Source organism: Kribbella sp. NPDC023855, assembly GCF_040639475.1.
Classification (GTDB): Bacteria; Actinomycetota; Actinomycetes; order Propionibacteriales; family Kribbellaceae; genus Kribbella.
The window spans coordinates 111,976-168,779 of record NZ_JBFAAA010000006.1 but is presented as its reverse complement, the minus strand read 5'-3'; the positions used below and the strand labels follow the sequence as shown (position 1 = coordinate 168,779).

Annotated in this window: 53 protein-coding genes and 1 pseudogene (2 of these 54 only partly in view); 20 read left to right on the top strand and 34 right to left on the bottom strand. The window is 68.6% G+C overall.

Features of this window, described 5'->3' with window-relative positions:
- Positions 1 to 340, bottom strand: partial view of a hypothetical protein gene (locus AB0F51_RS22470; protein ID WP_360282880.1) — the 5' portion only. It extends 86 nt beyond the left edge of the window; the window shows 340 of its 426 coding nt (coding positions 1-340); the start codon lies at positions 338 to 340; the stop codon falls past the left edge of the window.
- 140 nt (positions 341 to 480) lie between these two features.
- Positions 481 to 1,917, bottom strand: coding sequence for an adenosylhomocysteinase (ahcY, locus tag AB0F51_RS22465; protein ID WP_360282878.1), 1,437 nt, complete (start codon positions 1,915 to 1,917; stop codon positions 481 to 483).
- Positions 1,918 to 2,034: 117 nt separating this feature from the next.
- Here ahcY and AB0F51_RS22460 point away from each other — a divergent pair, with 117 nt between their 5' ends.
- Positions 2,035 to 2,403 carry a MerR family transcriptional regulator gene (locus tag AB0F51_RS22460; RefSeq protein WP_360282876.1) on the top strand — a complete coding sequence of 123 codons (369 nt, stop codon included), beginning with the start codon at positions 2,035 to 2,037 and terminating at the stop codon, positions 2,401 to 2,403.
- A gap of 67 nt (positions 2,404 to 2,470) precedes the next feature.
- Here the strand turns inward: AB0F51_RS22460 and AB0F51_RS22455 are convergent, their stop codons facing one another.
- The 9 genes from AB0F51_RS22455 to AB0F51_RS22415 form a co-directional block, all read right to left on the bottom strand.
- Positions 2,471 to 3,430 carry a cation diffusion facilitator family transporter gene (locus AB0F51_RS22455; protein WP_360282874.1) on the bottom strand — a complete coding sequence of 320 codons (960 nt, stop codon included), beginning with the start codon at positions 3,428 to 3,430 and terminating at the stop codon, positions 2,471 to 2,473.
- 65 nt (positions 3,431 to 3,495) lie between these two features.
- Entirely contained in the window at positions 3,496 to 4,662 is a 1,167-nt protein-coding gene (manA, locus tag AB0F51_RS22450; RefSeq protein WP_360282872.1) for a mannose-6-phosphate isomerase, class I, read from the bottom strand.
- Positions 4,656 to 5,735, bottom strand: a complete 1,080-nt coding sequence (locus AB0F51_RS22445) for an SIS domain-containing protein (protein WP_360282870.1) — start codon at positions 5,733 to 5,735, stop codon at positions 4,656 to 4,658. Before AB0F51_RS22445 ends, manA begins: the two co-directional genes overlap by 7 nt.
- A complete protein-coding gene (locus AB0F51_RS22440; RefSeq protein ID WP_360283458.1) occupies positions 5,735 to 5,932 on the bottom strand; it encodes a Trm112 family protein in 198 nt (65 codons plus the stop codon). Before AB0F51_RS22440 ends, AB0F51_RS22445 begins: the two co-directional genes overlap by 1 nt.
- A gap of 5 nt (positions 5,933 to 5,937) precedes the next feature.
- Entirely contained in the window at positions 5,938 to 7,326 is a 1,389-nt protein-coding gene (locus tag AB0F51_RS22435) for a phosphomannomutase/phosphoglucomutase (RefSeq protein ID WP_360282868.1), read from the bottom strand.
- A gap of 37 nt (positions 7,327 to 7,363) precedes the next feature.
- Entirely contained in the window at positions 7,364 to 8,104 is a 741-nt protein-coding gene (locus AB0F51_RS22430) for a ThuA domain-containing protein (RefSeq protein ID WP_360282866.1), read from the bottom strand.
- A complete protein-coding gene (locus AB0F51_RS22425; RefSeq protein WP_360282864.1) occupies positions 8,097 to 9,185 on the bottom strand; it encodes a Gfo/Idh/MocA family oxidoreductase in 1,089 nt (362 codons plus the stop codon). The genes AB0F51_RS22430 and AB0F51_RS22425 overlap by 8 nt, the downstream gene beginning before the upstream one ends.
- Positions 9,186 to 9,268: 83 nt before the next feature.
- The gene (locus AB0F51_RS22420; RefSeq protein ID WP_360282862.1) at positions 9,269 to 9,943 is read right to left on the bottom strand and encodes a hypothetical protein; all 675 of its coding nucleotides are present in this window, start codon (positions 9,941 to 9,943) and stop codon (positions 9,269 to 9,271) included.
- Between the two features lie 91 nt (positions 9,944 to 10,034).
- A complete protein-coding gene (locus AB0F51_RS22415) occupies positions 10,035 to 10,430 on the bottom strand; it encodes a DUF3499 domain-containing protein (RefSeq protein ID WP_360282860.1) in 396 nt (131 codons plus the stop codon).
- Between the two features lie 31 nt (positions 10,431 to 10,461).
- Here AB0F51_RS22415 and AB0F51_RS22410 point away from each other — a divergent pair, with 31 nt between their 5' ends.
- Positions 10,462 to 10,908 carry a metallopeptidase family protein gene (locus AB0F51_RS22410; protein ID WP_360282858.1) on the top strand — a complete coding sequence of 149 codons (447 nt, stop codon included), beginning with the start codon at positions 10,462 to 10,464 and terminating at the stop codon, positions 10,906 to 10,908.
- Positions 10,909 to 10,915: 7 nt separating this feature from the next.
- Here AB0F51_RS22410 and AB0F51_RS22405 read toward each other — a convergent pair whose 3' ends face one another.
- From AB0F51_RS22405 to AB0F51_RS22390, 4 genes are all read right to left on the bottom strand, one after another.
- Entirely contained in the window at positions 10,916 to 12,394 is a 1,479-nt protein-coding gene (locus AB0F51_RS22405; protein ID WP_360282856.1) for a DUF5719 family protein, read from the bottom strand.
- Positions 12,391 to 15,303, bottom strand: a complete 2,913-nt coding sequence (locus tag AB0F51_RS22400) for a glycosyltransferase family 2 protein (protein WP_360282854.1) — start codon at positions 15,301 to 15,303, stop codon at positions 12,391 to 12,393. The genes AB0F51_RS22405 and AB0F51_RS22400 overlap by 4 nt, the downstream gene beginning before the upstream one ends.
- A 289-nt stretch (positions 15,304 to 15,592) precedes the next feature.
- Positions 15,593 to 15,859 carry a WhiB family transcriptional regulator gene (locus AB0F51_RS22395; protein ID WP_026163214.1) on the bottom strand — a complete coding sequence of 89 codons (267 nt, stop codon included), beginning with the start codon at positions 15,857 to 15,859 and terminating at the stop codon, positions 15,593 to 15,595.
- Positions 15,860 to 16,162: 303 nt separating this feature from the next.
- On the bottom strand, positions 16,163 to 17,443 hold the full coding sequence (locus AB0F51_RS22390) for a hypothetical protein (protein WP_360282851.1): 1,281 nt from the start codon (positions 17,441 to 17,443) through the stop codon (positions 16,163 to 16,165).
- 113 nt (positions 17,444 to 17,556) lie between these two features.
- Between AB0F51_RS22390 and cofD the strand changes: the two genes are divergently transcribed.
- From cofD to AB0F51_RS22375, 3 genes are all read left to right on the top strand, one after another.
- Complete coding sequence (cofD, locus tag AB0F51_RS22385; protein WP_360282849.1) at positions 17,557 to 18,534, top strand: 2-phospho-L-lactate transferase; 978 nt, start codon at positions 17,557 to 17,559, stop codon at positions 18,532 to 18,534.
- Complete coding sequence (locus AB0F51_RS22380) at positions 18,531 to 19,499, top strand: coenzyme F420-0:L-glutamate ligase (protein ID WP_360282847.1); 969 nt, start codon at positions 18,531 to 18,533, stop codon at positions 19,497 to 19,499. The genes cofD and AB0F51_RS22380 overlap by 4 nt, the downstream gene beginning before the upstream one ends.
- An 87-nt stretch (positions 19,500 to 19,586) precedes the next feature.
- A complete protein-coding gene (locus tag AB0F51_RS22375; protein ID WP_360282845.1) occupies positions 19,587 to 20,303 on the top strand; it encodes a DUF3105 domain-containing protein in 717 nt (238 codons plus the stop codon).
- A gap of 65 nt (positions 20,304 to 20,368) precedes the next feature.
- On the opposite strand, the gene AB0F51_RS22370 is transcribed toward AB0F51_RS22375, so the two are convergent.
- From AB0F51_RS22370 to AB0F51_RS22350, 5 genes are all read right to left on the bottom strand, one after another.
- Positions 20,369 to 21,466 (bottom strand): mannose-1-phosphate guanylyltransferase, encoded by a 1,098-nt coding sequence (locus tag AB0F51_RS22370; RefSeq protein ID WP_360282843.1) that lies wholly within the window; start codon positions 21,464 to 21,466, stop codon positions 20,369 to 20,371.
- A gap of 25 nt (positions 21,467 to 21,491) precedes the next feature.
- Complete coding sequence (locus tag AB0F51_RS22365; RefSeq protein ID WP_360282841.1) at positions 21,492 to 22,607, bottom strand: NAD(+)/NADH kinase; 1,116 nt, start codon at positions 22,605 to 22,607, stop codon at positions 21,492 to 21,494.
- Between the two features lie 62 nt (positions 22,608 to 22,669).
- Positions 22,670 to 23,755 carry a hemolysin family protein gene (locus AB0F51_RS22360; RefSeq protein ID WP_360282839.1) on the bottom strand — a complete coding sequence of 362 codons (1,086 nt, stop codon included), beginning with the start codon at positions 23,753 to 23,755 and terminating at the stop codon, positions 22,670 to 22,672.
- On the bottom strand, positions 23,752 to 25,089 hold the full coding sequence (locus AB0F51_RS22355; RefSeq protein ID WP_360282837.1) for a hemolysin family protein: 1,338 nt from the start codon (positions 25,087 to 25,089) through the stop codon (positions 23,752 to 23,754). The genes AB0F51_RS22360 and AB0F51_RS22355 overlap by 4 nt, the downstream gene beginning before the upstream one ends.
- A gap of 16 nt (positions 25,090 to 25,105) precedes the next feature.
- Positions 25,106 to 25,957 (bottom strand): SDR family NAD(P)-dependent oxidoreductase, encoded by an 852-nt coding sequence (locus tag AB0F51_RS22350; RefSeq protein ID WP_360282835.1) that lies wholly within the window; start codon positions 25,955 to 25,957, stop codon positions 25,106 to 25,108.
- A gap of 70 nt (positions 25,958 to 26,027) precedes the next feature.
- Here AB0F51_RS22350 and AB0F51_RS22345 point away from each other — a divergent pair, with 70 nt between their 5' ends.
- From AB0F51_RS22345 to AB0F51_RS22335, 3 genes are read left to right on the top strand one after another with little or no spacing between them, the layout of a single operon-like run.
- Positions 26,028 to 26,939: a LysR family transcriptional regulator gene (locus tag AB0F51_RS22345; protein ID WP_360282833.1), complete on the top strand. Its 912-nt coding sequence runs from the start codon at positions 26,028 to 26,030 to the stop codon at positions 26,937 to 26,939.
- 9 nt (positions 26,940 to 26,948) lie between these two features.
- Complete coding sequence (locus AB0F51_RS22340; protein WP_360282831.1) at positions 26,949 to 27,626, top strand: TIGR03089 family protein; 678 nt, start codon at positions 26,949 to 26,951, stop codon at positions 27,624 to 27,626.
- Positions 27,627 to 27,648: 22 nt separating this feature from the next.
- Positions 27,649 to 28,434: an SDR family NAD(P)-dependent oxidoreductase gene (locus AB0F51_RS22335; protein ID WP_360282829.1), complete on the top strand. Its 786-nt coding sequence runs from the start codon at positions 27,649 to 27,651 to the stop codon at positions 28,432 to 28,434.
- 220 nt (positions 28,435 to 28,654) lie between these two features.
- On the opposite strand, the gene AB0F51_RS22330 is transcribed toward AB0F51_RS22335, so the two are convergent.
- Both AB0F51_RS22330 and AB0F51_RS22325 read right to left on the bottom strand, forming a co-directional pair.
- Positions 28,655 to 31,807, bottom strand: a complete 3,153-nt coding sequence (locus tag AB0F51_RS22330) for an AAA family ATPase (RefSeq protein ID WP_360282827.1) — start codon at positions 31,805 to 31,807, stop codon at positions 28,655 to 28,657.
- Between the two features lie 17 nt (positions 31,808 to 31,824).
- Entirely contained in the window at positions 31,825 to 32,244 is a 420-nt protein-coding gene (locus AB0F51_RS22325) for a cyclic nucleotide-binding domain-containing protein (RefSeq protein WP_360282825.1), read from the bottom strand.
- Between the two features lie 135 nt (positions 32,245 to 32,379).
- Here AB0F51_RS22325 and AB0F51_RS22320 point away from each other — a divergent pair, with 135 nt between their 5' ends.
- A complete protein-coding gene (locus AB0F51_RS22320; protein ID WP_360282823.1) occupies positions 32,380 to 33,132 on the top strand; it encodes a class I SAM-dependent methyltransferase in 753 nt (250 codons plus the stop codon).
- Positions 33,133 to 33,153: 21 nt separating this feature from the next.
- Here AB0F51_RS22320 and galE read toward each other — a convergent pair whose 3' ends face one another.
- Complete coding sequence (gene galE / locus AB0F51_RS22315; RefSeq protein ID WP_360282821.1) at positions 33,154 to 34,107, bottom strand: UDP-glucose 4-epimerase GalE; 954 nt, start codon at positions 34,105 to 34,107, stop codon at positions 33,154 to 33,156.
- 122 nt (positions 34,108 to 34,229) lie between these two features.
- Between galE and AB0F51_RS22310 the strand changes: the two genes are divergently transcribed.
- The 3 genes from AB0F51_RS22310 to AB0F51_RS22300 all read left to right on the top strand — a co-directional run bounded on the left by AB0F51_RS22310 (position 34,230) and on the right by AB0F51_RS22300 (position 36,880).
- Complete coding sequence (locus AB0F51_RS22310) at positions 34,230 to 34,970, top strand: phosphocholine cytidylyltransferase family protein (protein ID WP_360282819.1); 741 nt, start codon at positions 34,230 to 34,232, stop codon at positions 34,968 to 34,970.
- A gap of 61 nt (positions 34,971 to 35,031) precedes the next feature.
- Entirely contained in the window at positions 35,032 to 36,144 is a 1,113-nt protein-coding gene (locus tag AB0F51_RS22305) for an iron-containing alcohol dehydrogenase family protein (RefSeq protein ID WP_360282817.1), read from the top strand.
- Positions 36,145 to 36,166: 22 nt separating this feature from the next.
- Complete coding sequence (locus tag AB0F51_RS22300; RefSeq protein ID WP_360282815.1) at positions 36,167 to 36,880, top strand: tyrosine-protein phosphatase; 714 nt, start codon at positions 36,167 to 36,169, stop codon at positions 36,878 to 36,880.
- Between the two features lie 43 nt (positions 36,881 to 36,923).
- On the opposite strand, the gene AB0F51_RS22295 is transcribed toward AB0F51_RS22300, so the two are convergent.
- The 4 genes and pseudogenes from AB0F51_RS22295 to AB0F51_RS22280 form a co-directional block, all read right to left on the bottom strand.
- Positions 36,924 to 37,220, bottom strand: coding sequence for an NAD-dependent epimerase/dehydratase family protein (locus tag AB0F51_RS22295; protein ID WP_360282813.1), 297 nt, complete (start codon positions 37,218 to 37,220; stop codon positions 36,924 to 36,926).
- Positions 37,217 to 37,780, bottom strand: a pseudogene (locus tag AB0F51_RS22290) (dihydrofolate reductase family protein); the annotation flags it as partial. The gene AB0F51_RS22295 and the pseudogene AB0F51_RS22290, both read right to left, overlap by 4 nt.
- 62 nt (positions 37,781 to 37,842) lie before the next feature.
- Positions 37,843 to 39,165, bottom strand: coding sequence for an FAD-binding oxidoreductase (locus AB0F51_RS22285; protein WP_360282811.1), 1,323 nt, complete (start codon positions 39,163 to 39,165; stop codon positions 37,843 to 37,845).
- Positions 39,166 to 39,219: 54 nt separating this feature from the next.
- Positions 39,220 to 40,071, bottom strand: coding sequence for a helix-turn-helix domain-containing protein (locus AB0F51_RS22280; RefSeq protein ID WP_360282809.1), 852 nt, complete (start codon positions 40,069 to 40,071; stop codon positions 39,220 to 39,222).
- A 410-nt stretch (positions 40,072 to 40,481) separates the two neighbouring features.
- Here AB0F51_RS22280 and AB0F51_RS22275 point away from each other — a divergent pair, with 410 nt between their 5' ends.
- From AB0F51_RS22275 to AB0F51_RS22265, 3 genes are all read left to right on the top strand, one after another.
- Positions 40,482 to 42,428 carry a glycosyl hydrolase family 8 gene (locus AB0F51_RS22275; RefSeq protein ID WP_360282807.1) on the top strand — a complete coding sequence of 649 codons (1,947 nt, stop codon included), beginning with the start codon at positions 40,482 to 40,484 and terminating at the stop codon, positions 42,426 to 42,428.
- Between the two features lie 319 nt (positions 42,429 to 42,747).
- Complete coding sequence (locus AB0F51_RS22270; protein WP_360282805.1) at positions 42,748 to 43,035, top strand: YiaA/YiaB family inner membrane protein; 288 nt, start codon at positions 42,748 to 42,750, stop codon at positions 43,033 to 43,035.
- 56 nt (positions 43,036 to 43,091) lie between these two features.
- A complete protein-coding gene (locus tag AB0F51_RS22265) occupies positions 43,092 to 43,763 on the top strand; it encodes a DUF402 domain-containing protein (protein ID WP_360282803.1) in 672 nt (223 codons plus the stop codon).
- Between the two features lie 141 nt (positions 43,764 to 43,904).
- Here the strand turns inward: AB0F51_RS22265 and AB0F51_RS22260 are convergent, their stop codons facing one another.
- A complete protein-coding gene (locus tag AB0F51_RS22260; protein ID WP_360282801.1) occupies positions 43,905 to 45,614 on the bottom strand; it encodes a metallophosphoesterase in 1,710 nt (569 codons plus the stop codon).
- A gap of 91 nt (positions 45,615 to 45,705) precedes the next feature.
- On the opposite strand from AB0F51_RS22260, the gene AB0F51_RS22255 reads away from it, so the two are divergent.
- Positions 45,706 to 46,596, top strand: coding sequence for an ABC transporter permease (locus AB0F51_RS22255; RefSeq protein WP_360282799.1), 891 nt, complete (start codon positions 45,706 to 45,708; stop codon positions 46,594 to 46,596).
- Complete coding sequence (locus AB0F51_RS22250; RefSeq protein ID WP_360282797.1) at positions 46,568 to 47,350, top strand: ABC transporter ATP-binding protein; 783 nt, start codon at positions 46,568 to 46,570, stop codon at positions 47,348 to 47,350. Before AB0F51_RS22255 ends, AB0F51_RS22250 begins: the two co-directional genes overlap by 29 nt.
- 11 nt (positions 47,351 to 47,361) lie before the next feature.
- Here the strand turns inward: AB0F51_RS22250 and AB0F51_RS22245 are convergent, their stop codons facing one another.
- Both AB0F51_RS22245 and AB0F51_RS22240 read right to left on the bottom strand, forming a co-directional pair.
- Positions 47,362 to 48,393 carry a glycosyltransferase gene (locus AB0F51_RS22245; RefSeq protein WP_360283456.1) on the bottom strand — a complete coding sequence of 344 codons (1,032 nt, stop codon included), beginning with the start codon at positions 48,391 to 48,393 and terminating at the stop codon, positions 47,362 to 47,364.
- A 13-nt stretch (positions 48,394 to 48,406) separates the two neighbouring features.
- Positions 48,407 to 49,891 carry an LCP family protein gene (locus AB0F51_RS22240; RefSeq protein WP_360282795.1) on the bottom strand — a complete coding sequence of 495 codons (1,485 nt, stop codon included), beginning with the start codon at positions 49,889 to 49,891 and terminating at the stop codon, positions 48,407 to 48,409.
- A 363-nt stretch (positions 49,892 to 50,254) separates the two neighbouring features.
- On the opposite strand from AB0F51_RS22240, the gene AB0F51_RS22235 reads away from it, so the two are divergent.
- On the top strand, positions 50,255 to 51,130 hold the full coding sequence (locus AB0F51_RS22235; protein ID WP_360282793.1) for a serine protease: 876 nt from the start codon (positions 50,255 to 50,257) through the stop codon (positions 51,128 to 51,130).
- Between the two features lie 83 nt (positions 51,131 to 51,213).
- Here AB0F51_RS22235 and AB0F51_RS22230 read toward each other — a convergent pair whose 3' ends face one another.
- A complete protein-coding gene (locus tag AB0F51_RS22230; RefSeq protein WP_360282791.1) occupies positions 51,214 to 51,858 on the bottom strand; it encodes a class I SAM-dependent methyltransferase in 645 nt (214 codons plus the stop codon).
- A gap of 636 nt (positions 51,859 to 52,494) precedes the next feature.
- On the opposite strand from AB0F51_RS22230, the gene AB0F51_RS22225 reads away from it, so the two are divergent.
- Positions 52,495 to 54,507: a spermidine synthase gene (locus AB0F51_RS22225; RefSeq protein ID WP_360282789.1), complete on the top strand. Its 2,013-nt coding sequence runs from the start codon at positions 52,495 to 52,497 to the stop codon at positions 54,505 to 54,507.
- 57 nt (positions 54,508 to 54,564) lie between these two features.
- Here the strand turns inward: AB0F51_RS22225 and AB0F51_RS22220 are convergent, their stop codons facing one another.
- The 3 genes from AB0F51_RS22220 to AB0F51_RS22210 all read right to left on the bottom strand — a co-directional run bounded on the left by AB0F51_RS22220 (position 54,565) and on the right by AB0F51_RS22210 (position 56,276).
- Entirely contained in the window at positions 54,565 to 55,191 is a 627-nt protein-coding gene (locus AB0F51_RS22220; RefSeq protein ID WP_360282787.1) for a hypothetical protein, read from the bottom strand.
- A gap of 81 nt (positions 55,192 to 55,272) precedes the next feature.
- Positions 55,273 to 55,593, bottom strand: a complete 321-nt coding sequence (locus tag AB0F51_RS22215; RefSeq protein ID WP_360282785.1) for an AzlD domain-containing protein — start codon at positions 55,591 to 55,593, stop codon at positions 55,273 to 55,275.
- On the bottom strand, positions 55,590 to 56,276 hold the full coding sequence (locus AB0F51_RS22210; RefSeq protein ID WP_360282783.1) for an AzlC family ABC transporter permease: 687 nt from the start codon (positions 56,274 to 56,276) through the stop codon (positions 55,590 to 55,592). Before AB0F51_RS22210 ends, AB0F51_RS22215 begins: the two co-directional genes overlap by 4 nt.
- Before the next feature lie 53 nt (positions 56,277 to 56,329).
- On the opposite strand from AB0F51_RS22210, the gene AB0F51_RS22205 reads away from it, so the two are divergent.
- On the top strand, positions 56,330 to 56,804 hold the 5' portion of the coding sequence (locus AB0F51_RS22205) for a helix-turn-helix domain-containing protein (RefSeq protein ID WP_360282781.1). Its footprint extends 95 nt past the window's final position; 475 of the gene's 570 nt are visible here — the first part of the coding sequence; it begins with the start codon at positions 56,330 to 56,332; the stop codon falls past the right edge of the window.

Genomic DNA, 56,804 nt, shown 5'->3' with positions numbered 1-56,804 from the left:
TAGCGGTCGCCACCATCTCCCAGCTGAACTTCACGACGTCCTTCAGCCGTACGGCGTTGTCCCGCGGCCGGAACTCGTACTCGCCACCAGCTACGAACTCCTCGTAGCTGCGCGCGACCCGAGCCTCCAACTCGTCGTACCCGGTCGCCTCCAGCGTGCTCGCCGCGAACCCGAAACCGAGCCCACTGGCCACCTCCCGGAACTCCGCCGGCGGGTCCAGGAAGTGCTTGCCGTCCTCGGCCCAAAGCTCCTCGATCGTCTTCCGCCGCTGCTCGGCATCGGCCTCGCCCCACACCCCGACGTACCGCGCAACCAGCTCACGAGTCCTACTGTCCGACATGGTTTTCTCCTTGTTTCACAGGCTTTTTCGGCACTACCGAGATCCTGCAACAAGGCCACCGCGGTCTCAATTCCCGGCGGGGAATGGCGAAGGGCGCCGTACCGGAGATCCGGCACGACGCCCTTGCTGAAGGCAAACGATCAGTAGCGGTAAGCGTCCGACTTGTACGGACCCTCGACCGGTACGCCGAGGTACTCGGCCTGCTCCTTCGACAGCTCGGTCAGCTTGACGCCGAGCGAGTCGAGGTGCAGCCGGGCGACCATCTCGTCGAGGTGCTTGGGCAGCACGTAGACGTCGGTCGGGTACTCCGCGGTCTTCGCGAACAACTCGATCTGCGCCAGCACCTGGTTGGTGAACGAGTTCGACATCACGAAAGAGGGGTGCCCGGTCGCGTTGCCGAGGTTCAGCAGCCGGCCCTCGGACAGCACGATGATGGTGTGACCGTCAGGGAAGCGGAACTCGTCGACCTGCGGCTTGATGTTGATCCGCTCGATGCCCGGCGTCTTGTACAGGCCGGCCATGTCGATCTCGTTGTCGAAGTGGCCGATGTTGCCGACGATCGCCTGGTGCTTCATCTGCGCCATGTGGTCGGCGGTGATGACGTCCTTGTTGCCGGTGGTGGTGACGAAGATGTCGGCGATCCCGACGACGTCCTCGATCGTGGTGACCTGGTAGCCGTCCATCGCTGCCTGCAGCGCGCAGATCGGGTCGATCTCGGTGACGATCACCCGGGCGCCCTGGCCGCGCAGCGACTCCGCACAGCCCTTGCCGACGTCGCCGTAGCCGCAGACGACCGCGACCTTGCCGCCGATCAGCACGTCGGTGGCGCGGTTGATGCCGTCGATCAGCGAGTGCCGGCAGCCGTACTTGTTGTCGAACTTCGACTTGGTGACCGAGTCGTTCACGTTGATCGCCGGGAACAGCAGCGTGCCGGCCTTGTGCATCTCGTACAGCCGGTGCACGCCGGTGGTGGTCTCCTCGGTGACACCGAGGATGTTCTGGCCGATGGTGGTCCAGCGCTGCGGGTCCTCCTGCAGCGACCGGGTCAGCACGGACAGCACGACGCCGTACTCCTCGGACTCCGCGGTGGACGGGTCCGGGACCTTGCCGGCCTTCTCGAACTCGGTGCCCTTGTGGACGAGCATGGTGGCGTCGCCGCCGTCGTCCAGGATCATGTTCGGACCCTCACCACCCGGCCAGCGCAGCGCCTGCTCGGTGCACCACCAGTACTCCTCCAGCGTCTCGCCCTTCCAGGCGAACACCGGCACGCCGGCGGGAGCGTCCGCGGTACCGTCCGGGCCGACCACGACCGCGGCGGCCGCGTGGTCCTGGGTGGAGAAGATGTTGCAGGACACCCAGCGCACCTCGGCCCCGAGCGCCGTCAGCGTCTCGATCAGCACGGCGGTCTGGATGGTCATGTGCAGCGAGCCCATGATCTTCGCGCCGGCCAGCGGCTTGCTGTCGCCGTACTGCGCGCGCATCGCCATCAGACCGGGCATCTCGTGCTCGGCGAGCCGGATCTCCTTGCGCCCGAACTCGGCGAGTCCGAGGTCTGCCACCTTGTAGTCGAACGTCATACCGTTGCCGCTCCCCTGGGGATATGGATGCTTCCTACCGAGCACACTAGAGGTCCCGCCGCGGGTCGCGAACCGCCGGGTCGGCATTTCTGACACTGAAATGTCAGGATAAATCCCATGCGCATCACGGAGGCGGCGAAGAACCTCGGCACCACTCCCCGAATGCTCCGCTACCGGGAGGCCCTCGGGCTGCTGCCCAGCTCCCGGGCCGCCCGCAACAGCCAGCGCCAGTACGACGACCGCGACCTCGCCGCGGTCCGGCTCGCGCTGGAACTCGAACGCCGGTACGACGTGACGCCGGCCGCGCTCGCCTTCGCGCTCCGGGCCCTCGCCGAGCCGTCGGTCGCGGCCGACCTCCGCAACCTCGGCTACCGCACCGGCCGGCTGACCACACCACCGACCACAGCCGAGATCGACCGCGAGCGCGCTCTGCGCTGGCTGGGCCGCAGCGGCACCCTGCCGCCCCCACACAACCGGCCGCGCTGAACGAGGCCGCGCTGAACAAGAAGGCCCCAGCCACCCGACGAGGTGGCTGGGGCTTCGTTCGCAGGTCTTAGTGGGACGGGGCCTCGGGGACCGGTGGGCGCTCGGCGGGGACGTAGCCCTCGACATAGATGTCGGGCTCGATGTAGACGTGGACCGACATCGGCTCGGCCTCGCGGACCGCCTGCTCGGCGGCGTTGATGGTCTCGGCGATGGAGGCCGCGTCGGCGTCCTCCGCGACGGCGACCTTGGCGGCGACCAGGACCTCTTCCGGGCCGAGGTGCAGGGTCTTGATGTGGATCAGGCGCTGGACGCCGGGGACCGACTCGATCGCGGCGACGATCTTGCGCTGCGCCTCGGTGGTCGCGGACTCGCCGAGCAGCAGCGACTTCATCTCGATCGCCAGGAAGATCGCGACACAGACCAGCAGCGCGCCGATCGCCATCGAGCCGAGGCCGTCGTAGATTCCGTTGCCGGTGGCAAGGGTCAGCACGACACCGACCAGCGCCAGGACCAGACCGGTGAGCGCGGCGAAGTCCTCGAGCAGGATCACCGGCAGCTCCGGCGAGCGGGCGTTGCGGATGAACCGGGCCCAGCCCACCTGGCCGCGGACCTTGTTCGCCTCGACGATCGCGGTCCGGAAGGAGAGCGTCTCCATGACGATCGCGGCCACCAGCACCGCGACCGGGACCCACTTCCAGTTGTCGATCCCGTGCGGGTCGTGCACCTTGTGGTAGCCCTCGTACAGCGCGAACAGACCACCGACGCTGAACAGCACGATCGCCACGATGAACGAGTAGACGTAGCGTTCCCGGCCGAAGCCGAACTGGTGCAGCTCGTCGGCCTGCCGCTTCGCCCGCTTCGCCCCGACCAGCAACAGCACCTGGTTCCCGGCGTCGGCCAGGGAGTGGATCGACTCGGCCAGCATCGACGCCGACTGGGTCAGCAACCAGGCGCCGAACTTCGTGATCGCGATACCGGTGTTCGCCAGCAGTGCCGCGACGACGGCTTTGTTACCGCCACCAGCCATTTCCGTTGTCCTCCGGGCCATTCAGGGGATTCAAGGGGATGCAGTACAAGAGTGGATCGTGGGGCTCAGCGAGCAGACACGACGAACGCCGTGCCGGAACCACGCAGAGTACAGGGTCCTTCGGGTCCGCGGAGAAACGCCGACTGACCAGCGGACAACTCGACGGTGTCTTCGGTGCCTGTGGCACCTACCGTCGCCGTTCCGTCCACACAGGCGACGATCCGCGGTCCCTCGCCGGCGACTTCGACCGCCGCTCCGGCCAGGTCGACCCGCCGTACGGCGAAGTACTCGCAACCCGTCTCGTAGGCCGTCACACCCGGTGCCACCGTGACTCCTTCGAGTACCGGCGACGCCAGTGGCTCGAAGTCGACGACCGACACCAGCTCCGGTACGTCGACATGCTTGCGGGTCAGCCCACCGCGCAACACGTTGTCCGAGTTCGCCATCACCTCGAACCCGGTGCCGTGCAGATACGCGTGCACGTTGCCGGCCGGGAGGTAGACCGCTTGGAACCTCTCCAGCCGCACGCGGTTCAGCAACAGCGCGGCCAGCACGCCAGGGTCGTCGGGGAACTCTTCGCACAGCCGGGCCAGCGTCTCGGCCTCCACCGCGAACTCGTCGCCCGTGTACTGCCGGCAGGCCTCGCCGAGAGCGGCGACCAGCGGACGAATCGCATCCCGGTCGGTGCTCATGAAGGACGTGAAGGCGTCTTGCAGCTTCCCGTCGCGCAGCAGGTCGCGCAGTTCGTCCAGCACGCCCAGCGCCTCGAGAAAGGCGATCGAGGCGGCCAGCGGCCGGAAGCCGACCAACGCGTCGAACGGGCCGAGCGCGATCAGGATCTCCGGCTTCGGCCAGGCGTCCTTGTAGTTCCGGTCGGCGGCGTCCCGCGGAATCCCGGCCGCCTCGTCGCGGGCAAAACCGTCCACTGCCTGTGGGCGGGACGGGTGCGCCTGGATCGACAACGGCTGCTCGGCCGCCAGGATCTTGGCCAGGAACGGGAACCGCCCCTCGAAGCGCGCCGCCGTCTCCTCCCCCAGTACGCCGGCCGCGTCGGCGGACACCAGGTCGAACAACGACTCACCTGACGGCAGCACCGAGGGCGCCGACTCGTGCGCGCCCATCCACACCTCGGCCTGCGGATTGCCGTCCGGTTCCACCCCGGTCAGCTCGGGGATCGCGGTCCGCGACCCCCAGGCGTAGTCCCGGATGATGTTCTGAAGCGGAGCTACCACGCCGGGTCCTCCGCAGGGTTGCCCGGTGGCCCCGGCGGTTCCTCGGTGGGAGTCCCGTAGCGGCCGAGGCCGATTCCCAGGTACGCCGCGGCGTACCGGCCGTGCTGCGTCAGTGCGGCGTACCGGGCCACGTCGGTCCCGTTGGCCTGGGTCACCACGTGCACCCGTACGTCGTGGCGTTCCGCGGTCTGCTCCAACTGGCGGCGGTGCTCGGCGACGCCGCCGTCCTCCACCCCGTCGTCCAGGATGACCAGGCCGGGCCGAAGTTCCTCCGGCTGGTCGAAGGGGTCCGCGAAGACGTCACGCGGCGGCTGGTTCGCCAGCACTGGCAGCAGGTGACCACAGTCGGCTGCAAGAGCGGGGCGACCGCTGGCGAGCCGCACGGCCTCCACTACCCGACGTGCAGCACGAGCAGCCAGCACGGAACCGCCCCAGACCAGCGGAAGCGCGTCCGCGAGCATCAGGGCCAGGTCCTTGGCAGGGTTCGACGCTACGTCGTTGTTGGGCGAGCAGGCGATGGCAACCTCGTCGAGCATCTCCGCAACGGCCTTGGCGTCCACAGCGGGCCCGAGCTCCAACTGGTGAAGCCCCTGCAGCACTGCGACCGCTGCCGCCAACTGGTCGTCCGACTGCGACGGGAGCCGGATGGCGTGCCGCGAGCCGGCCGAAGCCTGCGCGACCGGCGAGTCGGCCGGAGAGGCGACCATCAGGCCACAGCCCCGGCGTACCGCCTCGGAAGCGGCCGAGACCGCAGCCGTGTCGGCGTCGTCGCCGCTGAGCACGATGACGAGGTCGAGCGGGCCGGTCCAGCCGGGCAACCCCGGACCGGGCCAGGCCACGAACGGGACCGGGCAGACCGGCTCCAGCACCGCGCGGACCAGCCGGGCATCCCGGCCGGCGGCGACGATCGCACGCGGCCGGAAGCCGTCCGTGGCGAGCTGGGACAGTGCCTCTTCGGAGGCGTCGAGCTCGGCCCGGACCCGGGCACCAGCCCCGGCCAGCCGGCGCAGCAGGTGGTCGGATGCCTCGAGGGCGGCCGGGTCGTCCAGCCGCGAATCGTCGAAGACGCTCATCAGTTGTCGGATGCCTCTGCGTTCCTGGTCTCGCGCGCCTCGTCGATCAGCAGCACCGGGATGTCGTCGCGCACCGGGTAGGCCAGCGCGCAGGTGGCGTTGGTACAGACCAGCTCATCGGCCTCGTCGTCCACGCGGAACTCCGACCGGCACTTCGGGCAGACCAGGATGCTCAGCAGGTCCGGGTCCAGGTTCACAGCCATCAGTTCTTCTCCTCCACCGGCGCACCGGTGATCAGGGCCAGTACTTCGTCGCGGACCCGCTCCATGGTGGCGACGTCCGCGGCCTCGACGTTCAGCCGCAGCAGCGGCTCGGTGTTCGACGCGCGCACGTTGAACCACCACTGTCCTGCGTCGACGGTCAGACCGTCCAGGTGGTCAACGGTAATGCCCTCGCGGTCGCCGTAGGTGTCTTCGATCGCGGCGACCGTGGCGGCGGCGTCCTCGACCCGGCTGTTGAGCTCGCCGGACGCGACGTACCGCTCGTAGATCGAGAACAGCTCGGAGGCCGGCTTGTCCTGCTCGCCGAGCGCCGCGAGCACGTGCAGGGCCGCGAGCATGCCGGTGTCGGCCCGCCAGAAGTCCCGGAAGTAGTAGTGCGCGGAGTGCTCGCCGCCGAAGACCGCATCGGTCTCGGCCATCTTCTGCTTGATGTTGGAGTGCCCGACCCGGGTCCGCACCGGCACGCCGCCGTGCTCGCTGATCAGTTCCGGCACCGCCTTGGAGGTGATCAGGTTGTACAGGATGGTCGCGCCGGGGTGCTTGGCCAGCTCCCGGACCGCGACCGCGCCGGTGATCGCGCTCGGCGAGATCGGGTCGCCCTTCTCGTCCACCACGAAACAGCGGTCCGCGTCGCCGTCGAAGGCCAGCCCGAGGTCGGCGCCGGTCTCCCGCACCTTGGCCTGCAGGTCGACCAGGTTCTTCGGGTCGAGCGGGTTCGCCTCGTGGTTCGGGAAGTTGCCGTCCAGCTCGAAGTACAGCGGGAGGATCTCGACCGGGCCGGTGGCGAAGACGGCCGGCACGGTGTGCCCGCCCATCCCGTTGCCGGCGTCGACGACGACCTTGAGCGGCCGGATGCCGGACAGGTCGACCAGGCCGTTCAGGTGGTCGGCGTACGCCGTCAGCAGGTCCTTCTTGCGGACGTGACCCGGCACGGGGACCGGCGACAGGCCGTCGATCAGCGACTTGGCGACCAGGTCGGCGATGTCCCGCAGACCGGACTCCGAGCCGACCGGCGAGGCGCCCGCGCGGCACATCTTGATCCCGTTGTACTGCGCCGGGTTGTGGCTCGCGGTGAACATCGCACCGGGCAGCTGCAGCCGCCCGGAGGCGAAGTACAGCTGGTCGGTGGAGGCCAGGCCGATGTCGATCACGTCGGCCCCGGTGCTGGTCACCCCCTCGGCGAAGGCGGCGGCCAGCCCCGGGCTCGACGGACGCATGTCGTAGCCGATCACCACAGCTCCGGGGCCGGCGAGAACGTCCAGAACCTCGACGAACGCGGCACCGGTCGCCCGGGCCACCGCCTCGTCCAGCTCGTCCGGGACGACCCCGCGGACGTCGTACGCCTTGAAGATCGCAGCTACGTCAACCATGCGTGGACCTTATCTGGCCCCGGCGCCACGCTGTGTTTCAGGCTGTTTCGAACCAGCCGGGTGTCGCCCGGTGGTGGACGTCCGGGAGCTTGCGCTCGACCACCGGAGCCGCCCAGCGGACGGCGTTGGCGAGGATCTGCTGCACCTCGGGCTGGTGGTAGGTCGGGTACTCCTGGTCGCCCGGCCGGAAGTAGAAGACCCGGCCCTGGCCGCGGCGGTAGCAGCAGCCGGACCGGAACACCTCACCACCGGAGAACGAGCTGACGAACACCAGCTCGTCCGGCTGCGGTACGTCGAACAGCTCGCCGTACATCTCCTCCTGCTCGATCACCAGCGGATGCGGTACGCCGGCCGCGATCGGGTGCCCGGCCGCGACGGTCCAGAGCAGCTCCCGGTCGTTGTCCGACCGCCAGTCGAGCGAACAGGTGGTACCCATCAGCCGCTTGAAGATCTTCGCGAAGTGCGCCGAGTGGAGTGCGATCAGGCCCATCCCGGACAGCACGGCCTGCTGCACCCGGTCGACCACGGCGTCGTCCACGTCCTCGTGCGCCGCGTGTCCCCACCAGGTGAGCACGTCGGTGTCGGCCAGCACCTCGTCGGTCAGGCCGTTCTCGGGCTGCTGCAGCCACGCAGTACGGACCTTCACCTGCTCGCCGAGCTTGGCGCGCAGGCCGGCCGCGATCGTCTCGTGCATCGTGTCGGGGTAGATCTTCTGCACCGACGCGTCGCGCTGGTCGTGGACGTTCTCGCCCCAGACGGTCACTCGGATCTCAGTCATTCAGCACTACCTCTCGTCCGGCCTTCGCCGAGGCGTAGGCGGCGTCGATGACCTGGGTGCGCGTGAGCGCCTCCGAGCCGTTGTGGGCGGACCAGTCGCCGCTGAGCACGATCGCGACGAACTCGCTGACCACCGCGCGGTGGCCGAGTCCGGCACCGGTGGCCGGACGGACCTCGGCCGGGATGCCGCCGACGTCGGTGAAGATCTTCAGCGTGTCGGTGTTGGTGTAGTTCTGGACGTCGATCTTGGCACCGCCCTCGGTGCCGAACAGCTCGATCCCGAAGTTGTCCCCCGGCGCCCGGTACGTCGCCCAGCTGGTCTCCAGCTGCAGCGCCCCGCCGCCCTCCAGCCGCAGGTACGCCGTGGCCAGGTCCTCCACCTCGAACTTCGCGCCGAGCGTGTCGACCGTCGGCCGGACCACGCTGCTCACACTGCCCCGGCCGCGCGGACCGAGCTCGGCGAAGGTGTTCGCGCTGACCGTGGTCACCTTCGGCTCGTTCAGCAGGTGCAGGGCGAGATCGAGGATGTGCACGCCGAGGTCGATCAGTGGCCCGCCACCGGACAGCTCCCGGTTGGTGAACCAGCCGCCCATCCCCGGGATGCCGTTGCGGCGCATCCAGTGCGCCTTGGCGTAGTAGATCCGGCCGAGCAGGCCCTCGTCGATCTGGTGCTTGAGGGTGGCGACGTCACCGCGCTCCCGGTGGTTGAACACCACCTTGAGCACCCGCCCGGCCTTCTTCGAGGCCTCGACCATCGCGGTGCCCTCGGCCACCGTCCTGGCCAGCGGCTTCTCGCAGAGCACGTGCAGCCCGCGCTCCAGGGCCGCCAGCGCGATCGGCGCGTGCAGCTGCGTCGGCGTACCGATGCTGACGGCGTCCAGGCCGTCGACGGCGAGCAGGTCCTCCCACTTCTCGAAGAGGTTCGGCACCTGGTGCTTGGCGCCGAGACTCTTCAGGATGTCCGTCTCGAGCCCCGCGAGCGCCACCACTTCGACGTCGGGCAACTCCGAGAACGCTTCCAGCGCGGTCCGCCCGGCAAAGCCGAGACCGACCACTCCGACCCGTAGTTTTTGATCGTTCACAGGTCAGGAGTCTTGTCAGCCGATGACAACGTGGTCAACCTCATCCCACGCTGTGAAACGGACCGCGCCCCCGGTCAGCCCCGTCAGCCCGGCAGCTTGGCCGCGGCCGCGACGGCCATCTTCTGGAAGTTGGCCGGCTTCACCCCGTAGCCGTAGCCCCAGAACGCGAGGACCGAGACCGTCGTGCCCTTGAGAGTTACGGCGTACGGGAAGGTGCCCGCCTCGCTGCCCGGGTCGTTCGGCAGCGGGTAGTCGTACCAGCGCAGGATCGTGGTGGCGTCACCGACCTTGACCTTGGACACGGTGAGCTTGCGGCCGTGGGTCGGGCTCTTCGGCTTGGCCGCCTTGCAGGTCCGGACGACCGCGACGATCGAGGCGTAGGCCCTCCGAGCGTCCGCCTTGGTGTTGTACCGGGTCAGGTACTGCGCGCCGTGCTTGGACAGGTCGTCCGTGTACCCCCGGGCCAGTCGCTGCGCGACCCGCTTGCCTTCCTGCGAGGCCGGCCCGCACCAGGTGCGCGGGAGAATGCCCCGGTCCCGCTGGACCGACCAGCCCTGCCGCGGATCGGCCTTGGCCACCTGGCCGACCGTCAGCATCATCGATCGGCTCATATACGCCCCACGGGTCGCCGACGTGTCGGCGGTCTGGGTGCTTCCTGCCGTCGCGCCGATCGCGGTCGACGCTCCCGCCACCAGGCCGACAACCGACAGTCCCGCGGCCACCGCCCAGCGCCTGCCGACAGTGTGTAGTGCTCTCATTTCCTGTCTCCCCTCCAGTGGATGTCTACTGGTGAGACAGCGCCCGCCCGGAACTTGTTCGGCCGTCCGTGGCGGAGAGATCACTCCGTGATCAGGCCTGGTCGGTGGTGCCGTCCGACGCGGTCGAGCCCGGGTCCTGCAGCATCCGCAGATGGCCGCGGCGGATCACCTCGACCGGCGCGCCCGGCGCGGGCTGACGACTGGCCGGCGGCAACGGCCGGGCAGCCTCCCGTACTGCGTTCGCCAGCGCCTCGAGGTCGTCGTTCGACGGGCCGGCGGCGGCCGGATCCGGGGCCAGCCGGATCACTTCCCAGCCGTTCGGCGCGGTCAACCGGTCGGCGTGGTCGGCGCAGAGGTCGTAACAGTGCGGCTCGGCGTACGTCGCGAGCGGACCCAGCACGCAGGTCGAGTCGGCATAGACGTAGGTGAGCGTCGACACGGCCGGCCGATGGCAGGCGGCGCGCGAACAGATCCTGGCGATGCTCACGACCAGACGCTACCCCCACTAGGCTGATCGCGTGACCGAGGCTCGCCGTCATCGACGGCACATCGACCGCCACGGGCGCGGCATGCTCGGACCGATCAGCCGTCCGAGCAGCTTCGCACCGCGCGGACTGCCCCTGCAGCGGTCCGCCGCCGCCCAGTTCGACGAGGTGGTCGCGATCGAGGTGACCAGGCTGGAGAAGCGGTTGCCGCAAGTCGTCGCCCGGGTCGAGTTCGCGATCGAGGACGTGCCGAACCTCGATCTGCACGCGGGCGAGATCCCGCTGACCCACTCCACCGGCGGCACCTCGCACGAGCCCTACCGGATCGTCGTGTTCCGCCGCCCGATCGAGCTGCGCGCCGAGCGGTCCGGCACCAGCCTGGCCTGGCTGGTCCGGTCGGCGCTCGTCCTCGAGCTGGCCGAGGTGCTGGCGCTGTCACCGGAGCAGATCGACCCCGACTTCGACACCGACGACGACTGACCTGCTGCTACTTGAGCGCTGCCCGGACGTCGGGCAGCGCGCCCAGCTGAGCGCGGAAGACCAGTGAAGTGGTCAGCGGCCAAGCGGCCACCAACGGCACGTCGTCCTCGCCGAGCTTGGCCGGCGGCATCAGCGTCACGGCCGCCACCACCGAACCCTTGACCTGCTCGACCATCAGGTACGTCGGCTTGGTCTGCGCCTTGAAGCTGATCGCGGTGGTCGCGCCGTTGACCACGTCGAGGGCCCGGGCCTGGATCTGCTTGCCGCTCAGGTCACGCAGCTCGAACCGCATGCTCGCCGTCTTGCTCGGCGCAGTGATCTGCAGCTGGACGGGCTGCGCGTGAGCAGGCAGCACCAGGTACGCCGGTCCGGACAGCGCCTCGGCCGATCCGATCACGGCGAACTCGTCACCGGTCCCGGCAACGTTGCGCGCCGACGCGGTCAGCGGCTGGTCCGCACTGATGGTGATCGAGGCCGGGTCGCCGCGCAGTACCTGGTCGAGCCGGATCGACTTCACCGAGCCGGCCGGGATCTGGACGGTCGACAGGTCGGCCGGCTTGAAGGGGCCGTTGGGCCCGTTGATCGTCAGCGTCGCGGTGGCCTGCAGGTCGCTCGGGTTGGCCAGGGTGAGGATCCGGAAGCCCGCACCCGGCGCGATCCCGGGCACCACCAGCGAGGTGGTCGGCGGGGCCGACGGGTTGATCCAGTCCACGCCACCGGGCTTCTTGCCGTTGACCGCGTTGTCCCGCAGCGCCGGCGCCACCCGGCCGCCGGTCGACTCGACCCGCAACGCCAGGTCCCGTGCCTTCGGCGCCAGCAGACTCATGTACAGCTCGACGGACCCCCGCGCCGGTACGACGACACCGCGCGCGTTGGGCAGGTCGAGCGCGCCCTTGGACGAGTAGACGGTGACGTTGACCTCGGCGTTGATGCTGTCCAGGTTGGTCAGCACCAGGACATCACGCCGGCCGGGCGCGCCGCTGGCGCCGACGAACCAGAAGTCCGATCCGGGCAGCGTGCAGGGCACACTCGCCATCCCCCGGTTCACGCCGGCGGTCGAGGTCGACGTACCGGTCCCGACAGTGCCTGCGGCGAGTGGGCCGGTGCCCTGGATCGACAGCGGTACGGGCTTGGCGGACGGCGGCGTCGAGGCGATCTTGCCGCGAACCAGCACTGACCCGACCGGGTCGGACGTGTTCGGCAGCGGGGCGATCGACAGCGGGTTCGCCGGGCCTTCGGCCGTCGGGGTGTCCTTCGGCAGCACTGGTGAGACCGCGTCGACCGAGCTCAGGATCTTGTCGCTGGGGCCGGGGACGGGACAACTCAGCGCAGTACGGTTCACGATCGTGCGGCTCGGTCCACCGGCGCCTTCGGGTCGCGTGACCGCTTCCTTGGCGTGCGTCACGACACCCAGACCGGCCGCGGCGGCCATCGCCAGGACGCAGGCTCCGACCCTGATCCGCAGATCCGACAACAGACGGCTCACGACACCCTCCTCGCGTGGGTCCCGCGCGGCACCGCGACCGTACGGCGCGCAGTCGGCAGGCAGGAGATCAGCGCGATGATCCAGGCGATGATGCCGAGCACCCGCCAGATGTCGCGGACATCGTCCTGCAGAGGCGTCTTGCCCTCGATCTTCGACCGGTCCACCAGCCACGAGGCGTCCGCGTCCGCGGCGCTCGCCCTGGTCAGGCCGGGCAACGAGTCGAGCGTGGCCATCAGCGTCGGATCGACCGGTGCCGGCAGGTAGACGTAGTCGATCGCCAGCGACGCCAGTTGACGACCCTCCTCACCGGTTCCACCACCGCCGAGAGCGGACAGGACATCGGTGATCGGCTTGCTCTGCTCCGGCTTCGGCGCAGCCTCCAGCGCGCCCATCCGGGGCCCGCCGTTGCGCACCAGCGCGAACCGCATCGCCGTCGTCGCGTCCTTGCGCACCACCAGGATCGACGCGTTCTGCGGCGGCGCCTGGGAGGACATCAGGTACTCCGGCAGGTCTTGCTCAGGTCCGCGCCGCAGCGGGCCGTCGTCACCGCGCACGAGCCAGAACCCGGCCGTGATCAGGGTGGCGACCAGGACGAGGCCCAGGACTGCCTGCACGATGATTTCGCGCGACTTGCCGACCGAGTCCCACGCGACGGTGATCGCGATGATCCATCCCGCCGTCATCAGGAACATCAGCGGGCCACTGCCACCACCGAGGCGGCTGGCGATCAACGTTCCGGCCAGCCCGGCCAGTGCGGCGAACCAGCCGATCAACTCGTACCGCTGCCGACTCTCCCGCATCAGGCTGAACAATGCGACCAGGATCAGGGGTACTGCGAACCACCAGGGCACCGGCGCACCGAGCGGCGTACCGGTTAGCAGATGGGGAAGGCTGTCGCCTGGGCCCACTGCTGCAGTCGGTGGCCCGCCCGCTTCCTGCCCGAACCGGGACGGATGCAGGACGAGCTCGATCGTCCACGGCAGTACGAGCACGAGACCAAGGACGACCGAGAAGACGAGTTGCCTGCCCTGGCGACGCCAGCCGAGGCCGAGCGGAGCGGCTACTGCCAGCGTGAGGCCGACCAGGAGACCAACGGCCGGGGTGAAGGCGAACAGCACGGCCAAGCAGATCCCGGCGAACCAGGCTGCTCGCCAGCTGCCCTGGATGACGACCCGTCGACGCCGGGCGACCGTGTGCACGGCAGCACCGAGCAGCGGCAACGCGATGGCTGCTACACACGTCCCAAGCCGGCCCTGCGTGACAGCACCGTTGGTGAAAACCGCCAGCCCGTACGCCGCTGCGCCCCACGCCCGGGCGACCCGGTCGACCACGAAGGCCCGCAACAGAGCCCAAGCGGCCAACGCCGCAAGAGGCACCGCGCCGAGCAGCACCACGTTCGTCGCGCCCGAGGGGCCGAAGGTGACTGTCGACAGCGCCCAGAACTGAGCCAGCCAAGCCGGTGGAGTCACACCGGCTGGTGCAGCAGCAGCGGCATGCCACAGCGCACCGAGGCTCTCGTGCGGAGGCAGCAGCAGAGCAGAGCGCAGTACGCCGCCACCGATCAGGCTGCGGGCGGCCACGAACGCACCGATAGCAAGGAAAACCCAGGTGACCAGGAACGGGCGGCGAATCAGTTGCCGGCGCCAGCGGGGCTGGTCCTGCGCGACGCGAGCGGTGCTCTTGGCCCGGCGCGCGGTCGTGACGACCTGCTCCTCGGGCTCGTCGGCCCAGGCCTCGCGCAGCCGCTCGGTGATCGTGCTGCCGGTCTCCTCGAGGTTGTGCCGCAGCGCGTTCACCGAGCGCGAGAAGAGCGGTTTGATCGCGTCGTACGGGACCTGGTCGAGGCGGCGGCGATCCTTGCGGGCCTGGGTCCAGCCACCGGCCAGCAGGGTGCCAAGCAGTGCGGTCCACTCGTCGACCGCGCCGGAGGGCGTCTTGCCGATCAGGAACCAGGTGGACCGGATGAGGGTGCCGACCAGGAACCTGAGGACCAGCAGCGGAAGCAGCTTGGCGGGCGCGTTCGCCAGCACGGTGTAGTAGGCATGTGCGCGGTCGAGTTGGTAGGCGTGCCGACGGGTGCCTGCCAGTGCGCGTTCGCCGGTCGCGGCGGCCTGGGCGTGGTACACGACAGCGTCCGGTGCGACGCCGACCTTGAAACCGGCCCGGCTGGCCCGCCAGCCGAAGTCGATGTCGTCGCGGAACATCGGCAGCCGCGGATCGAACCCGCGCAGCGACTCCCAGACGTCGCGACGGACCAGCATGCCGGCCGAGCTGACCGCGAGCACGTTCCGCGGCTGGTCGTGCTGGCCCTGGTCGAGCTCGCCGTTCTCGATGCCGGTGTCGCGACGGCCGCCCAGCGACGTGGTGACGCCGACCTCGAGCAGCTCGCGATCCCGCGGCCACATCCGGAGCTTGGGACCCCAGACAGCGGTGTCCGGCGCCATCGTCGCCTGGTGCAGGAGGTGCTCCAGCGCCTTCGGAGCGGGTGCACAGTCGTCGTGCAGCAGCCAGAGCCACTCGACCACCGGCATGTGCCCGTCGTCGCCGTACGGGCCGACAGCGGACGGGACAGGCGCGAAGCCGACCGTCTCGATGCCGCGCGCGACCGCAGTACCGAAGCCGGTGCGGGCGGAGAGGCTGACCACGGGCTCGACCGAGGGCATCTCGGCCAGCAGTTCGGCGGTCTCGTCGGTGGAACCGGTGTCGACGGCGATCAGCCGCTCGGGCCGGCGGCCGAGCGCCCACAGCGCCTCGGTCAGCCGGGGCAGCCAGGCGGCTCCTTCGTGCCCGACCACGACCGCGGTGACGACGTGCCGGATCGGCGCGCGACCCATCGGATCGTTGGTGAGGTCGGTGGGAAAGTCGACTGAGTCGAAGAACTCCCAGCCGGCCGGAGCTTCTGGTTCCATGCGGAGCAGTGACACCTCAGGGGAAAGTGACGGCCTGGCCACGCGACCATCCGGACGCGCGACGAGGACTCACCTTACGCGACCCGGCCAGGGTGCTGTGCCGATACCTTCCCCGCCCCACCGCCCCGGTCCGGACACAGCAGCGGGCCCCGGTGGACGAAGTCCGGCCGGGGCCTCACGCGGAAGTTTGTATGAACTTTTCCGTGCTGCTGATTCACAACGTGAATCAAGGGCTGTCACGCCGACGGCGGGGGTGGCAGGGCACCACCACCTGTCGATCAATCGGGCGTCAGACGGCCTTCTTCTTCAGCTTGCGGCGTTCCCGCTCCGACAACCCGCCCCAGATTCCGAAGCGTTCGTCGTTCTGCAGCGCGTACTCGAGGCATTCGCCCCGCACGTCGCACCCGAGGCAGACCTTCTTCGCCTCCCGGGTGGAACCACCCTTCTCCGGGAAGAAAGCCTCTGGATCGGTCTGGGCGCACAGCGCCCTTTCCTGCCAGTTCGGCTCCTCCTCGATCGCCTCACCGTCGACAATCGCCATCAGCGTTTCTGTCACGGTACGACCTCCTCGACCCTGTTCGTTCCCCTGTACATGTGGGTTTGCGGACCACATGCCTGACCTCGACCGTTCTGTGTGCTGAAAACGGTCCCCGATACCGAGTGTCCAACGAACGACACGGTTGAAATTACATTCCTGCAATCCACGAAAGTCAAGCCGTGGTCTGCTATTGGCATCATCCGCAACACGGCTGCAAAAGAACGAGAGGCCTGTCTGCACAGGCCTCTCGGCGTACTACGGCCCCCGGTCAGGCCAATCTGCTTTGACTGACCGAGGGGTTTTTGCATAGTTGCTTCCTGGTCAGGAAGGCTGCGACCACCAGCCCTGCTGGTTGCCCTGGCCCTGCTGGGGCTGACCCTCGTCGTCCTTCGGGGCCTCGGAAACCCGCGGCTCCACCCGGGTTTCGTCGGTTCCCTCCGGCGCCGCCTCGACCGGCTGCTCGGCCGCGGGAGTCTCCTCCGCGGGCCAGGTCTGGCCTTCCTGCTGCCAGCCCTGCTGCGACCAGCCTTCGGCCTGCTGCGCTGCCGGCTGACCCTGCTCGGGCTGCCCGGCTTCCTGCGCAGGCCATTCCTGCTGAGCAGGCTGGTACTGCTCCTGGCCGGCCCACTGCTGACCGGAGTCGGCGCCACCCCACTGCTGCTGGCCCTCTTGCGGCCACTGCTGGGACTGCTCCTGGCCGGCCCACTGCTGCTGGCCTTCCGGGCTCCACTGCTGCGTCGGCTCGGCTGCGTGGCCCTCAGCGGACCAGGCCTGCTCGGCCGGCTGGGCGCCTGCCTGGGCTACCGGCGACTCGGCCTGCGGCTGGGCGTCCGCCTCAGTCACGGGCCAGGTCTGCTGCTCGCCCTGGTTCCAGCTCTGCTCCTGCGGCCACTGCTGCTCGCCACCCTGTGCTGCGGCGTAGCCACCAGCTGCACCGGCAGCGGCACCGGCCGCACCTGCCGCACCAGCGCTGTACGCGCCGTACTGGCTCTGCTCGGTCTGACCGTACTGACCCTGCTGGGCACCGTACTGACCGTACTGGCCCTGAGCGCCCTGCTGGCCGTACTGGCCGCCCTGCTGCGGGAACTGGCCACCCTGCGGGCCGTACTGACCCTGCTGGCCGGCGAACTGGCCTTGCGGCCCGGCCTTCGGTGCGCGGACCGGCGCCGGCAGCGCCTGGAACGTCTTGAGGATGTACAGACCGGCAGCGGCGTAGATCGCGAGACCGGCGAGCGCGAACAGGAAGCTGGTGAACTTCAGACCGGCCGTGCTGGTCTCGTTGAAGCCCGCGAAGGCGCCGATCAGCACGATCAGCGCGAGGACGCCGGTGATCGACAGCGCGGCCAAGGTCACGATCCGGGCGTTGGGGGTACGCTCACCCGCTTCGTTCACCAGCCACACCGAGGCGACCAGCGAGAAAAGCACCACCAGCGCGTCCAGCGCGGGTGGGGTGAGGCTACCTTGCACGAGAGCGGCGGCGTTGGTGAATCCTGCGCTGCCGACGAACAGCCGGATCAGCGAAGCCAGCGCCACAAGGCCGGCAAAGGCGAGCAAGATGTACGCGACCGGCTCTCTGAGCTTCTTGGTTGCGTCGGTGACCACGAGGGCTCCTCGGGATGTTGGGGGCCGTTCAACTGACGTTGACACATGTCGGACCCTCGGCAGCATAGTCGTGCGGTGGGCCGCTGCTTTGACGACTCGTGGAAACTGTTCCCATGCGATTGACAGTGCTAGCCGGTGGCATCGGCGGATCCACCTTCCTGCGCGGCCTGCTGAAGGCGCGGCCGGACGCCGAGATCACCGTGGTGGGGAACACCGCGGACGACATCACGCTGTTCGGGCTGCGGGTCTGCCCCGACCTCGACACGGTGATGTACACGCTCGGCGGCGGTATCTCGAAGGAGCGCGGCTGGGGGCGTGAGGACGAGACCTGGGTGATCAAGGAGGAGCTCGCGGCGTACGGCGTGGAGCCGACCTGGTTCGGTCTGGGCGACCGCGACGTGGCCACCCACCTGGTCCGCACCCAGATGCTCGACGCCGGCTACGGGCTGGCCGCGGTGACCGAGGCGCTCTGCAGCCGGTGGAACCTGCCGGTCCGGTTGCTGCCGATGAGCGACGACCGGGTCGAGACACATGTGGTGGTAGACGACCCGGACCATCCGGGCACCAAGAAGGCGATCCACTTCCAGGAGTACTGGGTCCGGCTGCACGCCGAGGTGACCGCGCACCAGATCGTTGCCGTCGGCTCCGAGAAGGCGAAGCCGGCGCCGGGTGTGCTGGACGCGATCGCGGAGTGCGACGCGCTGCTGCTGCCGCCGTCGAACCCGGTGGTCTCGATCGGCACGATCCTCGGCGTACCGGGGATCCGCGACGCCGTCCGGGAGACGTCCGCGCCGGTGATCGGGGTCTCCCCCATCATCGGCACCGGCCCGGTCCGCGGGATGGCCGACAAGGTGCTGGCCGCGATCGGGGTGGAGTCGACGGCGAGCGCGGTGGCCAGGCACTACGGGTCGCGCGCGGCGGACGGCGTACTGGACGGCTGGCTCATCGACACGTCGGACGCGGCTCAGCTGGAGTCGATCGCGACGGCCGGTATCCACGCCCAGGCCGTACCACTGTGGATGACCGACGAGGACACGACGGCCGCGCTGGCCTCCGCGGCGCTCACGCTGGCCGAGGCGGTTCGCCGGTGAGGAAGCACCTCGAGGTCTTCCCGGTCGTCGGACTGCCCGAGGTCGCCGCCGGCGACGACCTGGCCGCGCTGATCGGCGAGGCGGCCGACCTGCGCGACGGTGACGTGCTTTCGGTCACCTCGAAGATCGTCAGCAAGGCCGAGGGCCGGTTGACCACGGGCACCCGCGACGAGGCGATCGACGCCGAGCTGGTCCGGGTGGTGGCCTCGCGCGGCGACACCAGGATCGTGCAGACGCGGCACGGCCTGGTCATGGCCGCTGCTGGGACCGACACCTCCAACACCCCGCCCGGCACCGTCCTGCTGCTCCCCGTCGACCCAGACCTCTCCGCCCGTGCGTTGCGTGAGGCCTTGCAGGCCCGGTACGACGTCAATGTGGGCGTCGTCGTTACGGACACGCTGGGCCGGCCATGGCGTAACGGTCAGGTCGACCTGGCGATCGGCGCCGCCGGAGTACAGGTGATCGAGGACCTGCGCGGGACGACGGACAGCCATGGCAACGTCCTGGCCGTCACGGAGCCTGCGCTGGCCGACGAGATCGCCGCTGCCAGCGAACTGGTGAAGGGCAAGGCCGACGGAGTACCGGTCGCAGTACTGCGTGGGCTGGCTGACCTGGTGTTGCCGGCCGGTAACCATGGGGCTGGGGCTCGCGCGTTGGTGCGGGATGCCGAAATGGACCTGTTCAGCCTGGGGACGCGGGAGGCGGCGCGGGCCGCAGTACTGGACCGGAAGGCTCCTGCTGGGCCTCGTGAGGTCGATCCGGCGCTCTGGGCCGGTCTGGTGTCCGATGACCTTCGAGTCGAGCTGGTCGATGGTGCCATCGGCGTCTTCGGCGACGACCCGCTGCGGGTCGGGATGCTCACCGAACGGCTGGCCGTCCTGCTGCATGCGGAGGGCTACGGGGTGAGCGTCCGGACGGGGCCAGGGAGTGAGGCCACGATCACGGTCGGCTCACGGTCTGCCTAGATTTCTAGGCAACCTCTCAGACAGCTTGCGTACACTGCATCCGCACGGCGGCTCCGAGACCGCCCCTGATCCGGGAAGACCATCACTGTGGGTAAGTCTCAGAAGCAGTCCCGCCGCGAGCTCGTCGAGAAGATGCAGCGCGATCAGGCCCGGTCCGACAAGATGCGGACCCGGCTGATCGTGGCCGGCTGCATGGTCGTCGGCCTGGCCATCATCGCCTACCCGGCGATCAAGCTGATCCAGGACTCGCGGACCAGGAACCAGGACATCAGCGAGATCGGCGTCGCCGCCTCGGCTGCCTCCTGTGACGCACCGACGAACGACGCGGCCTCCGGCACCCAGGACCACAAGCCCGACGGCACCGTGATCCCGTACGCCGTGTCGCCGCCCTCGTCCGGCCCGCACTACCAGGACTGGGCCCCGCTGTCGAAGAAGTTCTACGGCGACGACCGCCCGCCGGTGCCGAACCTGGTGCACAACCTGGAGCACGGCTACACGATCCTCTGGTACAACGAGGCGACCGCCAAGAACAAGGACCAGGTCGCCCTGATCGAGAAGATCTCGAAGGCCAAGCTGCCCGACAGCTCGTTCGGCAAGTTCATCGCCGCCCCCTTCAGGTCCGGCGACGGCGCCGCCTGGCCGGCCGGCAAGAACATCGCCTTCTCCCACTGGAGCGGCAACACCCAGGGCCAAACCACCGCCTTCGGCCACCGCCAGTTCTGCGGCTCGGTCTCCGGCGAAGCCCTCAAGCAATTCATCGAAAAATACCCCGCCACCGACGCCCAAGAACCCAACGGCGGCTGACCCACTCCTGGCAAAACAAAGCCCCGGACCTGACTTCCAGGTCCGGGGCTTTTGCGTGCCAGGGATCAGACGTAGCGCTCGGCGTGGTCGGACTGGACGATCGCGACCAGGTCCTTGACCCGCTCGCCGTCGGCCAGCGGGCAGACCATGGTGACGTCCTGGGTGTGCACGATGATGTGCCCGCGCAGCCCGACGGCCGCGATCAGGTGGTCCGGGTCGTCGGTGACGATCACGTTGTCGTGCGAGTCGAGCAGGCAGCTGAGCGCCGAACCGTCGTGGCGGTTGCCGTCGGCATCGACCTCGTAGGTCCCGGCCAGGGCCGCCCAGGAGCCGACGTCGAGCCAGTGCACCGGCATCGGGACGACGACCACGTCGGCATCCACCTTGCCCTGTGAGGCGGGCTCCATCACGGCGTAGTCGACGCTGATCTTGCGCAGCTGCGGGTAGATCTCGGCCAGCGTGGCGTCCCGCTCCGGGGTGTCCCAGACCGAGGCGACCTGTCGGAGCTGGGCGGCCGACTCGGGCAGCAGCGCGTCCAGCACGCTCAGCACGGTCTCGGCGCGCCAGACGAACATGCCCGAGTTCCACCAGAACCGGCCGGTGGCCAGGTACTCCTCAGCCGTCGCCCGGTCCGGCTTCTCGCGGAACCGGTCCACCACGTACGCCGGGGTGCCCTCGATGGCCGCACCGCGTTCGACGTACCCGAGCCCGGTGTGCGGGTGGGTCGGCTCGATCCCGAACGTCACCAGCGATCGGGGCCGCTGCTCCACCACCTGGAAACCTGCCTCGAGAGCCGCCCGGAAGTCCTCCTCGGGCGTGATCAGGTGGTCCGACCCGACGATCGCCAGTACGGCGTCCGGATCGTTGCGGGCCACCACGGCCGACGCCAGGCCCACCGCGTTGGCCGTGTCCCGGCCGACGGGCTCACCGATGATGTTGTGCTCGCCCAGCTCGGGCAGTTGCTCGCGCACCAGGTCGGTGTGCGCAGCCACCGTGCACACGTAGATGTTGGCCGGGTCGACCAGCCCTTCGAGCCGGTCGTAGGCCACGCGGAGCAGGGAGTTCCCGGCTGCCAGCGGCAGCACCTGCTTGGGTTTGTCGGCCCGGGACAACGGCCACAGCCGCGTTCCCGATCCGCCGGCCAGAATCACGACATTTCGCATGGGGAGGGAGCCTACCGGGCGAGGGCTACTCGGCTTGTTCTGTGGCTGCTGCCGGTTCGCAGGCCGGGCTGTTGGGTTGGGGGGTGGTTGGGACGGGAGGTAGGCGGAGGTGGGCTAGGTCTGGGGGGATGGGGGTGTTGGGGCGGAAGAAGGGGGCGGGGTCGCCGTCTATGCCGGTGGCTGGGGCGTCGGTGAGGCGGAAGCGGTCGCGGAGGCGGCCGTAGAAGTCGGTGGGGCGGAGGCGGACCAGGCGGAGGCGGCGGACCGAGCCGTAGACACCGATCCAGTCTCCTGGGTCGAGGACGCCGCGGAGTTGGCCGTCGATGCTCACTGCGGCCTGGCCTGAGTGTGGGAGGACGCGGAGGCCTACTGGTTCGTCCGGGGCCGCTACGACGGTTCGGTTGAAGGTCATGTGCGGGGCGACCGGCGTGAAGACGACTGCCTCCATGTGCGGCGACAGGATCGGGCCGCCGGCCGCGAAGCTGTACGCCGTACTGCCGGTCGGTGTCGCGACGATCAGGGCGTCAGCGGAGTACGACGCGAGCAGGCGGCCGGACAGGTAGACGCCGACGCTGACCTGGTGGTCGCGGGCGAGCTTCTCGATCACCACGTCGTTCAGGGCGGTCACGTCGAGCGCTACACCCCAGCCGTCCGCCTCAGGGCTCTCCTGGCGCACAGCGGGCGGCGGGAGGGACGGGCCGTGGCCATATCGCAGCAGGGCTTCGATGCCGCTCGGGACCTCCAGCGGCCGGGAGGCGCGCATGGTGAGCGTCATGCGCTCCTCGATTGTGGCCTGGTCCTTGTGGACGGCCTCCAGCGCTTCCTCGACGTCACTGCACGCCACCTCGGTCAGGAAGCCCACCTTGCCGAGGTCGACACCCAGTACGGCGGCACCGTTCTTGGCCGCGATCCGGGCACCCCGCAGGAAGGTGCCGTCGCCACCGAGCGTGACGACCAGGTCGGGGTTGCCGGCGTGCTGCATCTCCTCCATGCCGCCGCGACGGTGCTCGTGGTCCTTCCAGACGTCGATGTCGGTACAGCCGATGTCGTTGCGACGGCACCACTCGCGGACCACCCCAGCGGCCTGGACGGCCAGCGGGCGAGCTTGGTGAACGACAAGGCCGAGACGGCTGACGGGCACGGTATGACTCCTCCTGTACGGCGTACCAACCACCGTATGTCCTGCGGACGACCCGCAACCGGTCATCCCCCGGCGTCGGCCGGAGGTGCGGAGCGCCGGGAGGCGGTGATGATCGGGTCGGTTTCGTCGTCGAACTCGCCGATGACCTCTTCCAGCAGGTCCTCCAGCGCGACAACACCCAGCGGCTCGTCACCCTCCTGTACTACGGCCAGCTGCGACCGGCGTTCGCGCATCAACCGGATCGCGGCGGCCACCGGCGTGCTGGCCGCCAACCGCAGCGGCTCGGTCATCAACTCGGAAGCGCGAAGGGTGGTCCCACCCCGAGTGGTCGCGCGGGCCGCGTCGCTGACGTGCACGATGCCGCACACCGCCGTAGTACCCGGTGTCACGACAGCGAGTCGCGAGTGGCCCTCACGCCGGCTGACGAGCTCGACTTCGCGGGCAGCCGCCGAGGCGGGCACTGTGGAGAGCTCGGCGGTCGGTGTCATCACCTGAGCGACCGTGGTGTTCTGCAGCGCGAGCATGGCCGTTAGCAGTTCGTGCTCCGGCTCCTCGAGAGTGCCGTGTTCGCGGGACGACTCGATCAGCAACCGCAACTCGTCCGGGCCGTGGGCGTTGGCCAGTTCGTTCTGTGGCGACACCTTGATCAGGCGCAGGCAGAGGTTGGCCATGCTGTTCAGCACGATCAGCAGCGGGCGGAAGACGTACGTGAATCCCCGGAACGGCAACGCCAGCAGCAACGCGGATCGCTCGGGATCGCTGATCGCCCAGGACTTCGGCGCCATCTCCCCCAGCAGCACATGCAGCAGACCGATGCCGCCAACCGCGATCAGCAGCGCGATCACGTGCCCGACTTCCTCCGGCAGTCCGACCAGTTCGAACAGCGGATGCAACAGGTGCGCCACAGCCGGTTCCGACAAGGAGCCGAGGCCCAGCGTGCACAGGGTGATGCCGAGTTGCGCGCCGGCCAGCATCAGCGACAGCTCGCTGACGCCGGCGATCGCGGCTCGCGCCGACCGGCTTCCCGACGCGGCCGCCTGTTCCAGCCGGTGCCGTTTGGACGCGACCAGGGCGAATTCCGCCGCGACGAAGAACCCGTTGAGGGCGAGCAGCAGCACCGAGATGAGGAGCGCGACCGGAGTACTCATCTCAGCCGCTCCAGTACGACGATGCCGGGCACATGCCGCAGTACGGACTGGACCTTGAGCTGGAAGAACTCGGCGGGCACCGGCCGGCCGTCATGGTCGAAACGGCGGGGCAACTCCACCACCAACTCGTCGCCGACGACCGGGATCCGGCCGAGCCGGGCCATGATCAGGCCGGACAGCGTGTCGTAGTCCTCGTCCTCCGGCAGCCGGATCCCCGTCTCCTCGGCCACCTGGTCGATCCGCCAGCGGGCCGGCACGGTCCACGATCCGTCCTTGTTCGCCAGCACCGCGGCCTCGGGCAGGTCGTCCTCGTCGCGGATCTCGCCGACCAGCTCCTCGGCGATGTCCTCCAGCGACACCACCCCGGCGAACCCGCCGAACTCGTCGATGACGATCGCGAGCTGGCGGTGCGCAGTACGGAGCTGGTGCAGTACGGCGGGGAGCGGCAGCGTGAACGGTACGACGACCGGCGCCGACGCCAGTGAGCCGGCCGGGACGTGCGACCGGTCGGCCGGCTCGACCTCGACGACGTCACCGATCGCGATCACCCCGATCACCTCGTCGACCGATTCGCCGATCACCGGGAACCTGCTGTGGCCGGTGTCGAGCAGTTCCACCACCCGGGTCAGCGGCGCGTCCCGGTGCACGGTGATGACGTCGACCCGCGGCGTCATCACCTGGTCGGCGTTGCGGTGCCGGAAGTCGAGCCCGTGGTCGAGCAGCCGCATGGTGTCCTGGTCCAGCAGCCCTTGCTCGTACGACGTGGCGATGATCCGGTCCAGGTCCTGCGCGGTCGCCCCTTGCGGGAGTTCCTCGACCGGCTCGATGCCGACCCGGCGGAGGATCCGGTTCGAGGTGGTGTCGAAGATGCGAATCAGTGGACCGGCGACGGCCAGGTAGATCAGCGTGGACCGGGACAGCCGCAGCGCGATCGCCTCGGCCCGGGCGATCGCCAGGTTCTTCGGCGCCAGTTCGCCGAACACCATCTGGATGATTGTTGCCAACAGCAACGCGAGGACGACCGACACGGACAGGCTGACGCCTTCCGGCAGGCCGGTCGTGCCGAGCAGGTTCTCCAGCCCCTTGCCCAGGTAGGGCTGGGCGACGTACCCGGCCAGCAGCGCGGTGACGGTGATGCCGACCTGGGCGCCGGACAGGACGAACGACAGCCGCTGCGTCACCTTCAGCGCCCGGGCGGCGGCATGGTCGCCACCGTCGGCCAGCCCCTGCAACCTGTTCCGGTCCACCGCGACGTAGGAGAACTCCTGCGCCACGAAGTAGCCGGTGGCAACAGTCAGCGCCAGGATCAGCACCAGGCCGATCACGATCAACATGCAGTGACCTTACGACTCAGCGGGCGAACCTCCCGAGCCAGGGCAGAACTTTGCCGTCGCGGACCAGTTCCCCGTACGCCGTGGGGTCGACCTGGTCGGTCAGGATGAGGTCGAGGATGGGCTGGACGGCTTCCGCGGGTTCACGCGCCTGGCTGAAGTCGTCGAACCACGGGAGCGAGGCACGCGTGCGCACCAGACCGGGGCAGACCGAGGCGATCAGGGTGCCGTTGGCGAGGTCAGCCTCCCGGCGGGTGGCGGCGTACGCCCGGACGGCCGCGACCTGGCCCACCTTGGACGGAGTGTTGATCCACCCCGGCCAGCCCTCGTCCTCGGCGGTGCCCGCGTGGATCGCGGCCAGCCAGCCGTCGACGGCTGCTTCGATCTGGTCGAGTGACCGTCCATCGGCGAACAGCGGGTGGAGCTTCGGATCGAGGTTGTCCAGCGTGCCGAACGAGCTGGCGACCACGATCAGCCGGCCGCCAGGACGCAGTACCGGCCCGAAGGCGCGCAGTACGGCGTGGGTGCCGCCGTTGGCGACGGCAACAAAAGTGTCCGCCTGCTCGGCTTGCGGACGGTCCGGCGTCAGCGGGCCGACCGCGTTGGGGATGACGATGTCGACTCCGCCGTACTGCGCCGTCAGCTCGGCGGCCAACGCGTTGACCGCGGCGGTGTCGGTGACGTCGAGGACGCGGCCCTGTACTTGCGCGATGCCGCTGACCCGCTCGACGGCTTCCGCGACCCGGCCGGGGTCGCGGCCGGTGAGCAGGACCAGGTCGCTGCTGTCGAGTCTTGCTGCCAGGCCTTCGACCAGGGCGAAGCCGATCCCTTGGTTGGCCCCGGTGACCAGGGCAATTCTCTGCGGTCTCATGTAACAAGGCTAGGAACGTTCTTTCCATGACTCCAGCGGGAGTTCGGCACAGGTAACATGCGTAAACGTCATGGACTTCTCCGATGTTTCCCTGGTCGCGCTGCGGGTCTTCCGCGAGGTCGCCGAGCGCGGCACCTTCACGGCTGCCGCGACCGCGCTCGGGTACACACAATCGGCCGTCTCCCGGCAGATCGCGTCCATCGAGCGCGCCGCAGGAACCCAACTCCTCGAGCGCCGCCGCGAAGGCGTCCAACTTACTCCGGCCGGCCAACTGGTACTCCGCAGCGCGGCCGAGGTGCTCGACCAGATCGACACGACCGCGCGTGAGTTGGCCGGGTTGCCGGTCGAGGGTGGCACGGTGCGACTGGGGTGGTTCCCGAGCGCCGGTGCCGTGTTGTTGCCGTTGGCAATCACTGGGTTGCGGCGGTCGCATCCTGGTCTCACCGTGGTCAGCCGGGAGGGCACTACTCCGGCGTTGGTGCGATCGCTGCGTGCCGGCACCATCGAGTTGGCCGTGCTCGCGGCTGCTCCGCCGTTCCGGCCGCCGGACAGCGAGACGCCGGCGATCAAAGTGGAGACGCTGGCCGAGCGGCCGCTGCGCCTCGCCGTACCGGCCAATCATCCGTTTGCGGCGGCCTCGACGGTGGACGTCTCCGAGTTGCGGGGGCAGCGCTGGATCGCGAGCCCGTCCGCGGACCTGATGGGGGTCTGGCCTGGCCTCGACGAGCGGCCCGAGATCTCGCACACCGTTCGCGACTGGCTCGCCAAGCTCCATCTGGTTGCCGCCGGCGCGGGTATCACCACCGTGTCCGCCTCACTCGCGGCGGCCGCGCCTCCCGGCGTACGGGTGATAGCTGTGCGTGGGGGTCCGCGGGAGTTGCGGCGGGTGATCCTCGCGCGGTTGCCGGGTCGCCTGTCCGAACCAGCTGCCGCGGTCGCCGAAGCCCTCCGTGCGGCGGCCCGCGAGATGGCACCTGGCTAAGGTTGCGGAGTGACCCTTCCTCAGCTGTTCGGCGCCGCGGTCCAGCGGGACGGCGCCAACCCGTTCCTGACCTACTACGACGACGTCACCGGCGAGCGGATCGAGCTCAGCGCGGTCACCACCGCGAACTGGGTGGCGAAGACGGCCAACCTGCTGGTCGACGAGTACGACCTGGAGCCCGGCGAGACGGTCGCAATCGGGCTGCCGCCGCACTGGCTGGGTGTCGTCTGGGCGCTGTCGACCTGGTCGGCGGGCGCGACCGTCACCACCGGCGAGGGCGCGCTCGCCATCACCGGCCCTGACTTCGCCGTCCGTGGCACCCGCGAGACGATCGCCTCCGCGCTGCTCCCGCTGGGCGGCCGGTTCCGCGAACCGCTGCCGGAAGGCATCCACGACTACGGCGCCGAGGTCTACAACCATCCCGACCTGTTCGTCCCGTTCAACCCGCCGGCGGCCAGCACACCGGCGTACGACGAGAAGACGCATGCCGAGCTGATCGCGGCCGCGGAACCGATCACCGACCGGGTGCTGACCACGACCTCACTGGTCGCGCCCGACGGCATCGGCACGCTGATCGGCGTGATCGCCGGCGGCGGCTCGATCGTGCTCTGCCGCAACCTCGACCCGGCCAAGCTCGACCGGCGGATCGCGGACGAGAAGGTCGATCGCGTGCTGGAAGGCCTGTAAACACTACTCGGAGGGGATCTTGATGCAGCGGTTCGAGGGCAAGGTCGCGTTCGTCACGGCGGGCGCACAAGGGATCGGCGCGGCGGTCGCGCGACGGATCGCCGCGGAAGGCGGCTCGGTGGTCATCACCGACCTGCAGGAGGACAAAATCACCGCACTCGCACAGGAGCTGGGCGACTCCGCGCTGGCCGTGCGGATGGATGTCACCTCCCGCTCGGACGTCGACGCCGCGGTGGCGGCGACGATCGAACGGTTCGGGCAACTCGACGTGGTGGTCAACAACGCGGGCGGCTGCATCATCACCTCGGTCCCCGAAGACACCACCGACGAGGACTGGCACCGCCAACTCGACCTCACCCTGGTCGGCGCCGCCCGCTGCATCCAGGCGGCGCTCCCCCACCTGGTGAAGACCCGCGGCAACGTCGTCACCATCAGCTCAGTCAACGGCCTCGCCGCCTTCGGCAACATCGAGTACGCCGCGGCAAAAGCCGGCCAGATCGCCATGACCCAGAACTTCGCCGCCCGCTACGGCTCGATGGGCGTCCGCTTCAACGTCGTAGCCCCCGGCACCGTAAGAACCCCCAACTGGGACAACCAACCCGGCACCCTGGAAAAGTTCGCCACCCTCTACCCCCTAGGCCGAGTAGGCGAACCCGAAGACATCGCCGCAGCCGTAGCCTTCCTAGCCTCCCCCGACGCCGCCTGGATCACCGGCCACACCCTCCCAGTAGAAGGCGGCGTCCTCACCGGGCCCGGCCAACTAGACCTAACACCCAGCGGGCCTTTCACCAAGACCTACGAGGACTAACGGCGGCGCTTAGTGCACCCGCCAGCGCCTGCCCGGCTCGTGGCGCTGAGCGCCACCTCGCAAACTGGAGGTTGGCGCGCGTGACATACCGGGGCGGTAGCGGCTCGTGATGCTGCGCATCACCTCGCGCATCAAGAGATCGAGCGCGCCGGCGCATCAGCAAGAAGACTGGCTGCCAGTTCACACAGAGACCTGTCCCGCGCGAACCAGCTCAAGCGGGTCAGCTACGGGTGGTTCGGATTGTTCCGGCTAAGGCGTGTTTTTGTTCCATCAGGTTGCCGAAGGTCTTCCAGTCTCCGGCCACCTTCTTGAAGCCCGCGGCTGCAGCCGCGCGGTCGCCGCGGTACTCCGCGATGAGCGCGTTCGCGGTGGTGAGGGCGTATTCGCGCATCGGCAGCAACGGGACCAGCCGGGAGGCGAGCTCTTCGGCAAGCTCCAGTTCATCGACTGCCAGCGCGGCTCGTACGAAGGTCGGCAAACGCGCCGCAAACTCGTGGCTCCCGGAGATCTCCGACCGACCAGCCAGCCGCTGCAGCACTTCCCGTACGCCGTCGCGATCCCCGTCGGCTGCGCGAGCCGTGGCGACCGGTGCACCAGCGATCGCCATGTAGTCCGGCCAGCCAGACTCGATCCCCAGCCGATACCCCTCTTCGGCCGGCTCGCGCGCCCCAGGCATCCCCAGTTCGAGCTTCGCCCGGGCAAGTGCGGCCAGTACTTCGATCCGTCGCAACGCGATGAACGCCGGACCCGGATCGGCCAGTTGCGCCTCGCAGTTGGCGATCACCGCCTCGGTGTCGCCGGTCTCCATCATCAGCTCCAGCACCGTGCAGCTGAGGTTCTGCCGCAACTCGGCCAGCCGGCGCCGTTCGGTGAAGTCCTCCGCCTCGCGCAACGTCTCGAGCGCCGCGATCGGCCCTTCGATGTGCCACAGTACGAATCCGTAGTTCAGCCACGTCACCGCCGCGTCGCGAGCAAGACCGAGTTCCAGCAACGCACTCAACGCGTGCTTGATATCGACCAGGCCACCCGTGTCCCCGTTGCCGATCCGCGACAACCCGCGCGCTTCCAAAGCGCGATGCGGTACGTCGTACCCGTGCTCCTCGGCCAGCCGCAACGACCGATCGGCCGCGGCGATCGACTCGTCGCGCCGGCCGGCGATTCCCAGGATGGTTGCCCGCCCGGCGAGTGCACCGACCAGATCCTCGCTCGGCCCGAGGCTCTCGAAGATCCCGACCACCTGGTCGATGGTGTCCAGGCTCTCCTCCATGCTGCTCATCGCGTACGTGGACCACCGCAACGCCCGGGCCTTCCCCGCAAGGTTGCCGACGGCATCGAAGCCGACAACCGCCTGCCGGTACGCCGCGAGCGCGTCGTCCAGCCGGCCGGTGAGGAACGCCGCCCAGCCCCAGCGCGCCAGCACCTCGGGACGCTCGGCGTCATCCTCCGGGGTCAGCGCCAGGGCCTGGTCGAGCAGGTCCATCGCTTCGGTGGCGTCCAGGTTCATCGCCTGCTCGGCCGCCTGCCGCAGAGACCGCCGGGCGCGAGGCGCCAACTGTTGCTCGGTCTCCTCATCTCCGACCGCGCGAGCCAGCGTCAACGCAGTACCGAGGTGGTGGGCGATCACGTTCGTCGTGTCGCCTTGCCGCGCGCTGCACTGCGACTCCATCCAGTCCGCGGCAGCGATGTGCCGCCGCGCTCGCTCAGCCCGCGGTACCTGGTTGTAGGCGACGTCCCTGGTCAGCGCATGCCAGAAGGTGTACTCACGTCGCCCTTGCAACGACGACTGCCGAACCGGCCGCACCAGTTCCTTCCGCGCCAGCTCCTGCAACGCCTGTACTACGTCCGCCGGGTCGCGACCGGCGAGGGCGGCGACCGCTTCGGCCCAGAAGACCCGGCCGATCACCGCGGCATCCGCGAGCAGGACCTTCCGGTCGTGATCCAAAGTGTCCAGCCGGGCCGCGATGATCGAGGTGATCCCCGACGGCAGCTCCGACGTTTTGCAGGAGGTGCCGGTCTCGTTGACCATCCGCGCGAGTTCTTCGGCGTACAAGGGGTTTCCGTCGGCGCGGTCGACGAGGTCGGCCTTGGTCTGGGGCGGGAGTTGCTCGCCGACGAGGAGTTCGCTGATCAGCTGGTCGGTCTCGCTGCCGGACAACGGGGACAGGCCGATCATCCAGGCGTTCTGGAGACCGCGGGTCCAGCGCGGGCCGCGTTCGAGAAGCTCGGGGCGCGCGGTGATGACGACGAGCAGGGGTAGTTCGCTGACCCACTCGGCGAGGTGGTCGACGAAGGCCAGCAAGGCATCCCGGGCCCAGTGCAGGTCTTCCAGCACCAGTACGGCCGGCGAGGTCTCGGCGAAGCTTTCCAGCAGTTGGCGCCAGGCTGCGAACGACTCTTCCTGCGCCACCGCGGCCGGGGCACCGTCGACGTCGGCGCCGACGAGCGGGCGAACGCGGGCTCGCAACCAGGCCCGGTCGGCGCCCGCGGGAAGGATCGTCTCGAGTTTCGCCGCGGCCTGCTCGGGGAGGTCGCTGTCGAGAATGCCCGCCTGGGTCTTGATGATCTCGGCGATCGGCCAGAACGGGCCTTCGCCGTACGGGAGGCAGCGGCCCTCTCGCCAGACGACCATTTCCTCGTGCTTGTCCAGCTCCGCGCCGAGTTCGGCGACCAGGCGGGACTTGCCGATCCCTGGTTCGCCCAGCAGTGTGACGAATTGGGGTGTCCGCTCGGCGACTGCTTTGTCGAAGGCGGTGCGCAGCAGCATGAGGTCGCGCTGTCGGCCGACGAGCGGCGTACTGAGGTCTCGGATGACGTCGGCGCCGACGCGAGCGCGAGGCTCGCCGGCTTGCCAGCGCGCGAGTGGCCGACTGATGCCCTTGGCAACAATCGGCTCGAGTGGCTGGTAGTCGAACACGCGGCTGGTGGCGGCGTGCGTGGCCGCGCCGACGACGACCGCGCCGACCGGGGCGGAGGTCTGCAACCGGGCGGCGGTGTTGACCACCACCCCGGTCACGAACGGCTCGCCGAGCTCCGGCCGGGCCGACAACTCGACCAGCGCCTCACCGGTCTCGATGCCGATCCGGACCTCGAGCGAGCCGGCGGCCAGCTCCTCCAGGATCGCGAGGCCGGCCCGGACCGCCCGCTCGGCATCGTCCTCGCGGGACAGCGGTGCGCCGAAGACGGCCAGGATCGCGTCGCCGGCGAACTTCTCTACCGTGCCACCGAACCGTTCGACCGTGGCCTTCAGGGTCCGGTGGTACGGCGTGAGCCAGCGGCGGACGTCCTCGGGATCAGCTGCTTCCGCGGCGGCCGTGAACCCGACCAGGTCGCAGAACAGCACCGAGACGACCTTGCGTTCCTCCGCCGCCGGCATCAGGCGTGGCTCAGGCCTCAGGCCTGGGACTCGAGCGACCGGACGCGGGTGGCGAGCGCCTTGAGCAGCTCGTAGGCCACCTCGGGGTTCGCCTTCACCACCGGCGCGAAGGCGAGCGTGGACAGCGCGAATGTGGTCAGCCCCTCGGGACCGGCCACGACGGTCGCCGAGCGCGGCAACCCGTCGATCAGGGAGATCTCACCGAAGTAGTCGCCCGGACCCAGCGGCGCGCGGTCCTCGCCGTTGACCGTGACCTCGGCGGTGCCTTCCAGGACGACCTGCAGCCCGGCGTCGGCGCTGCCCTGCTCGGTCGCGTGGGCGCCGGGTTTGATGGACAGCGTCGTACCGCGGGCGATCAGGTCGGACAGCGTCTCCTTGGACAGCCCTGCGAAGAGATCTACCTTCGCGAGGAACTGCGGCAGGCTCTCGTGACTCATGGATCGCACCCCTTGATCGGTGCCCGCCCAGGCGGACAACACAGTGAACTGCGGCACAGGTTACAGCCGGGAAGGACCGGCAGCCTACGAAAATTCCGGCCCGGCCGGACCCGCGCCGCAAGTATTGTTCAAGCAGTGACCGAGACAGCGCAGTATTACGACGAACTCCCCCTCTGGTCGGCGCCGTTCGGGCAGTTGATTCTTGAACGGGTTCCGTTGCGCCGGGGCCAGACGATCGTGGACATCGGCGCCGGGACCGGCTTCCTGACCGTCGAGCTGGCCCAGCGCAGCGCGGCCGCCCGGGTGATCGCGGTCGACCCCTGGCCGGAGGCCATGCGGGTACTGCGCCGCAAGGTCAGCTACCTCGGCCTGACCAACGTCGAGCTGCGCGTGGCGGACGCGGCCACCCTCGATCTGGCCAGCGGGTCGGTGGACGTGATCGTCTCCAACCTCGGCATCAACAACTTCGACAACGCCGACACGATCCTCGCCGAGTGCCATCGGGTACTACGCCCCGGCGGGCGGCTGCTGCTCAGCACGAACCTGGTCGGCCACATGGCGGAGTTCTACGACGTGCTGCGCGAAGTACTGGACGACCATGAGCAGTTGGATGCCCACATCAACCATCGGGCCACGCTCGACGGCACGGTCGCCCAGTTGGAAGCCGCCGGGTTCACGGCTTCCGTCGCCGGGACGGGTTCGTTCACGATGCGCTTCGCGGACGGCACGGCGCTCTTCAACCACTACTTCGTCCAGCTGGGCTTCCTCGAAGGATGGCGCTCGATCGCCACAGCGGCCGAACTGGCCGCCGTGGAGAAGAAGCTCAACGAGCGCGGCGAAGTGGCTCTCACGATCCCCACGGCCTGCTTCGAAGCGATCAAGAGCTGAGCCAGGCCAGCTCTTCCGGGCTCAGGGCTTCGGCCAGGCTTCCCACGCGGTGGCGAACATCTGGTCGACGGTGTAGGTGTTCTTCCACTCCAGGTCGCGGGTGGCGAGCTCACCGGAGGCGACGACGCGGGACGGGTCGCCCGGGCGGCGCGGACCTTCGGTCGGAGTGAAGTCGATCCCGGTCACGCGGCGGGCGGCGTCCATGATCTCGCGCACCGACGTACCGGTTCCGCTGCCGAGGTTGTAGACCGGCTCCAGCGCCTTGCCCTCCTCGAGGATCCGCGCGGCGGAGACGTGCGCCCGGGCGAGATCGGCGACGTGGACGTAGTCCTTGACCGAAGTGCCGTCCGGGGTGGGGTGGTCGGTGCCGTAGATCTGCGGGACCTTGCCCTGGGTCAACAGGTTGCAGACGATCGGGAACAGGTTGTACGGACTCGCGTCGTACACCGACTGGTCGCCGGAACCGACCACGTTGAAGTAGCGCAGGGAGGTGTGGTTCAGCGGGACGGCCTTGGCCTGGTCCTTGAGGAGCCACTCGCCGATCAGCTTCGACTCGCCGTACGGGCTCTGCGGGTCGGGCGCGGTCTGCTCGGTGACGACCTCTTCCTTCGGCGTACCGTAAACGCCCGCGCTGGACGAGAAGACGATGTTGCCGACGCCCTGGTCGGCCATCGCCTCGAGCAGCGAGACCATGGCGGTCACGTTCTGCGTGTAGGTGTGCAGCGGCCGCTCGACCGAGACCCCGGCGTACTTGAAGCCGGCCAGGTGGACCACCCCGGTCGCCCCTTCGAGCGCGCGGCGGGTGGCGTCACCGTCGAGCAGGTTCGCCTGGGTGAACGGGACACCGTCGACCAGGAAGTCGGCCTTCCCGCTGGACAGATCGTCGATCACCGCGACGTCGATCCCCTCCGCCCGGAACGCGCGCACCACGTGCGATCCGATGTACCCGGCCCCGCCAGTCACCAGCCATGTCATGTCCAGATGCTCCCATTCGACGCCACGTTTCGGACCTCCCTGCAACACCTTCATTGAATCACACAAATCACCACTTTTAAACATAATCGATCATCCGCCACTGGTGAGCTTAGGATGCGCGCATGATCGGACTAGTCCTCGCCGCCGGTACCGGCCGCCGCCTGCGCCCGTACACGGACACGTTGCCCAAGGCGCTGGTCCCGATCGGGCCGGAGACCACCGTGCTCGACCTGACGCTGGCCAACTACGCCGAGATCGGTATCACCGAGGTCGCGATCGTCGTCGGGTACGCCGCCGACGCGATCAAGGAACGGGTGCCGGGCTTCGAGGAGCGGTACGGCGTCACGCTCGAACTGGTCCACAACGACAAGGCGGAGACGTGGAACAACGCGTACTCGCTGTGGTGCGCGCGTGACCTGCTCGGCGCGGGCGCGATGCTGGCGAACGGTGACACGGTCCATCCCGCGTCGGTCCAGCGGGCCTTGCTCGACGCACGCTCCGAGGATCGTCAGGTGATCCTCGCGCTGGACACCGAGAAGTCGCTCGCGGACGAGGAGATGAAGGTGGTCTGGTCGCCGGAACGCGGTGTCGAGCGGATCACCAAGCTGATGGATCCGTCGACCGCGACCGGTGAGTACATCGGCGTCACGCTGATCGAACCGTCAGCCGCTACCGCACTCGCCGCCGCCCTGCGGCAGACCTGGGAACGCGACCCCAACCTGTACTACGAAGACGCCTACCAGCTCCTCGCCGACCAGGACTTCCGCATCGACGTGGCCCCCATCGGCACCGTGGACTGGGTCGAGATCGACAACCACGCCGACCTCTCCCGGGCTCGCACGATCCTCGGCTTCCCTCAATGACGTCTGCTGAGCCCGCACCATCCTCGCTTCCCGCAGTGACCTTTCCTGAGCGGGTGAGCGTGTGCCGCTGCTAGCGCGGATGATTCCGGCGCCGCTCGTGGTGGACGTCCGCCGCGGGGCGCTGGCCGAGCTCGGCACGATCCTGGCCGACCAGCGGATCTCGACGTCGGGACGGGTCGCGATCGCCGTCGGTTCGACGTACGGGCCGATCGTGCAGGCAACCTTCCGCGACGGGCTGGCCGGGGCCGACTGGTTCACCGTCGACGGCGGCACGATCACCACGGCGATCAAGCTGGTCGAGCAGATCCGGCTGCGGCGGTACGACGCGATCGTCGGGATCGGCGGCGGCACGGTGCTGGACGTGACCAAGTACGCTGCGGCCCGGCTCGGCCTGCCGATGGTTGCCGTCGCCACCAATCTCGCGCACGACGGGATCGCTTCGCCGATCAGCACCCTGGACAACGACGCCGGCCGCGGCTCGTACGGCGTACCGGCGCCGATCGCCGTCCTGGTCGACCTGGACCTGATCGCCCAGGCGCCGGCCCGCTCGGTCCGGTCGGGGATCGGGGAGATCGTCTCCAACCTGTCCGCGATCGCCGACTGGGAGATCGCCCACAGCCTGCGCGGCGAGGAACTGGACGGGCTCGCGGTGTCGCTGGCACGGACCGCGGCCCAGGCGGTGATGAACCACCCCGGCACGATCGCCGACGACACCTTCCTCGCGACTTTGGCGGAAGGCTTGGTGCTCTCGGGAATCTCGATGGTCGTCGCAGGTACGTCGCGTCCGTCGTCGGGTGCGTGCCACGAGATCTCGCACGCCATCGACCTGCTGCACCCGCAGCGGCGCGCGTTCCACGGTGAGCAGGTCGGCGTCGGGGCCGCGTTCGCGTGGTTCCTCCGTGGCGACCAGGCGATGTTCAACGCGACGGTCGACTGTCTCCACCGCCATGGCCTGCCGGTCCGTCCGACGGACCTCGGCTTCACCCTCGAGGAGTTCGAGGGCGTCGTTGGCTACGCGCCCCAGACCCGGCCCGGTCGCTTCACCATCCTCGAAGAGGCGGCGTTGACACCGGCCCGCATCAGCAGCAAAGTCAACGCCTTCAACGATCACGCCTACGCCCGAACCACCTCTCCCCGGATCACTCCCGAAGGTGTACCTCTGGAAGACCAGTAGGCCACCTCGTCTTGGAGGACTTGTGACCGTCGACCGTCACCTCGACTGGCCCGCTTGCCGCAACGCGCGCGACCTCGGCGGGCTCCCGACGACGGCCGGCGGGACCATCCGCGCAGGCGCGCTGATCCGCTCGGACTGCCTCCAGTTCCTGTCCCCCGAGGGCGTCGAGACAGTACGCCGTACCGGCGTGAGCCGGGTGATCGACTTGCGCTCCGCGGCCGAGGTCTCGGCGTTCCCGACACCGTTCACCGACGACCCGATCGGCGTGCACATCCCGGTCATGGACCCTGACGACCCGCAGGACCACACCACGATCGTCGGCGCCTGCACCGAGATGCTCGACCTCCACCCGGACCGGTTCGCCGCCGCGCTTCGAGCCATCGCCGAGGCCCCCGAGGGCGCAGTGGTGGTCCATTGCTACGGCGGCAAGGACCGTACCGGCGTACTGGTTGCCCTCGCCCTGGTCATCGCCGGCGTCCCCGAAGAGGAAATCGTCGCCGACTACGCCCTCACCCAAGCCCGCATGGCCCCGCTCCTCGCCGAACAACTGGCCGCCGAACCGGACGAATCGCTCCACCCGCGAATGATCGAGTACCACGACACGCGCGCGAGCTCGCTGACTCAGATCCTGCGCCACCTGGACACCAAGTACGGCGGTCCGATCGCGTACCTGACCCAGGCCGGACTGACGCCGACAACCCAAGCTGCCCTCCGAGCCCGCCTCACGACGGCCTGACTTCCAGGACGTAACGGGTCAGCCGATGGACCGGTGAAGAACACTATGCGGCGCAGCAGGATCGGCTGGACGCCACTGCCTTCGAGGCTGAGCTGACCGGGTCCTCGGCGGGGATGGTGCCGGCCAGGTGGACGATGTCGCTGATGTCGTGACTGTCTTTGAGGGCGAGGAACGCGTCCCGGTCTGTGACGTCGAGGGACTCCACTGTCACCTTGCCCGCAAGGAACGACGGTACGTCGGCCTGGCGGTGGGAGGTGATGACCACGTCGTGGCCGAGGTCGATCAGCGCGCGGGCGGTGTGGGCGCCGATCATGCCCAGCCCTCCGGTGACGAGGATCATCGGACCACCTCGTAGTGCAGGTGGGTCACGCCGGGTGCCACGACGGCCTCCAGCAGCCGGAGGTTCACGTGTTTCGGGACCGACTGGAAGAAGCTGTGACCGCCGCCCAGCAGGATGGGGATCTGGTGCAGGATCACCTCGTCGACGAGGTCCGCCCCGAGCGCGGAGGTCAGCGCGCCACCGCCCATCACGGCGACATCCTTGCCCCCGGCAACCTTGCGGGCTGCCTCGATCGCGTCCTCGATGCCGGTGGTGATCAGCGTCTGCTGCTCGCTGACCTCCGGTGCGGGCCGGTGGGTCAGCAGGAACAACGGGGCCGTCGGATGCGGGCTGCCGCCACCGAAGTGACTCGAGTGCTCGTACGTCGTCCGCCCCACGACCGTCGCGCCCACGCGTCGGGCCGCGGCGTCGAAGACGCGGGCGCTCGGCTCGCTCAGCTTGAACCCCTCGAACACCTGGCTGGGTGTATCGCCGTTGAAGTACCAGTCGAACAGCATCCCCGCATCGCCGAGACCGCGACCGAACTCGTCGCCGCCGTCGGGTGTGCGACCGCTGATGTACCCGTCGACCGAGACCTAGTGGGCACTGATCACCTTGCTCATAACTCTCCTTTACTGCTTGGTCAGATGGCTTGTGGGAAGTCGAAGAACCGGTGTGGGTCATAGGTCTTCTTGATCGCGGTCAACCGGTGGTGGTTGCTCGCGTAGTACGCCGTGGCCGAGTCGTCGAGCGCCAGGTCGGGGAAGTTGGGGTAGACGCGGCCGGACCCCTCGGGATGAGTGATCGCCCAGGATTCGTCGACCCACGGGCTGGGCGCCTGGGCGACGTGTTCGAGCAGGAAGCGTTGCCCGCGATGGGCGAAGGCGGTGGCATCCACGGCGACGCGGTTGTAGGCGCCGCCCATCGCGGTGAACGACAACTCCCGCCGGCCCTTCGCCCTCGGCTCGCTGAGTTTGGTCAGCAGCGAGTTCAGGGTGGAGTCGGTCAGCGAACGGTCGAAGAATTCCGACCTGATCTGAAGGGCGTGGTCCGGAAGCCCTCGTGGATCGGTGAAGGTGTCCTTCAGTTGGTGATAGGGCAGGCCGGTTCGCAACTCGATCGCCGGCGCTACTCCCACCTGATCGATGAGTTGCCGCAGCAAGCTCGCGGTGGGGTCCTCCGCGAGAAGTGAGGCGCCGAAGACGGTTGCCTCGAGTGGTGCGCCGGGCTCGGATACCAGGCTGAGGTTGGCGGTGAGTTCGTCCGGGGCGGCCGGGGCCCAGGCCTGCCAGGCCGCGACCAGGTCTGCCACAGCCGGTCCAGACCAGCGCGCTTCGATTCGGGTCGTCGTCGGCTCGGGGACGGTGGCGTACCGCAGTACCGTGACCACGCCGAACTGGCCGCCGCCCGCACCGCGGAGAGCCCAGAACAGCTCTGGTTCGTGGTCGTCGTCGCAGTCCACGACGCTCCCGTCCGCGAGCACGACCTGAGCACCGACGAGCCGATCGCAGGTCAGCCCGTACTTCCGCCCGAGCAAGCCGATCCCGCCGCCGAGCGTGAGACCCGCGATGCCCACAGTGGCGCCGCACCCGGCCGGCAATGTGCGGTCGTGGGCGTGGAGTTCTGCGTACACCTGCCCCAGGCGCGCACCCGCTCCGATCGTCGCCACCCCGTCGGGGGCGACGGAGATGTCGGCAATCCCGGAGAGGTCGAGCACGATCCCGTCGGCCGACGATCGCCCCGCGAAACAGTGGCCGCCGCCGCGAGGGACGATGCGGTCGCCGGTGGCCATCGCGTACGCCAGCGTGGCGACGACATCCTGGACAGACCGGCACAGCACAACGAGCCGCGGCCGCACGTCGCCGTACGCCGGATTAGCGGGCCGCCGGATCGCCTCGTATTCCGCCGAACCGGCACTGAACACCTCGCCGTCCAATGTGCCGGCGAACCTTGCCAAGTCGCTCACAGACCGAAGCTACGACCGCCGCGGCCCCCCGGTCTTGAACAAATCACGCACGGTCTAGACCGGTACCAGCTCCTTGCGACGGGTCGGCTGGACGCCGCGAGTGGCGAGGAAGGGGTGGTAGGAGGCGTAGTGGTCGTGGCCGCAGGCGCAGCGGTCTGCGGTGCCACCTAGGAGTTGTCTCGGGGTCAGGCCGGTCAGGCGGAGGCATTCGCGGCTCAGGTGAGCCTGGTCGGCGTACCCGACATCGATCGCCAGCCCCGCCATCCCGTCCGCCCCGAGCAGGCCGGTGGCTGTCGCGCCGGCCTGTGCGAGAGCGAGGAACCCCTGGAACCGCAGGGTCCGCTGGAGGACCTTCGGGCTCACCCCGACCGCCTGCTGGCACCGGCGGCGCAGCTGACTCGCGGAGAGTGCGAGGTGATCCGCCAACCCGTCGATGTTGGTCGACTGCCACGGCATCAGCGCCTTCACCGCCGCGCCGATCAACGGATCCCCGCCGCCCGTACGCCGAAACTCGTGCAGGAGATGGGTTTGCAGACCCATCAGCGCATCCTCAGGCGACCCGGCTTGCGCCATCGACTCCACGAGACGATCCGCCGTACTGCGCCACAGCTCCGTCATCCCGACCCGCTGGTCCACCAACTCGTCGAGCATCGCCGGCAACGGCGGCGCAGTACCGGGATGGAACCGGACTCCCACGATCGTGGTCCGCGGCGGAATCACCTCGACCTGCGGCCCGGTCAACGGCCCGACCAACTGCGGATACCCACCGATCGGGAAGTGGATCTCCACCCCACCCGTCGGCAAATGCCGCTGCACGTACGCCGAATCCCCGGTGCACTGAATCCACACCGTCCGCACAACCCCCACCAGCTCCACCAAGGGCAGCCGCTCGACGTACGACTCCATCCCCGCATAGTCCCACCGACCCACCCCACCAACGCCACACTTTCCACCTCCATGAGATCCGTTGCCACCACTCCCTCCCGTACCCGTCGCACCCATCGCCCCCGTCACCCCCGACGGCCCCTCCCGCGTTTGCACACGCCTCGCCCCCGCCCCCGAGGGGCGCTCCACGTCGCATCCTCGGGTGTGTCCGGCGTGTACCGGTCGGGCATCTCCATCAGCCGGAAAGCTCCCGCAGCGGCGGCGGATATCGCCGGAAGTCCTCCGATTTGCGGGCTCGTGGCAGAGCCATCTGCCGCCAGGTCTTGCACTCCGGGGTGTGGGGATTTACCTTCAGCTAACCGTTAGGAAAGTTTCCTAATGGTCTAGGCAGCTGCAGCGCCTTTCCCTTCACCGCCCGGAGGACACCGCTGATGTCGTATCTACTTCGAGGGCTGACCGCTGCCGCGGTCGTTGCCTCGGTCATGTTCGTCCAACCAGCCCTCGCACCGTCGGGATCGACGGCTGCCACGGCCGCCGACACCCTGCTCTCCCAGGGCAAACCCGCCACGGCTTCGTCCATCGAGGGCAGCGGCTTCGAGGCTGGGCGCGCCGTCGACGGCAACTCCACCACCCGGTGGGCCAGCGCCGAAGGCCACGATCCCGAGTGGATCCGGGTCGATCTCGGCGCCAGCGCGACCATCAGCCGGGTGAAACTCAACTGGGAAGCCGCCTACGGCAAGTCGTACAAGGTCCAGACCTCAGCCGACGGCGCGGCCTGGACCGACGTCTACTCCACCACGACCGGCAACGGCGCGATCGACGACCTGACCGTCGCGGGCAGCGGCCGGTACGTGCGCGTCTACGGGACCGCACGCGGTACGTCGTACGGGTATTCGCTCTGGGACCTCGAGGTCTACGGCACCACCGGCGGCGGCACGGATGACACCACCCCGCCCAGTACTCCGACCGGTCTCGCCGCCACCGGGACGAGCTCGAGCAGCGTCTCGCTGGCGTGGAACGCGTCCACGGACAACATCGGCGTCACCGGCTACGTCATCTCCCGCAACGGCACGGAGATCGCGACGACCGGCACCGGTACGACGTACACGGACACCGGTCGCACGGCCTCGACGACCTACACGTACACGGTCAAGGCGCGCGATGCCGCCGGCAACGTGTCCGGCGCGAGCAACACCGTCACGGCGACCACGCAGGCCGGCGGCAGCGGTCCGGCCGTACCGTTCGGCAGCCACCAGTTCCCGTACGCCGCCGGCATGCTCAAGCCGTCCGGCACCCAGGCGACGCTCGACCAGAAGGTAGTGGACTACTACCAGCGCTGGAAGGCGGCCTTCGTCAAGCAGAACTGCGGCAACGGCTGGTACCAGATCATCTCCCCCGACGCCGATCACCCGTACGTCGCCGAGGCCCAGGGCTACGGCATGGTGGTCACCGCGACCATGGCCGGCGCCGACCCGGCCGCCAAGACGATCTTCGACGGTCTGGTGAAGTACATGCTGGCCCACCCTTCCGTACACAACCCCGACCTGCTGGCCGCCGAGCAGAACACGTCCTGCGTCAGCGTCAACGGCTCCGACAGCGCGACCGACGGCGACATGGACGTCGCCTACGGCCTGCTGCTGGCCGACCGGCAGTGGGGCAGCGCGGGCACCTACAACTACAAGCAGCTCGCGATCCGGCACATCAACGCGATCAAGGCGAGCGAGATCAACCCGAGCACCAACCTGCTGAAGTTCGGCGACTGGAGCAGCTCCGGTGACGAGACCTACTACATGTCCCGTACGTCGGACTGGATGGTCGACCACTTCCGCGCCTTCAAGGCAGCCACCGGCAACTCGGCCTGGGACACCATCCGCACCGCCCACCAGAACGTGCAGGCGTCCCTGCAGGCGAACTACGCCGCCGGCACCGGCCTGCTGCCCGACTTCGTGGTCAACACCAACTCCACCCCGAAGCCGGCCGCCGGCCAGGTCCTGGAAGACCCGAACGACGGCTCGTACTGGTGGAACGCCTGCCGCGACCCGTGGCGCATCGGCGCCGACGCCGTCACCAGCGGCGACACCAAGTCCCTCACCGCGGCCCGCAAACTCAACACCTGGATCAAGTCCAAGACCGGAGGCAACCCCAGCAACATCGCCATCGGCTACAAACTGAACGGAACCCAGATCTCCTCCGGCAGCGACCCCGCGTACTTCGCCCCGTTCGCGGTCGTCGCGATGACCGACGCCAACAGCCAAGCCTGGCTGGACGCCCTCTGGAACAAGATGCTCGCCACCCCCATCGACACCAGCAGCTACTACGCCGCCAGCATCCAACTCCAGGTCATGATCACCGCCACCCACAACCACTGGGTCCCCTAACCGCCCCGAACCCCGCGCGGCCCACCCAGGCCGCGCGGGGTGCTCCCCACGCCTGAGCAACTCCCCATGCTGCCTCCGACGGCCGCTCCTCCGTCGCGACCACGTTCGACGCCCCACCCACCCCCGGGCGCGGGCTCCTCCGTCGCCCGCTTGAGTAACAGCAGCCACGTCGCGCACCGACCCGGCTAGCCCAAGCCCTCATGTCTGCGCCCCAGGACGGCGAACTCACCCCGGTGCTGCATCCTCCGCTTCGCCGACGCCACCCACGTTGAGTAGTTCACCTCATGCGCCGCACTCGTCCCGCGCCGAAGATCAACGCATGAGCAAACCGATCCAGCCCTCGCAGACTTCGGCCTTCTACGTGCAAGCGATCCTGTCCTTCGGCATCTCGCTGGCCGCGATGACCATCGCCATCGCCTACCTCCCCGCCGCCACCTGGATCCGCGCCTTCCTCGCCCTAGGCCTCCTCTACCTCGTCACCTCAACCGTGACGCTTTGCAAGGTCGTCCGAGACCGCCAAGAACTCTCCGTCGTCGCCACCCGAGTAGACCAAGCCCGCCTCGACAAACTCCTCACCGAACACGACCCCTTCCGAGTCGACGCCTGACCGTGAGGCCAGTCCGGCAGATCATCGAGCGCACCAGCCGCCCGTACCATGGCCCGATGGTCTTCGCTCCTGGTCGATCGATCGTCCGCCGCGACGTGCACCGCAACGGGATGATCGCCGCGGTGCAGACCACGCGGGTCGTGCGCGACGACGCGGAGGCGCTGCTCACCTGGACCGCGGCCGGATCGGACTGCATGCTGCGCGGCACCCGGGACGGCGCATTGATCCGGCAGATGTCGGTGGCCGAGCGCGACCGTACGCCGTCCATGCTCTGGCCGCGGCGCTGGGAGGACCGGCATGTGCTGATCCGCACCGAACCGGAGGCCGACCATTCGCTGTGGTGGTTCTTCGACCTGGAGATGCGCTTCGAAGGCTGGTACGTGAACCTGGAGTCCCCGGTACGCCGCTGGTCGGCCGGAATCGACATTCTCGACCACGCACTCGACATCGTGGTCACACCTGACCGCAACTGGTCCTGGAAGGACGAGGACGAACTGGCCGAGCGTGTCGATCATCCGGCCTACTGGACAGCGGCCGAAGCGGACGACATCCGCGCCGCCGGCAAGCGCATCACCACCGACATCGAAGCCGCCCGCTTCCCGTTCGACGGCCAGTACACAGATTTCCGCCCCGACCCGTCGTGGCAACCAGCCGCCCTACCCCCGTACTGGGACACAGAGGTGGAGCCCCAAGGCAAGAGCACCACCGCTGTGGTCACGGCGACGTAGGAGCCGCACTTGGCGCGCGCAGCGTGTACTGCGGAGCGCGCAGCGTGAAGTGTGGCGACGTAGGAGCGTGGTGGGGTGGGTGGGAGCTAGCGAACGTGGGCGCGACGGAGGAGCGACCGGCGGAGCAGGCGTGGGGAGCACCTACAAGACAGCTGCTGTGTCGTTGGCGATCACCCGGCGGGGGACTTTGATCGGCGGCTCGATCAGGGCGACCTTCAAAGACTCGCCGTCCGGGACGATCCAAGGGGTTTCCGGTGATGCGTTCGGTTCGGCTTTCCAGGTGTGGCAGACCTTGGGGATCTTGAGGGGGTAGATGGTCAGTTCACCCTGGTGGCTGATGTGCAGGCGGAGGAAACCTTTGTAGTCCTCGATGCTTTGGCCGGCGAACAGCTCGTTCACGTTGAAGCCGAATTTGCCGGCGATCAACAGATAAGCCGCCACCAGCTCGGCATCTACAAAGCCAACCACCAAAGGGGTTCCCACCAGAGTGACCAAGACCGTTATCCAGTCCGCGGCCTCCTGACTCAACCGGAACAGTACGGCGGCCCAGGCAACCATCAAGGCCAAGTGGGCCAGCGAATGCAGGAAGCCGGCAACCGCGGCCGCCCACCCACTGCGGACCAAACCGAACCGGCTGAAAAGCACCCCGGCAACAACCGTGAAGGCAACACCAAAGGCCGCCGGAGTCCACGCAGACAGCACCCCGAAGATCCCGTTCGGTTCAGCGGCAAGGCCGAACTGAACCAGCAAGGCCAGCACGGTCTGCAGCGCAGCGGTCAGCCCCCAGAAGCCAGAATTCCGCACCGGCAGCCGATAGATCCCCTTGGCCAACCGCTTCGAATCCTTCGCCGCAGGATAGGTCTGCACCTTGTCGTACGTCGCAACCTCGTTGACGTCAGCAACCCGCGACACCTTAGGCGGCAGCGTCAACGACGACGGCAGAAGATGCGTCGCCGAGAGGAAAGCACCCCCACCACCACTCGTGATCCGCTGCCCGCTGCCGTCGCGTTCGGCGTACCGGGCGTAGTGGTGCGCATCCCCCGACAGCATCACCCGCGTCACGGCGCCCAAAGGGCGGATGATCTCGCGGTCGAAGAAGCGGATCGTGTCGTACATGTGTGGATCGCCGCCGGCGCCGGCGTGCACCCACGCGGGTGTCGGCGTACAGAGGATGACTGCGTCGCCTTCTTGCATGCCGGCGAGTGCGGCGCGGAAGTAGTCGAGTTGTGGTGCGTCGATGTATCCGCTGAACTGGGTGTCGATGGCAACGAGCCACCAGCGGTGCGGGAGTTCGATCGCGAAGTAGCTGCGGCCCTGCTCGGTTTTCCAGCCACCCACGTCGCGCTGCTGGGCGAAGACGCGCAGGAACGCCGTCAGGCCGTCGTACCAGTCGTGGTTGCCTGGCAGTGCGAAGAGTGTCGGCTGGTTCGCCGGTTCCGGCAGAGCTGCGCGGTACGGACCCTTGGTGCGGTCCTCGTACGCCGTCGACGAAGCGGCCGGGTACACCTGGTCGCCGCCCATCACGAGCAGCTCGGCCCGCGGCAGGGGCAGGCCCTCCACCGGTTCGATCGAGGGCGCGGCCAGCACCGAAGCGACCGAGTACGTCGCGTCGAAACCGTCCCCCAGGTCGGCGACGAAATCGAACCACAGTTCGTCGGTGCCGTGCCGGTACCCGTCGGCGGGCAACGAACTCTGCAGCTCGCGCTTGTCGGCGTACGCGCCGAAGATGCCGGACAGGACGGCCTTGACGCCGATGCTGCCGAGCACCGACGGCAGCAGCCAACGGACCGGTCCCCGAATGCGGAATCCGAGCTCTTCCTCGGACAGATCAGAAGGGCGGCTCTGCTTCACCCGGCTACGTTACGGCCGGTGGGGTGCCACCGCGACCGGGACCGTGGCGTCGATGTGGGGCCTGCGCCACCGGGCCGATAGATTGGCCCGCATGTCTAACGCGGCCGGGCCGGCCGAGACCGTCGACCTGGCGGCGCTGGCGGAGCGACATGGCCTGACCAGAAGCTCGGCGAGGCCACCACTCGGCGCCTACCTGCGCGAGTTGTGGGGACGCCGGCAGTTCATCGTCAGCTACGCCCGTGCTCGCACCTACGCCATGTACGCCGGTGCGCGGCTGGGCTCGGTCTGGCAAGTGCTCACGCCGTTGATGAACGCCGCCGTGTACTACCTGGCCTTTGGCGTCCTACTCGGCACGAAGAACGGCATCCACAACTACGCCGCTTTCCTGATCTGTGGCATGTTCGTCTTCACCTACACGCAGCGCTCGATGACCGAAGGCTCGCGGGCGCTGGCGCTCAACATGTCGCTGATCCGCACCCTGCACTTCCCGCGAGCGACGCTGCCGCTGGCGTACGTGATGAACGAGCTGAACCAGATGGCCGTCTCGATGGGCATCCTGTTCGTCCTGGTCGGCGCGACCGACGGGATCAGCTGGCGCTGGCTGCTCGTCGTACCGGCGCTGCTGTTGCAGACGATGTTCAACCTCGGGATGACGTTGATCTTCGCCCGGATCGGCACCTTCGTGTCCGACGTCAGCCAACTGCTGCCGTTCGTCACCCGGACCTGGCTGTATGCCTCCGGCATCTTCTTCTCGATCCCGGACAAGCTCCGCGATCTCGACGCGCCGTCGTGGGTGATCCACCTGCTGGCGCTCAACCCGATCTCGGCGTACATCGACCTGGTCCGCCGGTCCTTGCTCGACCAGCACGAGCAGCACGCGCTGCCGAACGCCTGGCCGATCGCGGCGGGCTGGGCGGTCGTCGTACTGGCCGGCGGGTTCGTGTACTTCTGGCGTGCGGAAGACCGGTACGGCCGTGGCTGAGCCGATCCCGACCGTCATCGCGGACGACGTCAACATCATCTACAAGGTGATCGCCGGGCAGGGCGGCAAGGGGACGGCGGCGACCGCGTTCCGGCGCATCCTCAAGCGTCAGGACCGGCCGACGATCCGTGAGGTGCACGCGGTAAAGAACGTCACCTTCACGGCGTACAAGGGCGACGCGATCGGCGTGATCGGCCGCAACGGCTCGGGCAAGTCGACCCTGCTCCGGGCGATCGCCGGCCTGCTGCCGCCCGCGTCGGGCGCGATCTACACCGGCGGCCGGCCGTCACTGCTCGGGGTGAACGCCGCGATGATGAACGACCTGACCGGCGACCGCAACGTCGTGCTCGGCTGCCTGGCGATGGGCATGTCCCCCGCCGAGATCACCGCCCGCTACGACGAGATCGTCGAGTTCTCCGGTATCGGCGACTTCATCGACCTGCCGATGTCGACGTACTCGTCAGGCATGGCGGCCCGGCTGAAGTTCGCGATCGCCTCGGCCAAGACCCACGACATCCTCCTGGTCGACGAGGCACTGGCCACCGGTGACGCCGAGTTCCGGGTCAGGTCCGAGCAGAAGATCAAGGACCTGAGGTCCGAGGCCGGCACGGTCTTCCTGGTCAGCCACAGCCTGGACGTAGTACTGGACACCTGCAACCGAGCGATCTGGCTCGACAAGGGGGTACTGCGCATGGACGGCGACACCCAGGAGGTAGTCACCGCCTACACGCGTGAAGCCACTGCCAACAGGTAGTAGCCGGGGGGCTAGGCGGAGGCGGGAGCACCAGGGGCTGTGGCAGCGGGCGGTGCCGGGCGCTCCTGGAGGCCTACCAGGAAGCCGATACCCCAGGAGATGTGCATGGTGGCGCAGATCAGGGGTAGCCAGAAGAGGGCTTTCCAGGGCAGGTAGCGGCCTTCCATGGCTGAGCCCACCAGGATCAGGAGGGCATAGCCGAGGGGTGCCAGGAAGCCGAGGGTCAGGATGCTGACGCCGGTCGCCAGGCCCACGATGCCGAGGATGGTTCCTACGGCCATGAGGATCACCGCGACCGGCGGGGCCAGGTAGCGCTTGCTGGCGGTCTCCGGGTGGCGGCGGATGACCTCGCGGCGCCACTGACCGGTGTGGAAGAACTGCCTCGCTACGTCCTTCAGAGACGAGCGGGGGCGGTACGTTACGGACAGGTCGGGGCTGAACCAGATCAGACCGCCGGTCTTGCGGATGCGGTAGTTGAGTTCCCAGTCCTGCGCCCGGTGCATCGACTCGTCGAAGCCGCCGACGCGTTCCAGAGCCGCGCGACGGAAGACGCCGAGGTACACGGTGTCCGCCGGACCTGCCTTGCCGCCCTGGTGGAAGGTAGACGCGCCCAGCCCAAGCCGCGACCGATAGGCACACGCCACGGCCATCTCGATCGGCGTACGGCCCTCGGCGGCCATCACGCCACCCACGTTGTCGGCGCCGCTCTCGTGCAGCACCTCGACCGCCCGGGTGATGTAGCCCTGGGTCAGGACACCGTGCCCGTCGACCCGTACGACGATGTCGTGGCGGGCGTGCGCGATCCCGGTGTTCAGGCCCGCCGGTGTCTTGCCCGACGGGTTGGCCACGATGGTGATCCGTTTGTCGGCCTCGGCCAGCCGGTCGGCGATCTGCTGCGTCTTGTCCTTGCTGGGACCGATCGCGAGCACCACCTCCAGCTCGCCGGGGTACTCCTGGTCGAGGACGCGGCCGACTGCCTCTTCGAGGTGGCGTTCCTCGTTCAGCACCGGCATCACGACGGAGACTGGGGGCCAGGAAGACAAGGGCATGTTCAGGTCAGGCCTTACAGATCGAAGCGACGTCATCGACGTCGTTACCGGGTTTGGACGGGGTCGTGCTGGTCTTGCCGGGCTTGGCCGACGTGGTCGGCTTCTTGGTGGCGGTGCTGGTCTTGCTGCTACTCGGAGTGTTCGTGGTCTTACCGTCGCCGCCATTGGACGAGTTGTCCAGCGCTTCGGACTTTTCGATCGCCTCGGCCACCTTGGCCCGGATCAGCTCGAAGTCGGGGTTGCCGGTCTTGATCAGTGGCGGGACCGCGGAGAAGCTTGACACCGGCAGCTTCTTCGCGTCCAGCGCGAGATCGGTGAAGGTGCCCAGGTCGCCGGACGGGATGTCGGTGTTGACCACCTTCTTGCTCGCCTTCGCGATGCCCTGGAACTTGGTCAGCACGGTCTGCGGCGACAGCTGGTTCAGCATCGCCGTCATCACGCACTTCTGCCGGGTCATCCGCTCGTAGTCTGTCGCACCGGCCCTCGACCGCGCGAACCAGAGGGCGTGGTACCCGTCCAGATGCTGGTTCTTGCCCGGCTCGATGTAGCCCTTGATCGGCGCACCGATACCACCGATCGGGACCCGCTTGCCGACGTCGAGAGTGATCCCACCGACCGCGTTGAGCAGGTCGCGGAACCCGGCCAGGTCGATCAGTACGTGGTAGTTGACCTTCAGCCCGGTGACGCCCTCGACCGCCTGCTTGGTGGCCGTGACGCCGGGGTTCGGGTCACCGGGGAACAGCGCCGGGTGGCCGGCGGCGTACGTGTAGACGCCGTTCAGCAGGCAGTTCTCGGCGCAGTCCTTCCACCGGAAGCCCTCAGGGAACTCCTTGTTCATCGCCGTACCGGCCGGGAACGGGACGCGAGCCATGTTCCGCGGCAGGCCGATCAGGACGGTCCGCCCGGTGTTCGCGTCGATGCTGGCCAGCGTGATGCTGTCCGGCCGGGTGCCGATCCGGTCCGCGCCGGAGTCGCCGCCGAGCAGCAGGACGTTGTACCGGCCCTTGTCGGCCTCGGACTTCTTGCCGTTGCCGAACACCGAGGCGACGAAGTCACGCTGGGTGGACACGATCGTGCTGCCCCAGATCAGCGCGCTGACGACCAGAACGATCAGCGCCCCGTCGAGGATGCTGGCGGTCAGCCGGTGCTTGCGCTCCAGCGTCAGCGGACGGCCGAGCCGGTAGGCGTCGACGAACAGCGCCGCCCAGCCGATCGCGAGCAGGATCAGCAGGATCTGGATGATCCGCAGCGTCGTCGGCGAGACCATCAGGTTGATCGCGCCGGCCCGCCAGATCAGCGACAGCACGATCACGAAGACGACCACCGCGACGATGCCGCCCAGGACGCGCCAGGCCCAGCGTCCGGCCCGCTTGCTGCCGGCCGCGATCTGGGCGGATCCGGGCAGCACCAAGGTCATCAGCAGCAGCGTGAGCGCTCGCTTGAAGCGGACCGGCTCGCTGAGATTGCGCAGGTCTGGCTTGTCCTGCGGCATGAAACCTTCCGTTCTCCCGTGGCATGGACGACACCACCTTCTCAGGCGCGTCGACCTACCTCCTTGTCCCATCCCTCACCGGGTACGACGTACCGGGCAGAGGCATGGTTCGAGCCGGGCGGATCCGGAGACGAAGGGTAACAGTTTCCTCACCCACCGAGAACGGCGACCACGCCGGTACGGGTCGCGGGGATCTCGTCGCGTTGCCGCAGGTTTACCCGTGTACTGGCCCGTACGGCGAAGTTTTCATCGCGTTGTGATGGCCGGAGACGGGGTTCATCGGATACGAAGAGTCTTGGGCCGGCTACGGCCTGCTTGCGCCGCCCAAACCGCAAGCTCTCCAGTGAGGACAGGAAACCGCCCATGAGACTGTTCCGTACCTTTGCCGCGACCACCGTCGCGCTCAGTGCCACGCTGCTCGGCGGCAGCCAGGCACTCGCCGTCGAGGCCACACCACAGGCCTCCGCACCGGCCGCCGTCGCCGCACCCGGTGCCGACTTCACCGGTATCGCGGCCCTCAGCAACTGCTCCGGCTCGCTCGTCCGGTACGCCGAGTCGCTGTCCACCGATCCCGCGCTGATCCTCACCAACGGCCACTGCTACGAAGGCGGCATGCCCAGCCCCGGCCAGGTGATCGTGAACCGGGCCTCCAGCCGGTCGTTCACCCTGCTCAACCCGAGTTCGAGCCGGGCCGGCACGGTCCGGGCCAACCGCGTCCTCTACGCGACGATGACCAAGACCGACATGACGCTGTACCGGCTCACCGAGTCGTACGCCGCGATCAAGTCCCGGCTGAACGTCACCCCGCTGACGCTGGCCAAGCAAGCCCCGGCCAACGGCGCCGGCATGGCCGTGGTGTCCGGCTACTGGAAGCGGATCTACACCTGCTCGGTGCAAGCCACCATCCCCGAACTGCGGGAAGGCGGCTGGGTGTTCAAGAGCTCGATCAAGTACCAGCAGCCGGGCTGCGAAACCATCGGCGGCACGTCGGGTTCGCCGATCGTGAGCACCACCACCGGTGAGGTCATCGGCGTGAACAACACCGGCAACGAGGACGGCGAACGCTGCACGCTGAACAACCCGTGCGAGGTCGACGCCAACGGCAACATCACCGTCGACCAGGGCGCGGCGTACGGCCAGCAGACCTGGTGGCTCTACACCTGCCTGACCGCCACCCGAACCCTAGACCTCAACAAAACCGGCTGCCAGCTACCCAAGCCCGCCACCCGCACCCACTGACCTAACCCCCCCCCCGGCGACCACTCCCCCTGCGGGGTGGTCGCCGGAGTTTTTTGTGATCAGCCGGCCGCGCGCCGAGGAACTCAGGGGCTGCGGCGGGCGAAGATGAGTGCTTGGGGGATGGGGTCGTCCGGGTCGCAGAGCCACTGGGCTTCGATCTCGAAGCCGGCGTCGCGTAGCCAGGACGCCACCTTGTCGGGTTGGCGGCGGTGGACGTAGACCGTCATCGGGTGGCCGCCGTACCCCTCCGTCTTCAGCCGCGAGATGTCACCGACGTGAAACCCGAGCTGCAACGGGCCGCCGGGACGCAGTACTCGGTGGAAGTGCGCGAAGACGGTCGGTACCTCGTCGTCGGGGATGTGAATCAACGACCACCAGGCGAGCAGCCCGGCCACCGAAGCGTCGCCCAGGTGCAGCTCGGTCATCGACCCCACCTCGAACCGCAAGCCGGGATGGTCCCGCCGGGCCACGTCGATCATCCCTGGCGACAGATCGATGCCGAAGGCGTCCACACCGAGCTCGTTCAAATGAGCGGTGACGTGCCCAGGCCCGCAGCCGACATCCGCCACCGGCCCACCACCGGCAGCCCGCACCCGTTCCGCGAACACCCCCAGAGCGGCCCGAAGGTAAGTGCGATCGGCGAGCGCATCCCTCAGCTGATCGGCATAACTACCAGCAACCGTGTCATAAGAAGTCCGGGTATCAGCCAGCCAGTCATCCGCGCTCATACCACCACGATATTCGAGCATCAGGCTCAGACCGGCGCCACAAGGCCAGATGTTGCCATAAGCAACATCATCCAGTCACCCACAGGCACACGCACCCTGTGCACAACTTGACCGATTCCGGCCGTTGCGTGTCCGGCACGGTACTGAGCCGTTTCCAGCGCCTCCGGTGCCCAGAGCGGCGTCGGGGGCACAGCCTCGTGTGGGTGCGCGGCTGGCGGCTCAGACGGCTATGGCCGTCCGGGGCGTCGGCTGGCCACACGGTTGAGGCGACGCAACCTGAGTCAGACACGCCACGCGCCCGCCCCCTGGGATTCGGGTGGGTGGCGCTCCGGCTCGCGGCGAGAGCACGGGGGGCGGGGTCCGGGGTCCGGGGCCGGTTGTTCGGGTGGGGGCGGCGGGTCGGGGTCCGGGGTCAGTTGTTCGGGTGGGGGCGGCGGGTCGGGCTGCGGCGCGGGTGCGGGGTGGGGGCGTGCGGTCGGCGCGCCGGTAGTTCGGGGGGAGGGCGGGCGTAGGGTGTAGAAAGTTGGACCGAGAGTGAGGTAGAACACTCTGGATCCGGTATGGTCGCCGCCCATGGCAGTCGAGTCGTCAACACCTGGTCAGGTCAGTACCCCGCAGTGGCATAGTCCACTTGCGGTGAAACCACGCCTGGTCATGGCCAGTGCGCTGATGTTGTTTCTCGAGCTGGCGCTGATTCGCTGGACCGGGTCCAACGTCGTCCACCTCAGTTACTTCTCGAACTTCGTGCTGCTCGGCTCGTTCCTCGGCATCGGGATCGGCATCCTGCGGTCCGGCCGGGCGAAGCGGCTGCCGTTCTACTCACCGATCGTGCTCGGCGTGCTGGTCGCGGTGATCGCGTGGAAGCCCGTCACGGTCAACCGGGGTGGCGACTCCAGCGTCATCTACTTCACCAGCCTGAACACGACCGGCCCGCCGACCTGGGTGATCCTGCCGGTCATCTTCGTCGCCGCCGCGGTGGTCCTGGCCGGTCCGGCCGAGCTGGTCGGCCGGTGCTTCGGCGAGTTGCCGCGACTGACGGCGTACCGGTACGACCTGATCGGCAGCCTGATCGGCATCCTCGCGTTCACCGGGTTGTCGTTCGTGGGTGCGCCGCCGATCTGGTGGGGTGTGATCGTCACGCTGCTGTTCGCAGTACTGATGGTGCCGCAGCAGAAACTGACCGCGACCGCGTTGAGTGCCGCGCTGGTGGCCGCGCCGCTGCTGGTGATGGTCGGCGTGCTGTTCCACGAGTCGACGCGTCCCGAGAACAGCTGGTCGCCGTACTACAAGGTACAGACCCAGGGATTCGAGTGGCAGGGCGTGCCGCTGCTGACGATCACGGTGAACGGCGTACCGCATCAGCAGGCGATCCCGGCCGAGTCGCGGCTGCAGTGGGAACCGCAGTACGGGCTGCCGTACGAGCGGGCCAACGCGGGCAAGGCGCCGAAGAACGTGCTGATCATCGGGGCCGGCTCGGGTTCCGACGTCGCGATCGCGCTGAAGAAGGGCGCGCAGCACGTCGACGCGGTCGAGATCGACCCGCGGATCCGCGACATCGGCAAGGCCAAGCACCCCGACCACCCGTACCAGGACCCGCGGGTGACGTCGCACATCGACGACGGGCGTGCGTTCCTGTCCCGGACGGACAAGAAGTACGACCTGATCATGCTCGCACTGCCGGACTCGTTGACCCTGGTCAACGGCGCCAGCTCGCTGCGGCTGGAGAGCTATCTGTTCACCCTGCAGGCGTTCGAGAGCGCGAAGGAGCACCTGGCTCCGGGCGGCGCGTTCGCGATGTACAACTACTACCGCGAGACCTGGCTGATCGACCGGCTCGCGCTGACGGCGGAGAAGGCGTTCGGGCACAAGCCCTGTGTCGACAAGGTCGGCGACGACCTGCAGCAGGCCGTGGTGACCGTCGGGCTGACCGAGGCCGACCAGACCTGTGGCACCGCCTGGGCCGGGAAGACCGAGATCACGCCGCCGCCGGCGACTGACAACCGGCCGTTCCTGTACCTGTTCACCGACCGGATCCCGTCGCTGTACCTGGTCACGCTCGGCCTGGTGCTGGTCGCCGGTCTGATCGGCGTGGGCATCGCGGGCGGCGGTTCGTCGTACCGGCGGATGCGCCCGTACGCCGACCTGTTCCTGCTGGGCGCCGGCTTCATGCTGCTGGAGACGAAGAGCATCACCGGGTTCGCCCTGCTGTTCGGTACGACGTGGGTGGTCAACGCGATCGTGTTCGCCGGGGTGCTGATCGCCGTGCTGGCCGCTGTCGAAGTGACGCGGAGGTTCAAGACACCACCGGTGAAGGCGATGTACGTCATCCTGGCCGCCGGGCTGCTGCTGAGCTGGGTGTTCCCGGACAGCTGGCTGCTCTCGATGCCGGTCGGGCTGCGTGCGCTGGTCGCCGTGGTGATCGCGTTCATGCCGATCTTCGCCGCCAACGTCATCTTCGCGAAGCGGTTCAGCGACACGGCCGACGGCACCGCCAGCTTCGGCGCCAACCTGCTCGGCGCGATGCTCGGCGGCTGTCTCGAGTACGCCGCGCTGCTGATCGGCTTCGACGGCCTGCTGATCATCGCCGCCCTGCTGTACGTCGGCGCGTTCCTCCTGCGCCCGAAAGGCAGTCCAGCGGTAGCCGGTTAACGGCAACAACAACTGGGGGCCACCCGCGCGGGTGGCCCCCAGTTTGTTTGCCGGGTCTCAGCTATTCGGCGATCCGTCCTGAGGACGGTCCGGATTGGGACCGGGGTTGTAGGTCCCAGGCGGCGGGTACCCCGGAAAGCTGCCGGGCTGCTGTGGGTACCCCGGCTGCTGCGGGTGGCCGGCCTGGTTCGGGAAGGTGTTGTTGGGGGTGGCTTTGCGGGTGCGGCGGCTGGCGGTGGCCAGCAGGATCGAGCCGAGGGTTGCGAAGATCAGCACCGAGACGATCAGCCCCACGATCGCCAGTACGAAGACTCCGAGCGAGCCGCGCGCTCCGACGGCGAACGTCGTACCGGGCTCGGTCTCCACGCAGTTCACCACGTAGTCGCCGGCAGGCACCTCGTCGACCGACCGCGCAACCAGGTACCAGCTCGTCCCGTTGATGGTGAGTGTCTCGGACCCACTGGGCACCTCCAGTGCGACGTCCCCGTCCGTCGCCGTCTTCACTTCACACGTCGGCTCGACACCCGGCTGCGACGCATAGATCTTCAGCCCGGCATCGTCGAGATGCACGACCCCGCCATCGACCGGCTTCGGCGTACCCGGCAGATTCATGACGAGCAGAACGGTGAAGAGCGCGGCCAGCACGCCGCCCACCACAAAGCTGGCGATCCCGAGACGTTTCATGCGAGAACGCTAGCCCCACACAGCGTCACGCTAATCGCAACAACCGCCCCGGTACGCCGAGCCAGCGCAGCCCAGCGGCCGTCACGGTACGCCGAGCAGGCGTAGTCCGGCGGCTGTTACGGCGGCGGCGACCACTACGAGCACGAACGGCGCCTTGCGCCAGGCCAGGATGCCGCCGACCAGGACGCCGGCCGGTCGCGCGATCCCGGCGTGGCTGTGCCCGTCGGTCAGCGCAGCCGTCGCCACCAGCGCGGCCAGCAGGACGATCGCCGCCACCGACATCACCTGCTGCGCCCGCTCCGGCAACTCGAATCGCGTGCGCAGCAACGGCCCCGCCAACCGCAGCGAAAAGGTGCCCACGGCAAGCACCAGGATCGCGGCGAGCAGCGCTGTGGTGTTCATCGAACCGTCTCCATCGCAGGTTTGCCGGTCCGGTAGAACAACAGACCGACGAGGGCGAGCAGGACCGGCAACCCGGCAGGCAGGAAAGGCGTCGCAGCAAGCGCGGCGACCACTCCCACAGCGGCCGCCGTCCGGGTCGACCGATCACGCAGCGACGGCAGCACCAACGCGAGCAGGACAGCGGGGAACGCGGCATCGAGCCCGAAGGCGTCCGTGTCGGTGATCACCGCCCCCGCCCCCGCGCCGATCGCCACCCCGACGTTCCAGCAGACGAAGATCCCGATCCCACCGGCCCAGTACGCCGCCCGCCGCTGCCGCGGGTCGTCCTGGCCGAGGGCGAAGGCGACGTTTTCGTCCGTCATCAGGTGACTTCCCGGCAGCCGTCGCCAGCCGCCCCCGATCACGTCGCTGATCGCCAGGCCGAACGGAACATGCCGGGTGTTCACCAGCAGTCCGGCGATCGTGGCCGCGATGGGACTGCCACCGGCCGCCACGATCCCGACGAACAGGAACTGCGACGCGCCGGCGAACACCAGCAGCGACAACGCGACCGGCGCCCAGATCGGCAGGCCCCCGCCGACGCTGATCGCGCCGTACGAGAGTCCAACGACGCCGTCGGCCAGACAGACCAGCAGGATCGCGCGGAGGAGTCCGGGATCTAATGTTCGCCATATCGAACGCATGGGTTTTATGATGAACACATCACAGTTGTTCGTCAAGCCGAACACATGGACCGATGGAGCGAACACCGATGGACAGCAAGGCGCCACTCGACGTCATCGCATCCTCCCTGCGCCGGGAACGCGCCCGGGCCGGCCTGTCTCTGACCGAAGTGGCCAAGCGCGCGGGAGTGGCGAAGTCCACCCTGTCCCAGCTGGAGTCGGGCACGGGCAACCCGAGCGTGGAGACGCTCTGGGCGCTCTCGGTCGCCTTGGAGGTCCAGTTCGCCGACCTGCTCGAACCCCCGCGACCCAAGGTCCAGGTGATCCGGGCGGACGAAGGCCCGGCGATCTACTCGGAGAAGGCCGACTACGCCGCGACCCTGGTCGCAGCCAGCCCGCCCCACGCCCGGCGCGATCTCTACCGCATCGTCGTCGCGCCCGGCCCCGGCCGCGAGTCACAGCCGCACATGCCAGGCACCATCGAACATGTCGTCCTGAGCACCGGCCGCGCGCTGATCGGCCCGTTGGAGGAGCCGGTCGAGCTCCACC

Bases quoted from the DNA above. Each gene is read 5' to 3' on its own strand.
- AB0F51_RS22310 (WP_360282819.1), top strand. From the start codon at position 34,230: ATGATCGGACTAGTCCTCGCCGCCGGTACCGGCCGCCGCCTGCGCCCG.
- AB0F51_RS22235 (WP_360282793.1), top strand. From the start codon at position 50,255: ATGAGACTGTTCCGTACCTTTGCCGCGACCACCGTCGCGCTCAGTGCC.
- AB0F51_RS22295 (WP_360282813.1), bottom strand. From the start codon at position 37,220: ATGATCCTCGTCACCGGAGGGCTGGGCATGATCGGCGCCCACACCGCC.
- AB0F51_RS22215 (WP_360282785.1), bottom strand. From the start codon at position 55,593: ATGAACACCACAGCGCTGCTCGCCGCGATCCTGGTGCTTGCCGTGGGC.
- AB0F51_RS22455 (WP_360282874.1), bottom strand. From the start codon at position 3,430: ATGGCTGGTGGCGGTAACAAAGCCGTCGTCGCGGCACTGCTGGCGAAC.
- ahcY (WP_360282878.1), bottom strand. From the start codon at position 1,917: ATGACGTTCGACTACAAGGTGGCAGACCTCGGACTCGCCGAGTTCGGG.
- AB0F51_RS22430 (WP_360282866.1), bottom strand. From the start codon at position 8,104: ATGACTGAGATCCGAGTGACCGTCTGGGGCGAGAACGTCCACGACCAG.
- cofD (WP_360282849.1), top strand. From the start codon at position 17,557: ATGCGATTGACAGTGCTAGCCGGTGGCATCGGCGGATCCACCTTCCTG.
- AB0F51_RS22240 (WP_360282795.1), bottom strand. From the start codon at position 49,891: ATGCCGCAGGACAAGCCAGACCTGCGCAATCTCAGCGAGCCGGTCCGC.
- AB0F51_RS22370 (WP_360282843.1), bottom strand. From the start codon at position 21,466: ATGCGAAATGTCGTGATTCTGGCCGGCGGATCGGGAACGCGGCTGTGG.
- AB0F51_RS22420 (WP_360282862.1), bottom strand. From the start codon at position 9,943: ATGAGAGCACTACACACTGTCGGCAGGCGCTGGGCGGTGGCCGCGGGA.
- AB0F51_RS22210 (WP_360282783.1), bottom strand. From the start codon at position 56,276: ATGCGTTCGATATGGCGAACATTAGATCCCGGACTCCTCCGCGCGATC.
- AB0F51_RS22255 (WP_360282799.1), top strand. From the start codon at position 45,706: ATGTCTAACGCGGCCGGGCCGGCCGAGACCGTCGACCTGGCGGCGCTG.
- AB0F51_RS22280 (WP_360282809.1), bottom strand. From the start codon at position 40,071: ATGGAGTCGTACGTCGAGCGGCTGCCCTTGGTGGAGCTGGTGGGGGTT.
- AB0F51_RS22335 (WP_360282829.1), top strand. From the start codon at position 27,649: ATGCAGCGGTTCGAGGGCAAGGTCGCGTTCGTCACGGCGGGCGCACAA.
- AB0F51_RS22220 (WP_360282787.1), bottom strand. From the start codon at position 55,191: ATGAAACGTCTCGGGATCGCCAGCTTTGTGGTGGGCGGCGTGCTGGCC.
- AB0F51_RS22460 (WP_360282876.1), top strand. From the start codon at position 2,035: ATGCGCATCACGGAGGCGGCGAAGAACCTCGGCACCACTCCCCGAATG.
- AB0F51_RS22435 (WP_360282868.1), bottom strand. From the start codon at position 7,326: ATGGTTGACGTAGCTGCGATCTTCAAGGCGTACGACGTCCGCGGGGTC.
- AB0F51_RS22360 (WP_360282839.1), bottom strand. From the start codon at position 23,755: ATGAGTACTCCGGTCGCGCTCCTCATCTCGGTGCTGCTGCTCGCCCTC.
- AB0F51_RS22330 (WP_360282827.1), bottom strand. From the start codon at position 31,807: ATGCCGGCGGCGGAGGAACGCAAGGTCGTCTCGGTGCTGTTCTGCGAC.
- AB0F51_RS22345 (WP_360282833.1), top strand. From the start codon at position 26,028: ATGGACTTCTCCGATGTTTCCCTGGTCGCGCTGCGGGTCTTCCGCGAG.
- AB0F51_RS22270 (WP_360282805.1), top strand. From the start codon at position 42,748: ATGAGCAAACCGATCCAGCCCTCGCAGACTTCGGCCTTCTACGTGCAA.
- AB0F51_RS22325 (WP_360282825.1), bottom strand. From the start codon at position 32,244: ATGAGTCACGAGAGCCTGCCGCAGTTCCTCGCGAAGGTAGATCTCTTC.
- AB0F51_RS22265 (WP_360282803.1), top strand. From the start codon at position 43,092: ATGGTCTTCGCTCCTGGTCGATCGATCGTCCGCCGCGACGTGCACCGC.
- AB0F51_RS22400 (WP_360282854.1), bottom strand. From the start codon at position 15,303: ATGGAACCAGAAGCTCCGGCCGGCTGGGAGTTCTTCGACTCAGTCGAC.
- AB0F51_RS22275 (WP_360282807.1), top strand. From the start codon at position 40,482: ATGTCGTATCTACTTCGAGGGCTGACCGCTGCCGCGGTCGTTGCCTCG.
- AB0F51_RS22445 (WP_360282870.1), bottom strand. From the start codon at position 5,735: ATGAGCGTCTTCGACGATTCGCGGCTGGACGACCCGGCCGCCCTCGAG.
- galE (WP_360282821.1), bottom strand. From the start codon at position 34,107: ATGACATGGCTGGTGACTGGCGGGGCCGGGTACATCGGATCGCACGTG.
- AB0F51_RS22355 (WP_360282837.1), bottom strand. From the start codon at position 25,089: ATGTTGATCGTGATCGGCCTGGTGCTGATCCTGGCGCTGACTGTTGCC.
- AB0F51_RS22230 (WP_360282791.1), bottom strand. From the start codon at position 51,858: ATGAGCGCGGATGACTGGCTGGCTGATACCCGGACTTCTTATGACACG.
- AB0F51_RS22350 (WP_360282835.1), bottom strand. From the start codon at position 25,957: ATGAGACCGCAGAGAATTGCCCTGGTCACCGGGGCCAACCAAGGGATC.